The sequence below is a fragment of the uncultured Maricaulis sp. genome, assembly GCF_905480005.1.
In the GTDB taxonomy this organism is placed as follows: domain Bacteria; phylum Pseudomonadota; class Alphaproteobacteria; order Caulobacterales; family Maricaulaceae; genus Maricaulis.
Map to the genome: position 1 here is coordinate 1 of NZ_CAJQOO010000017.1, position 45,026 is coordinate 45,026.

General features: G+C 64.1%; 48 protein-coding genes and 1 tRNA gene. 26 read left to right on the forward strand and 23 right to left on the reverse strand.

Features of this window, described 5'->3' with window-relative positions; translation table 11 throughout:
• Positions 1–36: 36 nt before the first annotated feature.
• The 6 genes from QZ266_RS02570 to QZ266_RS02595 form a co-directional block, all read right to left on the reverse strand.
• On the reverse strand, positions 37–462 hold the full coding sequence (locus QZ266_RS02570) for a hypothetical protein (RefSeq protein ID WP_295691403.1): 426 nt from the start codon (positions 460–462) through the stop codon (positions 37–39).
• The gene (locus QZ266_RS02575) at positions 455–832 is read right to left on the reverse strand and encodes a hypothetical protein (protein ID WP_295691405.1); all 378 of its coding nucleotides are present in this window, start codon (positions 830–832) and stop codon (positions 455–457) included. Before QZ266_RS02575 ends, QZ266_RS02570 begins: the two co-directional genes overlap by 8 nt.
• Positions 832–1,200 carry a hypothetical protein gene (locus tag QZ266_RS02580; protein WP_295691407.1) on the reverse strand — a complete coding sequence of 123 codons (369 nt, stop codon included), beginning with the start codon at positions 1,198–1,200 and terminating at the stop codon, positions 832–834. The genes QZ266_RS02575 and QZ266_RS02580 overlap by 1 nt, the downstream gene beginning before the upstream one ends.
• Before the next feature lie 4 nt (positions 1,201–1,204).
• Positions 1,205–2,371, reverse strand: coding sequence for an acyl-CoA dehydrogenase family protein (locus QZ266_RS02585; protein WP_295691408.1), 1,167 nt, complete (start codon positions 2,369–2,371; stop codon positions 1,205–1,207).
• 136 nt (positions 2,372–2,507) lie between these two features.
• On the reverse strand, positions 2,508–4,298 hold the full coding sequence (locus QZ266_RS02590) for an acyl-CoA dehydrogenase C-terminal domain-containing protein (RefSeq protein WP_295691409.1): 1,791 nt from the start codon (positions 4,296–4,298) through the stop codon (positions 2,508–2,510).
• Positions 4,299–4,367: 69 nt separating this feature from the next.
• Entirely contained in the window at positions 4,368–4,850 is a 483-nt protein-coding gene (locus tag QZ266_RS02595) for a MerR family DNA-binding transcriptional regulator (protein ID WP_295691410.1), read from the reverse strand.
• 132 nt (positions 4,851–4,982) lie between these two features.
• Between QZ266_RS02595 and QZ266_RS02600 the strand changes: the two genes are divergently transcribed.
• The 5 genes from QZ266_RS02600 to QZ266_RS02620 all read left to right on the forward strand — a co-directional run bounded on the left by QZ266_RS02600 (position 4,983) and on the right by QZ266_RS02620 (position 12,470).
• Positions 4,983–6,674, forward strand: a complete 1,692-nt coding sequence (locus QZ266_RS02600) for a hypothetical protein (RefSeq protein WP_295691413.1) — start codon at positions 4,983–4,985, stop codon at positions 6,672–6,674.
• A gap of 331 nt (positions 6,675–7,005) precedes the next feature.
• Positions 7,006–10,155, forward strand: a complete 3,150-nt coding sequence (locus tag QZ266_RS02605; RefSeq protein ID WP_295691415.1) for a peptidoglycan-binding protein — start codon at positions 7,006–7,008, stop codon at positions 10,153–10,155.
• 6 nt (positions 10,156–10,161) lie between these two features.
• Positions 10,162–11,097: a sulfite exporter TauE/SafE family protein gene (locus tag QZ266_RS02610; RefSeq protein ID WP_295691416.1), complete on the forward strand. Its 936-nt coding sequence runs from the start codon at positions 10,162–10,164 to the stop codon at positions 11,095–11,097.
• 1 nt (position 11,098) lies between these two features.
• The gene (locus tag QZ266_RS02615) at positions 11,099–11,956 is read left to right on the forward strand and encodes a TIGR02186 family protein (protein ID WP_295691417.1); all 858 of its coding nucleotides are present in this window, start codon (positions 11,099–11,101) and stop codon (positions 11,954–11,956) included.
• Positions 11,957–11,993: 37 nt separating this feature from the next.
• Positions 11,994–12,470 (forward strand): DUF3429 domain-containing protein, encoded by a 477-nt coding sequence (locus tag QZ266_RS02620; protein WP_295691419.1) that lies wholly within the window; start codon positions 11,994–11,996, stop codon positions 12,468–12,470.
• A 135-nt stretch (positions 12,471–12,605) separates the two neighbouring features.
• Here the strand turns inward: QZ266_RS02620 and pdeM are convergent, their stop codons facing one another.
• Both pdeM and QZ266_RS02630 read right to left on the reverse strand, forming a co-directional pair.
• Positions 12,606–13,307, reverse strand: a complete 702-nt coding sequence (pdeM, locus tag QZ266_RS02625; protein ID WP_295691421.1) for a ligase-associated DNA damage response endonuclease PdeM — start codon at positions 13,305–13,307, stop codon at positions 12,606–12,608.
• A complete protein-coding gene (locus tag QZ266_RS02630) occupies positions 13,300–15,774 on the reverse strand; it encodes a ligase-associated DNA damage response DEXH box helicase (protein ID WP_295691423.1) in 2,475 nt (824 codons plus the stop codon). Before QZ266_RS02630 ends, pdeM begins: the two co-directional genes overlap by 8 nt.
• A gap of 137 nt (positions 15,775–15,911) precedes the next feature.
• On the opposite strand from QZ266_RS02630, the gene QZ266_RS02635 reads away from it, so the two are divergent.
• The 11 genes from QZ266_RS02635 to QZ266_RS02685 all read left to right on the forward strand — a co-directional run bounded on the left by QZ266_RS02635 (position 15,912) and on the right by QZ266_RS02685 (position 23,813).
• The gene (locus QZ266_RS02635) at positions 15,912–16,859 is read left to right on the forward strand and encodes a hypothetical protein (RefSeq protein WP_295691424.1); all 948 of its coding nucleotides are present in this window, start codon (positions 15,912–15,914) and stop codon (positions 16,857–16,859) included.
• A gap of 94 nt (positions 16,860–16,953) precedes the next feature.
• Positions 16,954–17,688, forward strand: coding sequence for a hypothetical protein (locus QZ266_RS02640; RefSeq protein ID WP_295691426.1), 735 nt, complete (start codon positions 16,954–16,956; stop codon positions 17,686–17,688).
• 74 nt (positions 17,689–17,762) lie between these two features.
• Positions 17,763–18,593, forward strand: coding sequence for a mechanosensitive ion channel domain-containing protein (locus QZ266_RS02645; protein ID WP_295691428.1), 831 nt, complete (start codon positions 17,763–17,765; stop codon positions 18,591–18,593).
• Between the two features lie 59 nt (positions 18,594–18,652).
• Complete coding sequence (locus QZ266_RS02650; RefSeq protein WP_295691429.1) at positions 18,653–18,973, forward strand: DUF6460 domain-containing protein; 321 nt, start codon at positions 18,653–18,655, stop codon at positions 18,971–18,973.
• A gap of 74 nt (positions 18,974–19,047) precedes the next feature.
• Positions 19,048–19,881 (forward strand): response regulator, encoded by an 834-nt coding sequence (locus tag QZ266_RS02655; RefSeq protein WP_295691430.1) that lies wholly within the window; start codon positions 19,048–19,050, stop codon positions 19,879–19,881.
• Between the two features lie 61 nt (positions 19,882–19,942).
• The gene (locus QZ266_RS02660) at positions 19,943–20,431 is read left to right on the forward strand and encodes a PaaI family thioesterase (protein WP_295691431.1); all 489 of its coding nucleotides are present in this window, start codon (positions 19,943–19,945) and stop codon (positions 20,429–20,431) included.
• Positions 20,428–20,859: a PaaI family thioesterase gene (locus QZ266_RS02665; RefSeq protein WP_295691432.1), complete on the forward strand. Its 432-nt coding sequence runs from the start codon at positions 20,428–20,430 to the stop codon at positions 20,857–20,859. Before QZ266_RS02660 ends, QZ266_RS02665 begins: the two co-directional genes overlap by 4 nt.
• 208 nt (positions 20,860–21,067) lie before the next feature.
• Positions 21,068–21,391, forward strand: a complete 324-nt coding sequence (locus tag QZ266_RS02670) for a UrcA family protein (protein ID WP_295691434.1) — start codon at positions 21,068–21,070, stop codon at positions 21,389–21,391.
• A gap of 103 nt (positions 21,392–21,494) precedes the next feature.
• Positions 21,495–21,875, forward strand: a complete 381-nt coding sequence (locus QZ266_RS02675; protein WP_295691436.1) for a thiol-disulfide oxidoreductase DCC family protein — start codon at positions 21,495–21,497, stop codon at positions 21,873–21,875.
• Between the two features lie 135 nt (positions 21,876–22,010).
• Positions 22,011–22,367 (forward strand): UrcA family protein, encoded by a 357-nt coding sequence (locus tag QZ266_RS02680; protein ID WP_295691438.1) that lies wholly within the window; start codon positions 22,011–22,013, stop codon positions 22,365–22,367.
• 78 nt (positions 22,368–22,445) lie between these two features.
• Positions 22,446–23,813, forward strand: a complete 1,368-nt coding sequence (locus QZ266_RS02685; RefSeq protein ID WP_295691439.1) for an MATE family efflux transporter — start codon at positions 22,446–22,448, stop codon at positions 23,811–23,813.
• On the opposite strand, the gene QZ266_RS02690 is transcribed toward QZ266_RS02685, so the two are convergent.
• Together QZ266_RS02690 and QZ266_RS02695 are read right to left on the reverse strand one after the other, a co-directional pair.
• Positions 23,765–24,796: a quinone-dependent dihydroorotate dehydrogenase gene (locus QZ266_RS02690; protein WP_295691440.1), complete on the reverse strand. Its 1,032-nt coding sequence runs from the start codon at positions 24,794–24,796 to the stop codon at positions 23,765–23,767. The two genes, QZ266_RS02685 and QZ266_RS02690, sit on opposite strands and share 49 nt — an antisense overlap.
• Positions 24,793–25,152: a DUF952 domain-containing protein gene (locus QZ266_RS02695; RefSeq protein ID WP_295691441.1), complete on the reverse strand. Its 360-nt coding sequence runs from the start codon at positions 25,150–25,152 to the stop codon at positions 24,793–24,795. Before QZ266_RS02695 ends, QZ266_RS02690 begins: the two co-directional genes overlap by 4 nt.
• Before the next feature lie 80 nt (positions 25,153–25,232).
• On the opposite strand from QZ266_RS02695, the gene QZ266_RS02700 reads away from it, so the two are divergent.
• Positions 25,233–25,859 (forward strand): helix-turn-helix transcriptional regulator, encoded by a 627-nt coding sequence (locus tag QZ266_RS02700; protein WP_295691442.1) that lies wholly within the window; start codon positions 25,233–25,235, stop codon positions 25,857–25,859.
• A 6-nt stretch (positions 25,860–25,865) separates the two neighbouring features.
• On the opposite strand, the gene QZ266_RS02705 is transcribed toward QZ266_RS02700, so the two are convergent.
• Positions 25,866–26,633 (reverse strand): hypothetical protein, encoded by a 768-nt coding sequence (locus QZ266_RS02705; RefSeq protein ID WP_295691443.1) that lies wholly within the window; start codon positions 26,631–26,633, stop codon positions 25,866–25,868.
• A 97-nt stretch (positions 26,634–26,730) separates the two neighbouring features.
• Here QZ266_RS02705 and QZ266_RS02710 point away from each other — a divergent pair, with 97 nt between their 5' ends.
• Positions 26,731–28,116 carry a cytochrome P450 gene (locus QZ266_RS02710; protein ID WP_295691444.1) on the forward strand — a complete coding sequence of 462 codons (1,386 nt, stop codon included), beginning with the start codon at positions 26,731–26,733 and terminating at the stop codon, positions 28,114–28,116.
• Here QZ266_RS02710 and QZ266_RS02715 read toward each other — a convergent pair.
• From QZ266_RS02715 to QZ266_RS02735, 5 genes are all read right to left on the reverse strand, one after another.
• Complete coding sequence (locus tag QZ266_RS02715; RefSeq protein WP_295691445.1) at positions 28,113–30,275, reverse strand: TonB-dependent siderophore receptor; 2,163 nt, start codon at positions 30,273–30,275, stop codon at positions 28,113–28,115. The genes QZ266_RS02710 and QZ266_RS02715 overlap by 4 nt on opposite strands.
• 133 nt (positions 30,276–30,408) lie before the next feature.
• Complete coding sequence (locus QZ266_RS02720; RefSeq protein WP_295691446.1) at positions 30,409–30,627, reverse strand: helix-turn-helix transcriptional regulator; 219 nt, start codon at positions 30,625–30,627, stop codon at positions 30,409–30,411.
• A 2-nt stretch (positions 30,628–30,629) separates the two neighbouring features.
• Entirely contained in the window at positions 30,630–31,064 is a 435-nt protein-coding gene (locus QZ266_RS02725; RefSeq protein WP_295691449.1) for a hypothetical protein, read from the reverse strand.
• The gene (locus QZ266_RS02730; RefSeq protein ID WP_295691450.1) at positions 31,064–31,498 is read right to left on the reverse strand and encodes a hypothetical protein; all 435 of its coding nucleotides are present in this window, start codon (positions 31,496–31,498) and stop codon (positions 31,064–31,066) included. Before QZ266_RS02730 ends, QZ266_RS02725 begins: the two co-directional genes overlap by 1 nt.
• Positions 31,499–31,628: 130 nt before the next feature.
• On the reverse strand, positions 31,629–33,218 hold the full coding sequence (locus tag QZ266_RS02735) for a lysine--tRNA ligase (RefSeq protein WP_295691451.1): 1,590 nt from the start codon (positions 33,216–33,218) through the stop codon (positions 31,629–31,631).
• A 686-nt stretch (positions 33,219–33,904) separates the two neighbouring features.
• Between QZ266_RS02735 and QZ266_RS02740 the strand changes: the two genes are divergently transcribed.
• The gene (locus QZ266_RS02740; RefSeq protein WP_295691452.1) at positions 33,905–35,116 is read left to right on the forward strand and encodes an RtcB family protein; all 1,212 of its coding nucleotides are present in this window, start codon (positions 33,905–33,907) and stop codon (positions 35,114–35,116) included.
• Between the two features lie 50 nt (positions 35,117–35,166).
• Complete coding sequence (locus QZ266_RS02745; RefSeq protein ID WP_295691453.1) at positions 35,167–35,649, forward strand: hypothetical protein; 483 nt, start codon at positions 35,167–35,169, stop codon at positions 35,647–35,649.
• On the opposite strand, the gene QZ266_RS02750 is transcribed toward QZ266_RS02745, so the two are convergent.
• On the reverse strand, positions 35,646–36,098 hold the full coding sequence (locus tag QZ266_RS02750; protein ID WP_295691454.1) for an ABA4-like family protein: 453 nt from the start codon (positions 36,096–36,098) through the stop codon (positions 35,646–35,648). The genes QZ266_RS02745 and QZ266_RS02750 overlap by 4 nt on opposite strands.
• A gap of 95 nt (positions 36,099–36,193) precedes the next feature.
• Between QZ266_RS02750 and QZ266_RS02755 the strand changes: the two genes are divergently transcribed.
• From QZ266_RS02755 to QZ266_RS02770, 4 genes are read left to right on the forward strand one after another with little or no spacing between them, the layout of a single operon-like run.
• On the forward strand, positions 36,194–36,832 hold the full coding sequence (locus tag QZ266_RS02755; protein WP_295691456.1) for a TetR/AcrR family transcriptional regulator: 639 nt from the start codon (positions 36,194–36,196) through the stop codon (positions 36,830–36,832).
• The gene (locus QZ266_RS02760; RefSeq protein WP_295691458.1) at positions 36,829–37,779 is read left to right on the forward strand and encodes an HlyD family efflux transporter periplasmic adaptor subunit; all 951 of its coding nucleotides are present in this window, start codon (positions 36,829–36,831) and stop codon (positions 37,777–37,779) included. The genes QZ266_RS02755 and QZ266_RS02760 overlap by 4 nt, the downstream gene beginning before the upstream one ends.
• Positions 37,776–38,702, forward strand: a complete 927-nt coding sequence (locus QZ266_RS02765; protein ID WP_295691459.1) for an ABC transporter ATP-binding protein — start codon at positions 37,776–37,778, stop codon at positions 38,700–38,702. Before QZ266_RS02760 ends, QZ266_RS02765 begins: the two co-directional genes overlap by 4 nt.
• A complete protein-coding gene (locus tag QZ266_RS02770; protein ID WP_295691460.1) occupies positions 38,699–39,805 on the forward strand; it encodes an ABC transporter permease in 1,107 nt (368 codons plus the stop codon). The genes QZ266_RS02765 and QZ266_RS02770 overlap by 4 nt, the downstream gene beginning before the upstream one ends.
• 10 nt (positions 39,806–39,815) lie before the next feature.
• Here QZ266_RS02770 and QZ266_RS02775 read toward each other — a convergent pair whose 3' ends face one another.
• From QZ266_RS02775 to QZ266_RS02790, 4 genes are all read right to left on the reverse strand, one after another.
• Positions 39,816–40,016, reverse strand: coding sequence for a helix-turn-helix transcriptional regulator (locus QZ266_RS02775; RefSeq protein WP_295691462.1), 201 nt, complete (start codon positions 40,014–40,016; stop codon positions 39,816–39,818).
• Complete coding sequence (locus QZ266_RS02780; protein ID WP_295691464.1) at positions 40,013–40,423, reverse strand: hypothetical protein; 411 nt, start codon at positions 40,421–40,423, stop codon at positions 40,013–40,015. Before QZ266_RS02780 ends, QZ266_RS02775 begins: the two co-directional genes overlap by 4 nt.
• Positions 40,420–40,686, reverse strand: coding sequence for a hypothetical protein (locus QZ266_RS02785; RefSeq protein ID WP_295691466.1), 267 nt, complete (start codon positions 40,684–40,686; stop codon positions 40,420–40,422). The genes QZ266_RS02780 and QZ266_RS02785 overlap by 4 nt, the downstream gene beginning before the upstream one ends.
• 140 nt (positions 40,687–40,826) lie before the next feature.
• Positions 40,827–41,480, reverse strand: a complete 654-nt coding sequence (locus tag QZ266_RS02790; protein WP_295691468.1) for a peroxiredoxin — start codon at positions 41,478–41,480, stop codon at positions 40,827–40,829.
• A 135-nt stretch (positions 41,481–41,615) separates the two neighbouring features.
• On the opposite strand from QZ266_RS02790, the gene QZ266_RS02795 reads away from it, so the two are divergent.
• Both QZ266_RS02795 and QZ266_RS02800 read left to right on the forward strand, forming a co-directional pair.
• Entirely contained in the window at positions 41,616–42,104 is a 489-nt protein-coding gene (locus tag QZ266_RS02795) for a histidine phosphatase family protein (protein ID WP_295691470.1), read from the forward strand.
• Between the two features lie 71 nt (positions 42,105–42,175).
• Positions 42,176–43,789, forward strand: coding sequence for a glycosyltransferase (locus tag QZ266_RS02800; protein WP_295691471.1), 1,614 nt, complete (start codon positions 42,176–42,178; stop codon positions 43,787–43,789).
• A 120-nt stretch (positions 43,790–43,909) separates the two neighbouring features.
• Here QZ266_RS02800 and QZ266_RS02805 read toward each other — a convergent pair whose 3' ends face one another.
• Together QZ266_RS02805 and QZ266_RS02810 are read right to left on the reverse strand one after the other, a co-directional pair.
• The gene (locus QZ266_RS02805; RefSeq protein WP_295691473.1) at positions 43,910–44,833 is read right to left on the reverse strand and encodes a hypothetical protein; all 924 of its coding nucleotides are present in this window, start codon (positions 44,831–44,833) and stop codon (positions 43,910–43,912) included.
• Between the two features lie 119 nt (positions 44,834–44,952).
• Positions 44,953–45,026: transfer RNA gene (locus QZ266_RS02810), tRNA-Gly, on the reverse strand.

Here is a 45,026-nt window from a genome sequence, read left to right on the forward strand (position 1 = left end):
TCTCGTCTTCCATCTTGAAATGGGTGGGCGTGTACATCAGGCGCGTTTCCCGGAGACGAAGACGAGGGCAAGAAGGAAGGCCGCACTGGGCACCAGCAGGGTCAGCCCCATGGGCACCAGCGAGACCAGGCGCAATTGCGCGAACTCGGCCGGATTCTCGCCGCCGAGCAGAAGATGGGCCGGGATGGAAATGAGGATTGGCGCGGTGGCGATCACCCAATAGCCGATCAACGCCGCCAATACGCGCAGCCGCGAGCCGAGCAGAAACGACACCGCCAGTGCAAACAGGGTCGCGATCACCGGCGGCAGGGCCAGACCCAGCCAGTGCGGATAGCTCTCCAGCGCGAAACTCGCCCCGAACCAGATGCCGGAGCCCAGACGGGCCGCCAGCACGGTCCCGGCACCGCCGGCGATGGCGGCGATAACGAGGGTGCGGAAGGAATTGTCGCGGCTGTCAGTCATGGGCGTCAGCCACTTCGCAGCGATAATCGACGGGCGGATAGCCGGAGACACTGTCACCGACCAGTCGTGTGTCGTCCTCAATGATCCAGACCTCGGTCTGGCGGTCGGTCTCATCGCCGGTCTCCGGGTCGCGGCATTCCCAGGTCAGGCGGAAACCACCCGTGTGCGGGTCGCGGATGAGATAGGTGAACTCGCATTGATCGCCATCGGCGCGGGTAAAGCCGGTTGAGGCATAGCTCTGACCCGAGGTGCAGGCCTCTTCGCCCCATTCGCCCGCCAGGCAGGCGTCGAACTGATCTTCCAGCGTGCCCTCGCCGCCATAGCCGATGCACTGGGCTAGGAGTAGCGCTGAAGCAAAAAGGGTCAGCATTACAGAGTTCTCCATCCCGGCAGCAATTTGGCTAGCAACACACCCACGCCAAGAGCTCCTATCATGATGACGCTTTGGACGATCCATTCAGACACGGCACCGTCGCCCGCAAGGTATCGCCAATTGACCAATGCAATCATAGCAGTGGTAATTAGCGTCCACATGCTCCAACCAAGAGCATAGCCCGCGGCAACAGACATCAGGCTGCCAATAAGCAACGGACCCAAAGCGGCCCATTCTTCTGGAAGAAACGCAGCGCCGACCAACTCACCCAAAATCTTGCTAAAGGCGATGGCTCCAAAAGCACAGAAGAAGATTATCCGTCCTGCCTCTCTCGATGAAAGTGAGTTGTCGTCGGCCTCAGTCATCACCCTACAGCGTCCTCGCAATCAGCAGCTTCATGATCTCGTTTGTCCCGCCATAGATCCGCTGGACGCGGCTGTCGGTCCACATTTTGGCGATCGGGTATTCGCGCATGTATCCGTAGCCGCCATGCAGCTGGACGCATTCGTCCATGACTTCATTCTGGGCTTCAGAGACCCAGTATTTGGCCATCGAGGCGGTGGCGGCGTCGAGTTCGCCCTTCATCAGGCGTTCCGAGCAGTGATGGGTGAAGACCTCGGCCAGGGTCGCCTTGGTCTTGCATTCGGCGAGCTTGAACTGGGTGTTCTGGAATTTCAGGATCGGACGACCAAACGCCTCGCGCTCCTTGGTGTAGTTGATCGTCTCGTGCAGGGCACGCTTCATGGCCCCGACACCCTGGACGGCGATCTGCAGGCGTTCCTGGGGCAATTGCTGCATCAGCTGGATGAAGCCCTGGCCCTCTTCGGTACCGAGCAGCGCATCGGCGGGCACCCAGACATCCTCGAAGAAGAGCTCGGCCGTGTCCTGGGCCTTCATGCCGACCTTGTCGAGAAGGCGGCCGCGACGGAAGCCCTCGACCTTGTCGGTCTCGACCATCAGGAGGGAGACGCCGTCATAACCCTTTTCCGGGTCGGTCTTGGCCACCACGATGATGAAATTGGCCGAGCCGCCATTGGTGATGAAAGTCTTCTGGCCATTGATGCGATAGCCATTGCCATCCTTGACCGCCGTTGTCTTGACGCTCTGAAGGTCCGAGCCCGTGCCCGGCTCGGACATGGCGATGGCGCCGATCAGATCGCCGGAAATCATCCGCGGCAGGACCGACTTCTTCTGATCCTCCGAACCGTAATGGGTGACATAGGGCGCGATGATGGAATTGTGCAGACCGACACCCCAGCCGCCGGCGCCGATCTCGGCACCCGCTGTGTGGAAGACGTATTCATGGCCCCAATCACCACCGGCGCCGCCATATTCCTCAGGCACGGACGGGCAGAGAATCCCGGCCTTGCCGGCCTTGGTCCAGATCTCGCGATCGACCATGCCCTGATCTTCCCAGCGTTCGGCATTGGGCACGCATTCCTTGGCCATGAAGCCGCGCACCGAATCCTCGAACATCCGGACATCCTCGCGCTCGAGAAAGTCCGGACGTGGCACATTGAGTGGATCCTGAAACATGAAACGTCCTCCCCAGACGGTTCGTATTGTGACGGGCCTGACCGCTTGTCGATCTTTGCCCCTTATCAACCGGAATAGTGTGGCGGGCCGTTCTCTCTTGCCGGAACGGTCCCGCCGATATGTTGTCAGTTTGCGCCTAGAAGGCGTCGGCTTCCAGCGCCATCATGGAGTCGGCGCCGGCCTCGACCTTGGCCAGGTGCATGGCCGCTTCCGGGACCCAACGGTCGAGGAAGTACTGGCCGGTCTTCAGCTTGGCGGCATAGATCGGGTCGGTCTCGCCGGCGGCAATCTTGGCTGAGGCGACCTTGGCCATTTTCGCCCACATATAGGTCAGGCAGGTCAGGCCGAAGAGACTGAGATAGTCGTGGCTGCCCGCACCGGCATGGTCGAAGTTATTGAGCGCATTATTCATCAGCCAGTCGGTGGCCTGTTTGAGCTTGCCCTTGGTCTCAGCCACCGCGTTCACGAAGGGCTGGGTCTCGTCATTGCCGCCTTCGGCCACGAAGGCGTCGAGCTCGGCAAAGAAGCTGGTGATCGGGCGCATGCCATTCATGGCCAGCTTGCGGCCGACCAGATCGAGGGCCTGGATCCCGTTCGTGCCTTCATAGATCAGGGTGATACGGGCATCGCGCAGGAGCTGGGACGCGCCCCACTCCTCGGTGAAGCCGGACCCGCCGTGGATCTGCAGGCCGGACGAGACCATGTCATAGCCCTTGCCGGTCAGATAACCCTTCACGATCGGGGTCAGCAGCGCCATGTAATCGCCCGCCTTCTCGCGCATGGTCGGGTCGGACGCCTTCTCCTCGAGATCACCCTGAAGGGCGGTCCAGAGGGCAAAGCAACGGGCCGCTTCGACGAAGGACTTCTGGTCCATCAGCATGCGGCGCACATCCGGGTGCACGATGATCGGATCGGCCGGGCCGTCCTGGTTCTTCGGTCCGGTCAGGGAACGGCCCTGCAGGCGGTCTTTCGCGAAGCCGAGCGATTGCTGATAGGCGGCCTCGGCCAGGGCATAGCCCTGCAGGCCAACACCCAGGCGGGCCTCATTCATCATGATAAACATGATTTTGAGACCCTTGTTCTCCTCGCCGACCAGCCAGCCGGTCGCTTCGTCATAGTCCATGACACACGTGGCATTGCCGTGAATGCCCATCTTGTGTTCCAGGCCACCGCACTTGGCCGAATTGCGTGTCCCCGGATTGCCGTCCGCATCGGGAATGTGCTTGGGCACCACGAAGAGCGAGATACCCTTCACGCCTTCCGGAGCACCCTCGATGCGCGCGAGGACGAGGTGGATGATATTCTCCGCCATGTCGTGCTCGCCGGAGGAGATCCAGATCTTCTGGCCGGTGATCTTGTAGGACCCGTCTGCCTGCGGCACGGCTTTCGTGCGCAGGAGACCGAGATCGGTGCCGCAATGCGGCTCGGTCAGATTCATCGTCCCGCCCCACTGGCAGGAAATCATCTTGGGCAGGTAGAGCGCCTTTTGCTCATCCGACCCGCCGGTCGCCAGGGCGGCGGCGGCCCCCAGGGTCAGGCCCGGATACATGCCAAACGCCATATTGGCCGAGGAGACCATCTCGTTGAAGGCGAGATTGAGAACGTGCGGCAGGCCCTGGCCACCATATTCCGGATCGGAGGACAGCGCGGTCCAGCCGCCTTCGGACATCTGCTTGAAGGCATCTTTCCAGCCGGTCGGCGTCTTCACATTGCCGTCCGCGTCACGCGTACAGCCTTCCTCATCGCCGATCTTGGAGATCGGGGCGAGCACGCCCTCACAGAATTTCGCGCCCTCTTCGAGGATCGCGTCAACCGTGTCGGCATCGGCATCAGCGAAGCCGGGCAGATCGCCATACTGGGTGATATTGAGCACGTCATGCAGGACAAAACGCTGGTCACGAACCGGGGCGCGATACGGGGTGGTCATGATGGGTCTCCGGGGAGCGGGGTGTGGATTGTGTGGTTGTGAATTTGAGGTCGGTGCGGCCGCCGGGAATCAACCCGGGGACAGGCCGCTCCAGTCTTCCAGACGGGCACTGGCCAGGGCTTCGAATGCCCGGGCCCTTCGTCGGACATCGTCCGGCGGGGTACGGTCTTCCAGACGCTCGCGCATCCAGTCGAGGCCGGCAGTAAGCTCAGCCAGGGCGCGCTCGACGTCCTCGCGCTGCTGCTGCAGCACGGTGATACGGTGTTCGAAGCGCTTGATCGCCGGCTCGAGGCGCTCGCGGCCACCTCGGTCGATCGCCTGCAGATCAAGGATTTCCTTGATCTCGTCGAGCGCAAAACCGACCCGCTTGCCGCGCAGGATCAACTCGATACGGGCGCGGTCCTCAGCGGAATAGACCCGGGCTGCGCCGCGGCGCAAAGGATGGATCATCCCCTTCTGCTCGTAGAAGCGAAGCGTGCGCGGGGTGATGTCGAACTCCATGGCGAGTTCGCGAATGGTGAATTCGGTATCGGGGGCGACAGGCTTGATCATGGTGTGAAGGGTGTTCACAAAGTTACGCGAACGTCAACGTCAGATATATGACAAGACGGAAATTGCCGTGACACGCCCCGGCACCGGTTTTGCCCCTTTCATTGTCACCGCGGGCGCGGCAAAGTCCGGCTCATGTTGCGATCCCTTGTTCTGCCCGCCCTTGTTCTGGTCCTGCCCGGCCTGCCCGCCCATGCGATGACGCAGGCGGGACAGCCTGATCCCGGCTTCTCCATCCTCGCGCAGCCGGAGCCGACACCGGACCCGACGCCTGACCAGATCGCACCAGACCTGTCGGACGAAACCTATACGGTGATCGGCCCGCATCTGGACCGTGATTCCTATCTCGCCCTGCGCGGCTATCGTGACGATCTTGTCCTGCGGACGCGCTGGCAGATCACGCGTACGGCGCTGGATGGCACGGCTCTGGGCGAGGAACAGCGCGAGATTGTCATCGGCGATGGCTATGTCACGGAGACCGGTGAGGCCGAACGTGTCATCCAGGACTTTGTCACCAGCCGCACCCTGACCCGCGTTCCGGCCCTCGACGGACCGGTGATGCGCAATGAACCCTTCGTCTCCCATGTGCACCGGCAGATGAATACATTCGCCTACTACACCGAGGGCGGCACGCTGGCAGAAGTCACCGGCCCCGGCGGAACCTCTTTCGATCGCTTCTGGATCGAGGCTGCGATGGGTGTCCGTCTGGGCGAAACCGAACTGGTCTCGACGATCACAGGGGACGCGATCACCGGGGACGAGATCACCGGGGCCGCGATCACCGGGGCCGCAATCACCGAGGTCCGCCGCAGCGCCGAGGGCTCGCCGGTCCTGAGCCATCGCGATGACGGGCTGGGCGCTGGCCGGGCCGCGGCCCTGTTCCGGGGCTGGCTGCAGCATGGCGTGCCGATCCATCCCGACGCCCTGGCGACGCTCAATGCCGAGACCGGCATTCCGGAGGAATTCAGCTTCCTGGTCTTCTCACCGTCCAGCCCGGCCGGACGTCGCGAAACCTGGACCCGACTGAGCGAACATGAAGGCGAAGCCGCCTTTCCCTGGCCCGAGGGGCTGATGCCCGCACGCGCTGACAGCTATCAGATCGCGGACCCGGCCGTGCGCCGCCTGTTGCAGGCCGGTCTTGATGCCGCCGCCCAACCGTCGGCCGCCCCGGACGAAGCCGGCTTCCTCGCTGCCGCCGAGGCCGCCCAGCGCCGCGCCGATCCGTCCGGCGCCTATCTCGCGCTTTATCAGATCTCCCACCACCAGGGCCCATGCCGCGCCGACTCCACCTCACGTGTTTGCAGCCGGATGAGCCAGGTGACGGCGTCGGGCATTGGCAATGCCGGTTTCGAATCCCTGATGAGCGGTATCAGTCGCATGCAAAGCGACCGCGCAGCGGCGCTCAATGTGTTGAAAGATCACCTGCATCGCGACGGACTTGAGGGCGCGGCCGCCAATCTGCTGGCAGCCCAGGCCCTGGCCGCCCTGCGCAGCACCGAGCCGGACGCCTTTCCGGAGCTCAATCTGCAGGCCCTGTTTGCCAGCGCCGCGATCGCGGATCCCTACGCACCGCTGGCCTTCTGGCATGCGGGCCGCTTCGCCGCCAGCCAGAGCGATGTCGAGACAGCCTGGCTGCTCTTCGATATCGCCCGGTCCCTGCCAGCCTCCCGCAGCCTGCCGCCATCGCGCGAAGCCGTCGCCATGAGTGAGCAGTTACAAGCGCTTGCACCGGGCTTTTTCGTGAATGTACCGGAGACGGTGCCGGAGGCTGTGCCGGACGACGGGGACGACGAATCCGACACGGATGGGGCCGACCTGCCGCAGTGACATCCCCCGGCTCCGGGCAAGTTCGGCCCGGCTCGGCTGAAAACTGAGTCGAAACGCCGACTTATCCACACATTTTACCCACCATTAACCGAGTCAGAGCCTTGTTCAGACTCAGGATTTCGCGGCTTTGCGCCTCAATCTGAGAATTGGTGTGGAAACACTACATATTGGGTCTCCACCCTCGGTTTACACTATATTAACTGCGGAATAGCCTTCCGCAGGTTTGGCTGGGAGTGCGAATCACATGTCGTCTTTGGGTGGTCCATGGAGCGTTAAGGGGATTGATCCCCGCGCCCGGGCGAGAGCCAAGACGGCTGCGCGCAAGGAGGGCATGACCCTCGGCGAATGGCTCAATCGCGTCATCCTCGAAGACAATGACACCGCCTCCGCTCACTGGGACGACGCCCTGGAAGCCTTTCCGGGTTTTGGTGGCCAGCAATCCCTGACCGAGGACGAAGACAAGCTGCTGCGGGCGATGGTCAACCGCCTGTCCGACCGGATCGACAATTCCGAGCAGATGTCCGCCCGCACGCTTGGCGGCATCGACAAGGCGCTGACCCAGCTCGCCGAGAAGATCACCAAGACCGGCGAGCGCACCAGCGGCGAGCTGAATGCAGCACGCGACAGTCTGACCCGTGTTCAAAAAAGCCAGGACGAACTTGGCGATCGCGTTCGCTCGCTGGAATCCGGTACGGGCAACGGCGCATCACCGGATACGGTGAAGGCGGTCGAGACCACCATCATGAAGCTGGCTCGCCGCCTCTATGAACACGAGAATGATACCGCCGCTCGCGTGCACGCAGTCGATGCCGACACCAAGCACCTCGCCGAGACCCTGGAAGACCGCCTCGCCCGCCTGGAAAACCGGGCCACAGACTTCGCCGACCTGACCAAGAAGCGCGAAGACCGGGCTGCCGAGACCCTGAACGGCCTGCACACTTCGACCGAAATGCTCAAGGCGCGGATCGAAGGCTCCGAGCGGGTCACCAATGATGCCGCCCGCCTTCTTGAGACGTCCTTCTCGCGCCTGGACGACCGCCTGCGCCAGCTGGAAACCCGCAATTCATCCGACACGGCCGATCTGGAACGGCGTTTCGAACGCCTCACCGATGATGTCGCGCGGAGTATCGCCGAGACCCGTGGCCAGGTCAGCCAGGCCCTCAGCAAGGCGACCTCGGAGCCGCGCGTGGACCGGCTCGAGGATACACTGACCAAGGCGCTGGACCGGATTGACCGGGCCGAACGTCGCCAGGGCGACAACATGTCCCGGCTTGGCGAGGAGATCACGAAACTCGCCGTCGCGATTGATCACCGCCTGACCGAAAGCGAACGCCGCTCTGCAAATGCAATGCGCGAAAGCCAGTCGGAACAGAAGCTGGATCGTCGCCTGGATGAGGTTCGCCAGGAACAAAAGGACTCCATGAAGCGCATGGGCGAGGAGGTCACTCGCCTCGGCCGCGCCCTCGGCGATCGTATTGTGAAGTCCGAGGAGCGCTCCGCCGCCCTGGTGGAGACGGCAACCGATCGCATGGGTCAGGTGATGGACCGGCTGGAGCAGTCCGGCCGTGAAGACAATCTGGAAGATCGCCTGCGCCAGTCCGAGGAGCGCACCGCCCAGCGTATCGAGGACGCCATGTCCGGCGTGAAGGATCGCATGAGCGCGGTCCGTGCCGAGACCGAGCAGGCCCTGTCGCCGGTCCAGCGTGCCATGTCAGCGCTCGCCGACCGGCTGGAAGCGATTGAAACGCGCGGCAAGCCTGCCGAGCCCGAGCCATCGGACACCGCCGACGAAAGCCAGGTCACGGCTGAGAGTGACGCGGTCGAGATCGATTTTGACACGCCGCTCGCGCCGCCGCCGCAGGCTGAAACACCTGCGGGCGGCTTCGATGTCGATGGCGATGACCCATTCCTGGCCGAGGCCGCTCAGGCAAACCCGGCACCTCAGGCGGCGCCGCTGGCAACCAAGCCCGCCGCACCAGCGGCCGCCCCGGTTCTGCGCGAAACGACCGCAAGTGCCGCCCCGACGCCAGCACCCGCGCAACCGACACCGGGCCCCGCCCCTCATGCGCGCGGGCCTGTCCAGCCGCCGGCCCGACCGGCCCAGCCCCAGCGCATGGGCGCCACCGCCGATGCCGATTTCCTCGCCGCGGCCCGGGAACGCACGCGCGCCGGCATGCCGGGCCAGTCACTTGAAGGCGGCGAGCGCCGCGCGCCGCAGACCAAATTTGGTCGCACCCTGCTCTACGCCCTGCCTGTTGTCGCACTGGTCATGTTGTCCGGCGCTGGCGCCCTGCTGATCTGGGAAGCCTGGCAGGGAGATGGGGAACGCGTGGCGGCAGAGGCCGAGGCCGAACGCAGCTTCATTGCCCAGGTCGAAGCCGACCTTTCCGGCTCCGAACAAACACCCCTCACCTCGGCTGGCCCGACCCAGCTTGCCGCGGTCGAAACCACGCCCGGGCCCGCACGCGAAACGCCGGTGCCACAAAACGCCGACCCGGTCCCTGCCGAAGCGCGCCCGCCGACGGCCGCCAGCGACCCGGCTCGCCCGCCTGCCAACCAGGTCGCAGACGCAACCGGGACCAGCCTGCCCGCGACTGCCGCAGTTGAGCCAGCTCCTGCCCCCGTCCGCACACCGGCTGACACCCAGGCCGAAACCCAGGCGAACGGTCCCGGCCGCGTAACACTGGAAAGCGCAGCCGCCGATGGAAATCCCGTCGCCCGCTACCAGCTCGGCATCCGTGCGCTGGACAATGGAGACGCGCAAACCGCGGCCATCCTTCTGCGCCGCGCCGCGGAACAGGGCGTTCCGGCCGCTCAATACCGCTATGGCAAACTTCTGGAGACCGGCGAGGGCGTCGAGATCAATCTCGAAGACGCCCGCCGCTGGACAGAACGCGCCGCGAATGCCGGTCACCGCCGGGCCATGCACAATCTCGGTGTGATGTACTACTATGGCACCGGTGCCGCGCAGAACATGGATACCGCGGCACGCTGGTTCCAGGAGGCTGCCTTGCTCGGTCTGCGTGATTCCCAGTTCAATCTGGCGCTGCTCTACGAGACCGGCGACGGCGTTCCCCTGAGTCTGCCGGATGCCTATGCCTGGTTCACGATTGCCGCCAGCGACAGCGATCCGACAGCGTCCGAACGCGCGTCCACTCTGGCCGAGATGATCGAGCCGGAGGCGCTTCAGGCCGCGCGCGCAACCGCCGCCGGTTTCACGCCGCGACCGCTCGATGGCGAGGCCAATGGCATATATGCCGACCTGCCCTGGGAGCGCGTGGCCACTACGGACATGGTGATGGTTCGCCGGGCCCAGGGCTTCCTTTCGGTGCTCGGCTACGGCCCCGGCCCGCTGGACGGCCAGATCGGCGACCGCACGCGCGATGCCATCATGTCATTCGAGGCCGATCAGGGCCTGCCCCGCACCGGACGTGTCGATCCCGTTCTCGTTGAACGGCTCGAGCGCGCGGCGGCGGGTTGATCCGCGGTGCAGATCTACCTCCCGATCGCAGAAATCTCAGTCAACATCTTCCTATTGCTCGGACTGGGTCTGGGCGTCGGCTTTCTCTCGGGCATGTTCGGGGTCGGTGGCGGCTTCCTGATGACCCCGCTCCTGATCTTCATCGGTGTCCCGCCAGCCGTCGCCGTGTCGACCGGCGCCAATCAGATCGTGGCCTCTTCAGCTTCGGGCGTCTTCCCGCACTGGAAACGAAAAACCCTTGATCTCAAAATGGGGGTCCTGTTGCTGATCGGCGGCTCCGCCGGCTCGATCGCCGGCGTGCAATTATTCGCCCTGCTTCGGGGCATGGGCCAGATCGATCTGATCATCTCTTTGAGTTATGTGGGCTTTCTCGGCGTGGTCGGGGGTTTGATGATGGTCGAGAGCGTGCGCTCCCTAATCCGCGCCGCCAATCCGGACAAGTCCGCCAGCAAGCGTCCGCTGCGCAAGCGCGGCTGGATCGACCGCATGCCGTACAAGATGCGCTTCCCGGCATCGGGGCTGTACATCTCGGTCATCCCGCCCGTCGCCATCGGATTCTTTGTCGGCACATTGGTCGCCATCATGGGGGTGGCGGGCGGCTTCATCATGGTCCCGGCCATGATCTACATGCTGCGCATGCCGACCAATGTCGTGATCGGAACCTCGCTCTTCCAGATCCTCTTCGTCACAGCCCTGACCACTTTACTGCAAGCCGCCCAGAACCAGACCGTGGACATCCTGCTGGCCCTCCTGCTGACGGTTGGCGGGGTGATCGGCGCCCAGTTCGGCGCCCGGGCCGGCCGGAATGTGAAGGCCGAGGAATTGCGCGCCCTGCTGGCGGCTCTTGTCCTGGCCGTCTGCCTGAAAATGGGCTGGGACCTGGTGGTCACGCCCTCTGAGCTTTTCACCATCCTGCCGCGCGGCGGCGGGGAGGGGTTCTGAGATGATTGCCACCCTTCTCCTCGCGCTCGGTCTGCAGGGCCAGCCCCAGATCGCAACCGAGGCACCTGGAATCGTCGCTGCCCTGACCCAGGAAACGGTCGAGATCCGGGAGGATTTCGATGGTGCCGAACTGGTGCTGTACGGGGCGACGCGCGGCCTCACAATCCAGGACGAGATCGTTGTCGTGCTGCGGGGTCCGGGGCGGGATTTGCGGGTGATGCAGAAGGCCCGCAGCTTCGGCATATGGGTCAATTCGGCGCCACTCGAATTCGATGATGTGCCGAGCTATTACGCGATCGCCACATCGCTGCCGCTGGAAACCATAGCAGGCCCGGAGGAACTCGAGCGCAGCGGCATTGGCCTGCAGGCCATGCTGGAGGCCAATGCCGCAGCCATGGAGCCAAGCTGGCTGCTGGGCGCTTCAACGGCCGTCGACGCCGCGGCGCCCGATGCCCAACCGCGCAACCTGCCCGATGGCGCGAGCCTGGCCGAGCCTCCCGCGATGATCCGCCAGGACCGGGTGAGCGAGTATCTTGATGCCATCGCCCGGGACGGACGCCGCGACAATGTTTTTGCCGAAGCTCAACGCGGCGTCGAAATCCTGGATGGAGGCTTGTTCCGGGCCACCATTGCCCTGCCACCGCTCACCCCTGTCGGCGATTACGTTGCCGAGGTCTATCTCTTCCGCGATGGTCGCCCGATCGCCAGCCGATCGGCCAGCCTTCGCGTCGAAAAGGCCGGTATCGAGCGCTTCTTCTTTGAATTCGCTCATGACCTGCCCATCCTCTACGGCCTGTTCTGCGTGCTGCTGGCTATGCTGGCCGGCTATATCGCCAATCTGGCCTTCAATCGCCGCTAGGCCTTTTCGCCGGCGACCGCGCGCCTAGATTGGGCGTATGGACAGACAATCTTCCCTCCCCGCAACGCCCCTCTGGCTCGGCCTGACCGGCTGGATCCCGTTCTGGCTTCCTGTGCTGTCGACGGCCCATGCCGTTGTCACCGACCGGTCAGCCGCCGCTGAAGGGGCCCTCTTCGTTATCTATGCCGCGATCATTCTCGGTTTTCTGGGCGGCGTTCGATGGGGGCGGGCACTGGCTCAAGGCGAAGAGCAGACGCTCGACAGCCCGACCTTCGTCCTGTCGATCGTGCCGAGCCTGGCCGGTCTGGCCGCAGCGCTTCTCCTCTGGGCTGGCCTGCCACTGATCGCTTTCGCGCTGATCCTGGTCGCCCTCATCATCCATTGGCGCTGGGACCTGACTGCCTGTCGGCGCGGCGATCTGCCCGCCTGGTATGGCCAGCTGCGCGCCATCCTGACGGCTGGCGCGGTTGGCGCGACCCTTGCGATGCTTGCCCTTTATCCGCTGACCGGCTGATCGCTCCTCCCGCCATTCAACCGGGACAGGTTACCGGTTGAATGCTGGCATGGCCTTCATCCGCGACAATTCAGCCAGCGTGCTCGACCGGGCCAGAAAACGGCAGTCCGGGCCCGTCAGCGGCCAGGCCACAGACTAGTAGCGATCCGGCACGCACGTCTTCGCGGCGACCGGATAGACCCGCGTCCGCCCCATGACGAGCGCACCCGGCGTTTTGCCGAAACAGCGTACAAAAGCCGGATCGCAAACATTCAGCCCGCCGGTATAGGCCCCGAAGGCCGGCATGACGAGCCGCTGGCCGTCGGTCGCGAAGCAGCGCGCCCGCACCGATCGCCCCTGCCCGCGCACCTTGGCACAGGGATGGAGATGGCCGGCGATTTCGCCCGGCGCTACACCCTCAGTCGGCTCATGCCGCAGAACCAGATTTCCAATCTCGAGCGTGTGCCGCACCTCCCCGCCGAATTGCGGCGGGGGTGCGGGGTCGTGATTGCCCTCGATCCAGACCCAGCGCGAAACGCTGGCGACCAGGTCGGCGAGACGTTCAACGTCTGCGCCATCCATGCGCCGGTCGGCCAGCTGGTCGTGGAAACTATCCCCCAGCGCGATCAGAGTTTGAGGGCGATGGCGGCTGATGGCGGCGGCCAGACGGCGCAGCGTCGTGCGTGTATCATAAGGTGGCAGCATCTGGCCGCCCATGCCGAAAGACGACCCCTTCTCGAAGTGCAAATCCGAGACAATCAGGGTCGCGCTGTCCGGCAGGAGCAAAACACCGTCCGGATCGGCGATCGCACGTGCGTCGGCGAGGCTGAATTCATGGTCGGTGAGCGTGTCAGTCAAGCCGGACGGCCTCCGCAATCAGGTCCTCGGCAGCGTCTTCCAGAATGCTGTCATGACCCTCGCCATAGACCGGTTCCTTGCCGATCTCCAGCATGACCGGCACGGCCAGGGGCGAGATCCGATCCAACGGCATATGGGTCACCCGGCCACGAATTCGCGCGAGGGCTTCGCCCAGGCGGCGAATGTCCAGCAAGCCGGCCGCCGCATCCTGCCAGGCTGCCCGCAGCAGGATGTGATCCGGCTCGTGCTCGCGCAGGACGTCATAGATGAGGTCAGTCGAAAAAGTGACCTGACGCCCGGTCTTCTCCTGCCCCGGAAAGCGGCGCTCGATCAGACCGGCAATGACCGCGCAATTGCGGAAGGTGCGTTTCATCAACTGGCTCTCCGCCAGCCAGGCATCAAGATCATCGCCCATCATGTCCTCATCGAAGAGGGCATCGAAATCGAGACCAGACAGGTCACGCAAGCCCCAGACCGAGACGGCATACTCATTGGCGACAAAGCCCATCGGCCTCATCCCCAGCCGCTCCAGGCGCCGGGTCAGCAACATGCCGAGGGTCTGATGCGCCAGTCGTCCCTCGAACGGGTAGCAGACCAGATAGTGGCGCGCAGAACGCGGGAAGGTTTCGACCAGAAGTCCATCGGCTGCCGGCAGACGGGAACGCACGGCCTGGAGTCGCAGCCAGTCACCAACCTGGTCCGGCAGGCCATCCCATTGTTCCCGGTCCTGGACCATGTCGCGCACGCGGGCTGCCAGATAGGTGGAGAGTGGAAACTTGCCGCCCTGATAGGAGGGGATTTTCGGATCGGCCTCCGCCGCCCGCACGACCCGGGCGGTCATTTCCTCGATACCGACAAAGCGCAGGACCTGGCCGGCGAAGATGAAGGTATCGCCGGGCGTGAGTTGTTCGACGAACCATTCCTCGATCTGGCCGAGCCGGTGGCCACCCCGCCCGCGCGCTGACACCACGACATCAAGCATGGGCGCCTCGACAATGGTGCCGACATTCATGCGGTAGCGCTGGGCGATCTGCGGCGTTCGCGCGAGCCAGCGCCCGTCCTTGCGCTGAACCAGCCGTCGGAAACGCTCATAGGTATTGAGCGCATAGCCCCCCGTCGCGGTAAAATCGAGCACGCGATCAAAGGTCTCGCGGTCGAGATGCGAATAGGGTGTGGCGCTGCGCACCTCGTCGAACAGCGCGTCAGCGAGGAAACCATCCCCGCATCCCCGCCCCATGATGTGCTGGGCGAGGACATCGAACGCCCCCGCGCCCAGGGGTTCCCCGTCCAGGGCATTCTCGGCCACGGCGTCGCGCGCAGCCTGGCATTCGAGATGCTCGAACCGATTGGTTGGCGCCAGCAAAGCCTTCGAAGGCGCGTCGAGCCGGTGATTGGAGCGGCCCAGACGCTGGATGAGGCGGGAGGAGCCCTTTGGCGCGCCCATCTGCACCACCAGGTCGACATCGCCCCAATCGATGCCGAGATCGAGCGTGGAGGTGCACACCACCGCCTTCAGCCGCCCTTCAGCCATCGCCTTTTCCACCTTGCGCCGCTGTTCCGGCGACAGCGAGCCATGATGCAGGGCGATCGGCAGATTGTCGGAGTTATGGGACCATAATTCCTGGAAGGTGAGCTCGGCCTGGGAGCGTGTATTGACGAAAACGAGCGCCATCTTCGCGCGCTTGATCCGCGCGTAGACATCCGCCAGCGCGTGTCGACCGGAATGGCCGGCCCAGGGGATACGGTCCGTGGGGTCGAGGATTTCGACCTCCGGTCGCGCCCCGGGCGATCCGCGAATGATGCGCGCGAACCGGTCTTCACAAGGCGCCTGGGCCACCAGCCAGCGCGCGAGGCCGCCCTCGTCGGCGACAGTCGCGGAGAGGCCCGCCCGCGTCGCCCGGGGTGCCCATTGGCGGATGGTCGCCAGGTCGAGCGAGAGCAGGTCGCCACGCTTTTGCGGCGCGATCGCATGGGCTTCGTCGATGATGATGCGTCTGAGGTCGCGAAAGAAGGCCTCCGCGTTCGCCGTGGCGCAAAAGAGGGCCAGTTGTTCCGGAGTGGTCAGGAGAATGTCCGGCGGATGCGCGCGTTGACGCTGGCGCTTGCTGGTCGACGTGTCGCCGGTTCGGGTCTCGATACGCAGATCCAGCCCCATCTCCTCGACCGGCATCATCAGATTGCGCGCGACATCCACGGAAAGCGCCTTGAGCGGCGAGATATAGAGTGTGTGAAGCGCATGAGGCCGGTCGCGTCCGGCCTGCGAGGCTGCCGGCGCCAGGTCAATCAGACTGGGCAGGAATCCACCCAGCGTCTTGCCGCCCCCGGTGGGCGCAATCAGCAGCGCGTCCTCTCCGGCCTCCGCCGCGGCGATCATCTCGAGCTGGTGGGACCGGGCTGCCCAGCCCCGTGTGGCGAACCAGTCGGCAAAGCGGGGCGGTAGACTGGCGGTGGCTGGCACTGACGGCATCGACTCTCTTTAGCGGCCTCGCAAGGAGGGACCCCATCTCCATGGGGGGAAGGCTGCCCTTAGCGTCCCCCTGCCGTTTATGCCCCGTTTTCGCCATGCTCGCAGGCAAGACTGGCATTAGCGAGGGAAACTGGGTCATGGTCAACGCCGTCATTGAACGGTTTCAACGGCTTGATGCCGCGTTCAGTGAGCGCGCCAGCAAGGGTGAGCGCCTGTATGGCCGCTTCTCGGCCCTTGCCAGCATTTCGTCGTCCGAGACCGCTGACATCCTCGCCGCCCGCAGCTTCCAGATCCGCGACAGGCTCAATGAAGGCTTGGGCACGTGGAAGTCCCCGGGCCGCGCCATGCGACTTGTCTTCGCCGCCGCACTCGCGGCCTCGAACAGGTCTGCCGATAATTTCTTCACCGTCCGCACCGCCCTGAATGACCGTCGCCGTGACCGCGGCACGCGGGCTCTCAGTCATGGTGGTTCCTGCGCCGCGCTCGCGCTTGTTGTCGCCGGTGGCGAGTCCGGCCAGGTCGACAATTTCTTCGATATTCTGGACGAGATTTCGCTGCCCTGGTGGCGCCGCGTCCCGGCCCGTGAGGATGTACTCGCCGCAGCCTTTGCCGCGCTCGGTGATACGCCGGAACATGCACGCACCAAACTCGACACGGCCCGTCTGGCGCTGCGTTCGGCAGGGGTGCCCGGGCATCATGTCGAGGGCGCTGCTCAGGAAATTTGCCTCGGGCCAGTCGACCCGGGCGAACTCGCTGCGGCCTGGACCAGTTTGAACACCGCCGTCCGCGGCCGCCCCATATTGCGCAATGGCGTCGGCAAGACGGGGCTGGCCGTGCTCGCTTCACGCGGTCGCGGGCCGGACATTGCCGACAGGCTGGTGACCAGTTTCGAGGCCGTCCGCGCGTTGCGACCACGGCCATCGGGCCAGGTCGCCGCACGCCTCGCCATGCGTTTGGCCCAGGCCCAGACCGGTACCAGCGAACCGCATGCCGCCGCCCGAGACCTCGCGGCCATCCTGGCCGCCCAGGCCGCTGTGATCGCCGCCGTGGCCGGCTCGACCGCGGCTGTCGCCGCCGCGACATGACCCCGGCCGGAGCTTCCGGCGTGACAGGCTTCGGGATAAAGCGCTAAGACAGAGCACGCCTGTTTCGAGGCTCAACCGTGTCCGGGGGGTAGCGGTGCCATTCAGACAACTGAGTTCAGACCACATTGTCCAAACGCTGGAACGCCTCGGTGCACGCACGCGCGACCGTTTCCCGGCAGCCAGTTTCAACAATGTTGTTGTCGAGCTGATCGACCTCGCCAAGCGCGACCGACGCCGCAGCCAGCGCCTGGCTCGGCCTTACCTTTTCCTGCGCGCCGGGATTATTCTCGCGATCCTGCTTGCCCTTGCCGGCCTGGCTTATGTCGGCGAACGCGTCTTCAACTGGGCCCAGGATACCGGGGCAACGGCCGATGTCTTCACCATCTTTGAAGGCGTCGAGGCCGGCCTCAATATTGTCATCCTGGCTGCAGTCGCGATTTTCACACTGACACGTGTGGAAGAGCGCCTGAAACGCTCGCTGGCGCTTGATGACCTGCACGAGCTGCGGTCAATCGCGCACGTCATCGACATGCATCAGCTGACCAAGGATCCCACCGCCCTCCTGCGACTCGGCCCGCGCACGACCGCATCGCCGGAGCGGGCAATGAGCGAGTTCGAACTCGGCCGTTATCTCGATTATTGCGCCGAGGCGCTCAGCCTCGCCGGGAAAATTGCGGCCCTTTATGCCCAGAGCTCTCGAGATCCGGTGGTGATTGCCTCGGTCAATGATATCGAGACCCTGACCTCGAACATGTCTGCGAAAATCTGGCAGAAGATCAATATCGTCCGGGATGCCGCGCCGGGTGAGGTCGAGACACCGGCAGAATAGGCGGTTCGGCCCTCCCCTTGCACAATGAAGGGTGGTAGGAGCTTTTTCAGGATCGAATACCCAAGGGGGAAGCCATGAATCCCGAAGACCTCATGAATCCGGAAACACTCGCCACACTCGTGGAGACCGGAATCGCCGCTGGTACCAATGTCGTCCTGGCCGCCATCATCCTGATCATCGGCCTGATGATTGCCGGATCCGTGCGCAAGGCTATCCACAGTGCCGTGTACAAGAGCGAGCGGATGGACGACACGCTCGGCGCCTTCTTCGGCTCGCTGGCCTATTACGGCATCATGGCGATGGTCGTCATTGCCATGCTCGGCACGTTCGGCATTCCCACGACAAGCTTTGTCGCGACGCTCGGCGCTGCCTCCCTGGCCATTGGCCTTGCCCTGCAGGGCACACTCTCCAATCTGGCCGCCGGGGTCATGTTGATCCTGTTCCGCCCCTACCGCCTCGGCGACTGGGTCGAGCTGGCCGGCACGTCGGGGGCGGTCAAGGAGATCACCCTCTTCACCACGGTTCTGGCCACCGGCGACAACAAGAAGATCATTGTCCCCAACGGCAAGTCCTGGGGCGACACGATCACCAACTACTCGGCCAACCCGACCCGCCGCGTCGATCTGGTTTTCTCGATCGATTACGGGGATGACATCACCAAGGCGCAGGACGTGATCGCCCAGGTTCTCTCCGGCGATGCGCGCGTGCACGCGGATCCGGCCGTCTTTACGGCGGTCACGGCGCATGGCGAATCCTCGGTCGATATCGTTGCGCGGGCCTGGTGCGATACCGGTGATTACTGGGGTGTGCATTTCGACGCGATGAAGAACGTCAAGGAAGCGTTCGACAAGAACAGCATTTCCATCCCCTACCCGCACCGCGTCAATATCGCCCGCAAGGGCTGACCGGAAGGACATCGGGGCTGCGGCCCCGATTGCGCCTCATTTGAAGGTAAGCTGGCCCGATGACAGATCGAGACACATCCGCGGAGCGTGCGCCTGAGCGCACGACCTTCGTCCAGCGCCTGATCCGTATCGGCTCGACCGATATCATTCGGGTCGTCGTCCTGTGCGTGCTGGCCGGCTTCGTGCTGGCGGCCTTTCACGTCAATCCGCGCCGCCTTTGGGTCGACTTCTTTGGCACCATTGCCGAATCCTGGGGTCGCTTCATTGAATTCCTGACCCATTCGGTTGGCTGGGCGATCGAGTATTTTCTGCTCGGCGCCATCCTGGTCATCCCGATCTGGATCGTGGTTCGTGTCCTCGGAGCCTTGCGTAACCGCTGAAGATTTCCGGCAATTCGGTTTTGTTAACCATCTTCCTTTGCCGGTTGGCAAGAAAGCCTTGCTAGACGTTCGGCATGAACGCGCGCGCCTCAACCCTTCCCGTCGCCCGGACGGTTTCGACGCCCGAGGCGGCATCCACATGCAATGCGGCGCCTCTGCTGCTGGAATCCAACGGCTATCTTCGCAACATGCTGATCAGGCTGCTGCGCGACGCAGGCGCGGACCATGTCATGGTTGCCCGGCGCAGCGGGGCGGTGATCGAGCAGATCAGCGAACACCCGCCCAGCGTCATCATCGCGGACTGGCACGACCATGAGAATCCCGATGACGACCGGCTGAAGCTCGTGCGGGAAATCCGCGAGACCGAGAATGCCGCCTTTCGCGATACGCCGATCGTCTTCATCTCACAGCCGCGTTCGCGGCGCGAGATTGAGCGCGCCCGCGACGCCGGCGTGTCCGAATTCCTGATCACGCCCATCGCGCCGGTCACCCTGCAAGACCGTTTGCGCTCGCTTGATACGAGCCCACGCACCTTCGTCAATGCCGCCCGCTTCACCGGACCGGACCGGCGGCGCCGGCCACGCCGGGCTCACGGCCCCGCCTACAAGCGAACCGCCGATGTCGACGCCGAGCTGACAACGCCGATGGCTGCCGCCCGCGCGGCGGCCAGCGCGCTCGTCAGTGAGACCCAGTTGACCGGCGATCGTCTGGCCATCCGGGTTGGCCGCTCGCTCCAGCGCTTCCTGACAACCGTCAGCGACTACACACCGGTCGAGGCCGAGGTTGTGGCAATGCATCGAGCGGCTCTGGCCCAGCTGGTTCGGATGGTCGAGGACGGCAATCCGCTGCGCGAGCCGGTGGTTACCGGCCTTGAACAGGTCGTCGCCAAGCGCATGGGTCGCGGCTAAGCCCCCTTCCGGCAAGGGACGGGCTGCCCTATCAAAGGCGGGAGACCTGTTCAGGACCGCCATGACCGACGACATTCAATCCCGCCTCGATTCCATCGCCCCGCTCATCGTGACCGGCTCACCGCACGCTGTCGCCCTGGGCCTGTCCCTCGTCTCCTTGACGCCGGGAAAGGCTGTGATGCGCGCTCGCTATGATGAAAGCCTTATCGGGGACCCGGATGCCGGGACCCTGCATGGCGGTGTCATCACGGCGCTGCTGGACCATGCCTGCGGCATGGCGGCCTTCGCCGGTTTCGGCGCACGGGACACACCGTCGACGCTCGACCTGCGGATTGATTATCTGAGGTCGGCAAAGCCGGGGCTGGATGTCACCGCCGAGGCTCGCTCGCTGAAATCGCACGGCCTGGTCGCCTTTGTCCGGGCGACGGCGCATGACGGTGATCCCGAAGACCCGGTCGCCATCGCGCAGGCAGCCTTCATGATCACCAAGGCCTCCAAGGCAGCCCAGGAACGCGCGCGCCGCGACTATACCGAAGGGCGCATGTCATGAGCCGCGCGCTGATCGAGACTCTGATGTCAGCCCCCTATGTCGCCCGCTTCGGCGTGCGCCTGGACCAGCGCGGCAATGAACTGACCGGTGTCCTGCCTTTCGAGGACCATCTGGTCGGCAATCCCCTCATTCCGGCCCTGCACGGCGGAGCGGTCGGTGCATTCCTTGAGATTGTCGCCTCGGCCTCGCTTCTGGCCAGCCAGCCGCTGGACCGTTTGCCCAAGCCGATCGATGTCGCCATTGACTATCTGCGCCCGGCCCGGGCCCAGGACGTTTATGCCCGCGCCGTGGTTGCCCGCTCGGGACGGCGTGTTGCCAATGTCCGTGTCGAGGCCTGGCAGAACCGGATCGATGCGCCGGTTGCGACCCTGCACGGACATTTTCTCATTACACCGGCGCGAAGCGACAGCGAGGCGGACTCCGCCTGAGCGGGGTCGTTCGTCGCCGTTTTGCTCCCATTGGTCGCACTTTCCTGAACCGGGCTTACACCGGACTTACAAAGCGGACAGTTTCTAAACGCCAGCTCTCAAAGGTTTAGGCTGGCGGTCAGGGCGCAGAGAGGTTGCACCGGGCAATCTTCCAATCGTGGTGACGGGTCACAGAGGGGTGACCGGCCACATTGAGGAGACAAGCCCCATGCTTATTACATCACTTGCCGCGCTCACCACGAGCCTGACCCTGACGCCGCTGGCAGTTGCCGCCGATGAATCGGTGCCGACCCAGATCGTCCACTTTCACACCGATGAGCTCAGCAGCGAGGCCGGCTGGGATGAGATCGAGAGCCGCATCCGCGTCGCGACCTCGCGTGTGTGCCGCCCGCACGGACTGCGTGGCCTTGTGGCACAGCGTATCCGCCAGGAATGCTTCAACTCGACCTATGCGGATGCCATCCGGCAGCTCAACCGTGAATATGCCGAAGCCAACAGCCGAAGCGTGGCTGTGGTCGTTTCCGCGCAATAGACGCAAACCCGGTGATCCGGGCGACCGCCCTAGGGGCTGGTGCGGTCGCCTGTGACGCCTTGCCCCATCGCCGAACCCGGTGATGGGTGCCAGACTCTCCCCCATGACACACGCCAATGCCATCACCGCCTACTATGATGATCTCTGCCCGATCTGCCGGCACGAGATGGGTGCCTATGTGAACAAGGCGCCGGACCTGATCCGGTTGCACGACTGCAATGGCGAGCTGCCTGCCGATATTGATCGCGACGCGGCCCTCGCCAGCTTGCATGTCCGCATGCCCGACGGTCGGGTCGAGACCGGTTGGTCCGCTTTCCTGGCAATCTGGGAACGGATGCCGGAAGAGAGCCGCGGTCTGCGCTGGCTGGCAAGGCTGACCCGACCGGCTCCGATCCGGATCGTGCTGAACCAGCTCTATCTCTGGCTCGCCCCGCTCCGGCCGCGCGACCGTTGTCGCGACGGGGTTTGCGAGCGCCCGAACTAGCCCATACAAATATGAATGATTGCCAGACTCAGGATCGAGCAATCATTCCATAGGATACTCAGAAAAGCTTCTTAAATAGGCCTCTCGACTCCATGCAATATCGCATGAAGCCTTGATCAAGCCTTGGAGCTTTCCATGACCACCCTTGTCAAAACCCTCTTCACCAGCCTCGCCCTGGCCGGGATCACTGCGATCTGCCTCGGCCCTTCCGCCGATGCCCAGGCCACACACAGTCCGGCATCCGCGGCCCGTACCGACATTCCCTTCGAGCGCGAAGACCTGGTCGACCCTGCGCGACTTGCCCATTTGCAGGACCAGATCGAGGCGGCCGCCATCCGCGTTTGTCGCGAAGACCTGCAGGGTGACCCGCTGCGATTGCTGATGCTGCGCGCCTGCATACGCGACGCGACACGCCGCGCGATGGAGACGCTGGAACACCATCAGGGCAATACCCGAACCCTCGCCCGCAGCGAGCCGCGAAATCAGCGCTGACCCGGATCGCCGGCGGCGCCCCCTCATGGCGGGGGCGTCGCTATTGCACGGCATGCCCGACCGGGCTAGGTGCGGACCATGTCTATTCCGTCCCTGACCCGGCTCGACGTCATCAAGCGGGCCTGGCCGCTGGTCTTTGCCAATGCGGCCGTGCCGCTCGCCGGCGTCGCCGACACATTCGTGCTCGGCCTGTCCGGCGACAAGGCGGATCTGGGCGGCGTCGCGCTGGGCGGTGCGCTCTTCTCGGTCTTCTATTGGAGCTTCTACTTCCTGCGCATGGGCACGACCGGACTGACCGCCCAGGCAGACGGCGCAGGCGATCTTGCCGAGACCCAGCGCATATTGCTGCGCGCGCTCGCCATTGCCGGGACTCTCGGCCTGCTCGTCTTCCTGTTGCGCGACCTCATCGCCCTGGCCGGTTTTGCCATCCTGCAGGGTGAGGCCCGGGTTGAGGACAAGGGCGCCGACTATCTGCTCGCCCGCGCCTGGGGCACTCCGGCCGCGCTGGCCTGCTTTGCCCTCTCGGGCTGGCTTATCGGCCTGGGACGCAATGCCTCGACCCTGGCCATCTATGTCGCCTTCAGCATCATCAATATCGCGCTCGACCTCTGGTTCGTGCTGGGTCTCGGTTATGGCCCGGGCGGCGTCGGCGCCGCGACTGCAATCGCCGAATGGGTCGCCCTCGTGATCGGCCTGGGCTTCATGGCCTTCGTCCTGAGAGGCCAGTCCGGCTGGGCTCATGGCGTGCTGGACCGGGTCAAACTGCTCGACCCCGCGGCCATTCGCGAGCTCTTCCAGGTCAATGTGAACCTGATGATCCGGACCTGGTCGCTGGTCATCGGTTTCACCTGGTTCGCCAATGCCGGCGCACGACAGGGCACGGCGGCGCTCGCCGGCAATCATGTCCTTTTGCAGGTGATCTCGGTCTGGGCCTTCGTGCTCGATGCCTTCGCTTTTGTCGCCGAGACCGAGGCCGGCCGCGCCTATGGGCGTCGATCCGTGCGCGATCTGCGGCGCTCGGTCCAGCTGACCGGTGAGCCAATGCTGATCGCGGGCGGGATGTTCGCCATTGCGACATGGCTGTTCGGCGAAGCCGCGCTGACAGCCCTGATCGAGGACCCGGAGGCGCGCGCTGCGGCGATCACCTATCTGCCCTGGTGCGCCGTCGTGCCCTTCCTGGGGGCACCGGCCTGGCTGATGGACGGTATCTTCATCGGCACGACCAGCGGCAAGATATTGCGCAATGCCGGTATCGCGGCCGTTGTGGTCTATCTGATCGCGGATGCCATGCTGGCGCCCGCTTTCGGCAATCACGGTGTCTGGGCCGCTTTCCTGGTCTTCTACCTGGCCCGCGCCGGCGCTCTCATGAGCGCCTATCCGGCCCTGGAGCGCCGACTTCACTCGGCGCCGACAGCCTCGGAAATCGACGCGAACCCGTCGGCCTGAAGCCGCTCAACCAGCCCGGTCTTGATGCGCTGGATCAGGCCGGGCCCTTCATAGATCAGCCCCGTATAGAGCTGAATTGCATTGGCCCCGGCGCGGATCTTGGCGTAGGCAGTCTCGGCGCAGGACACGCCGCCAACCCCGATAATGGCCATGTCCGGACCGGCAGCCTTGCGGAATACCCGCACCAGCTCGGTCGAACGCGAAAAGACCGGGGGACCGGACAGGCCACCCCCCTCGCCCATCTTGTCGCTGACCAGGCTTTCCGGCCGCGTGATCGTGGTGTTGGCGATAATGATGCCATCCAGTCCATGACGCCGGATGGCCTCAACCATGACCTCCGCCTCGCTGTCCGCGATATCCGGCGCGATCTTGAGGAAGACAGGCGCCTTCGCCCCGACAGCCGCCACGGCGGCCAGCAGGTCATCCAGAGCACCCGATGATTGCAAAGTGCGCAGGCCGGGCGTGTTGGGCGAGGAGATATTGACGGTGAAGAATTGCGCGAGGTCCTGCAGCTCGCGCAGACAGGCGACATAATCCGCGACCCGGTCCTCACTATCCAGATTGGCACCCAGATTGACCCCGACCACGCCCTTGCGGCCGGACCGGCGGGCGAGACGCGCCTTGAACAGGTCGAGGCCCTGATTGGGAAAGCCCATGCGATTGATCACCGCGCGGTCTTCCTCGAGCCGGAAAATGCGCGGCTTGGGCTTGCCGTCCTGCGCGCGGGGCGTCACCGCACCGCATTCGACAAAGCCGAAACCGGCAGCCAGAAGCGCGTCCGGGGTTTCGGCATTCTTGTCGAAGCCGGCCGCGAGCCCGACCGGATTGGGCAGGTCGAGACCGGCCAGTCGGGTGTGCAGGATGTCCGGATCGCGGCTGAACTGGCGCGGCCCGAGGCCAAGCTTGAGCCCCTGGATGCCCAGTCGATGCGCGGTTTCCGGATCCAAACCATGCAGAAGGCGTGTGGCCAGATCATGGATCATGAGCGGCTCTCCAGTTCGGAAGGCAGGATCCAGTCCCCCTCCTCATTGCGGCGGACATGGCGCAGACCGCGCACAGCGCTGGCCGGGATCTCGCCATAGACATGCGGAAACAGCGCTCCGCCACGTGATTTTTCCCACTTCACCGTTTCGCCGAGGGCGGTGAGGTCGATCTCAACCAGCAGCAGACGCTCATGGTCATTATAATGCTTGATCAGCGTGCCTTCGACCTGGTCGGCCGCGGACAGATGGATAAAGCCATCGGCGACATCATGCGGGTCACCGGTGAAGCGGCCTTCGGCCATCACCTGTGACCAGCGGTCCGGCGTGGCGAGGCGGAATGCGGTTTTCGTGGTCATGGTGAGGGCCTAGCGCCCGGCGCGGATTCGGGCAAGCGCGACTCGCGCATGGGACAATTTTCCTATAGCGTTCCGCCCTCATGCTGACCCATGACGATATCTGGCGCGGGATTGATCGCCTGGCCCGGCATGCCCAGACAAGCCCGTCCGGACTCGCCCGACGGGCCGGTCTGGACTCGACCACATTCAACCCGTCCAAACGCGTCTCCGCCGACGGCAAGAAACCCCGCTGGCCGTCGACTGAGAGCATTGCCAAGGCACTCGCCGCAGCCCATCTGGATTTCGATGATTTCGCCGGTCTGATTTCCGGAAAACCCGCCGCTGGCGCGCTGCCCTCTCGTGGCCTCGCCGATGGCGAAGCCGAGTCGCCCTTTGATGCGGCCGGCCTGCCGGCAGGACCCGACTGGGACGCCATTCCATTTCCGGGACTGACACCGGACGAGGCCTTCGCCCTGACCGTCGAGGACGACCGCATGCTGCCGGTTTACCGGCGCGGCGATCGCCTGGTCATTTCGCACAACGCCCCGACGCGTGTCGGTGACCGGGTTGTGGTGCAGCGCCGCGACGGGACCCGCTCGGCCTGGACCTTGTCGGAAAAGCTGGTCCAGTCCGTGCGCCTGACTCCCCTTGATCCAATGGCGGCCAGTATCACCCTGCCACTGTCGCAAATCGCCTGGTTGTCACGGATTGTCTGGGTCAGTCAGTAGACAGTTTCAGCGCTCAAGCCGGGCATCCGCCCAGGCCGCTGCCCCACGGCGGTCGTCGAGCCGCGGTGCAAATTCCTCCAGCTCACCCAGTATGGCAGCGTCGAAAGCATCCCGGGCCGGCAATTGCCGCGCGCTGTCCACCAACTCCCGAATGCGACCCGCATAGGCAGGCTCGTCGAGTGCAGCGAGCCCGAGGGCGAGGAAATAGCGCGGCGCCGGGCTGTCCGGGTCAAGCGCAATGGCCTGGGAGTACAAGCCCATGCCGGCCTCGACCGAGGCATCGAGCGCGCGCAAACCACGCGTCCCGCCACGCCGGGCGACTTCCAGATGCCAAGCCCCCAACATGCCCAGCGCCCAGGCATTGTCCGGCTGGCTCGACACCACCTCTTCCAGGAGGTCGCGCCCGCGCTGGGGCAGGCGTGTCAGATAGGCCCGCCACCCGCTCATATATCGGCCGCGAAAACCAAGCGCGCTGGCCAGGCGCAGCCGGGCCTCGAGATGGTCTTCATCCAGGTGCAAGGCATATTCCGCCAGATCGATCGCTCGCTCCGCCAGCGCTTCGCGGCCCGCACCGACATCCTCGACCATCAGTCTTGCCACCAGCGCCCCGGCCGCAAAGGCATAACCGTCCGCGGTCTCCAGCTGCTGAGCCTCATAGGCGGCCAACTCCCAGGCGCCCTGCTCATAGGCCGCTTCCGCATCCGCTTGGTCGGCATGCGCAGCGGTCGTGGCAATCGAGACGAGCAATAGAGGGGCGAGAAGAAAGCGGATCATGGCATCAGGTTAGTGCAGGTCTGGCGCGAGGAAAACTGGTAAGCGCGACCATTCGCGCTCTGGCCCCGAAACCGGATCGGGCTAGGCTAGGAAGGATATGGAAGACCTTGCCCGCACTGCCTTCACCCCGCCCAAGCCGCCCTACGCCACCTATAGCGGCGTCGGCAAGCTCGAACTGTCTGATTACTGGACCTATTTCCGGGCGATGCAGCGAAACCCGCTGGAGATCTGGGGCGAGCATCATTTTTCTATCCGGCTCGCCCCGTTCCGCTTTCTGGGCCGTTCCAGCCTGATCGTCAGCGACCCTGCGGCGATCCATCACTGTTTCGTCTCCAATGCCGGCAATTACGGCATGAACCCTCTGCGCCAGGCGGTGTTGCGCCCCTTTTTGCGTGACGGCCTGCTGACGGCGGAGGGAGATGTCTGGAAAACGGCCCGCAAGGCAGTTTCCCCGGTCTTCACACCGCGCAAGGTCAATGGCTTCGCGCCCCAGATCCGGACGGTGTGTGACATCACCATGGACGGCCTCGCCGCGCGAGACGGCGAAACGATCAGCGTCTCCGACCTGATGGTCGAGCTGACGCTGGACGTGCTGATGGAGACGCTCTTCTCCGGCGATGAGGCGCTGGACAAGGCCCGCTTCACGCGCGGCATCTGCGAATTGCTGGAGATTTCCGGCCTGCCGCACCCGTTCGACCTGATGCACCTGCCCGGCTGGCTGCCGCGGATCGGTCAGGGGCGGTCGCGCACGGTGATCAAGGATTTGCGCGATCAGGTCGGAGCCGTTGCGGCGGCCCGGCGCGCGGCGCCCTCACCAGACCAAAGCGGACGCAGCGCCGACTTCCTCGACCTGCTCCTGGGCGCCGGTCTCGACGACACCGCCGTGATCGACAATCTTCTGACTTTCCTCGCCGCGGGCCATGAAACCACGGCGCGCTCCCTGGCCTGGACACTCTATCTTCTGTCGCGCGATCCGGCGTCTCTGGCGCGGCTGGAGGCGGAAGTGGACGCGGCCCCGCTCGACACCACCGAACCGGCGGACTGGTCACGCTGCCTGCCCTTCACCGAAGCCGTTTTGAAAGAGAGCCTGCGCCTCTATCCGTCGGCCCCCATGCTGGCAAGGACCTCGAAGGAATGGGATCTGGTTACCGGCCTGCCGGTTCCGGCCGGGACCGATGTCCTGGTCTCGACCTGGCTCCTGCATCGCCAGCGCGACATCTGGGACCAGCCTGACGCCTTTGTTCCGGACCGCTTCCTGGGTGACGCTGCAAGCGCCATCCCGCGGGACGCCTACCTTCCATTCGGGCTCGGGCCGCGCGTATGTATCGGTGCACGCTTTGCGATGATGGAGATGGTGATCGTCATGGCCAGCCTGGCCCGGCGCCTGCGCCTGGACTTTGCCGGCGAACGCGACCCCGTTCCGGTCATGCGCATCACGCTGCAACCGGATACCGACATGCCGATGACGATCCGCCGACGCTAGCGCTGGAAACGCAGCCGGACATTGAAGGACGGCACATTGTCAGAGCTGCGTGAAAGCTGGTCGCGGAAAACACCCTGGGGCGTGTCGACCCGGCTGGTGCCCGACCGGTCCCGTCCCGACCGCAAGGACAGGCGGATGAAGGTCGACGGCCGCGCCTCCCACTCCGACCACAAATTGACATAGACGCCCTCGGAGCGCTCCAGCGTGTTCACCAGAACCGGACCGACACCGGGCCGTCGCACGCCATCAAAGACATAGATCACATCCGTGCGGGCTTCCTGCCAGCGCGTGGCAAGACCGGTGCGCCATAGTGGCGAATGCCGCCACTCGCCATCCAGATTTACATTCAGACCGTTATCTTCCTTGCGGATTTCCGTGAGCCAGAAATGCATTGCCGGCGCACGCTCTTCGAGCCGGGCCGAGAGGACGTAGCGGCCACCAGCCCATTCCTTGCGCAGGCCGATCCGGTAGAAATAGTCGCGGTGCCCCGACGTCGTCCGGGAAAAGCCCTGCAGCTGGTCCACGCGATCCGACCAACGATGTGTGGCCCGCCCATCAAGGCTCAGCCCCACAAATCCGAAGCGGTCCAGCTCGAGTTCGAAGTCCGCCGTGACACGGGTCACGGTTTCCGCGCTGATATTGGCGGGCCTCACTTCACCATCGGTGTCCAGTATGCTCGAGACCGGATTGTCCGACCGCACTGTCTCGCCCTCGATCCGGACAAGGTCGCGCTCACCAAAGCGACGCTCCAGTGTGATCTGGTGGACCCAGTCGCGCGGCGGTTCCAGCGTGGAGGCGCCCGCAGTGCTGAGCGCATTGTCGAGATCCGTCGACGCCAGGAAGAGACCAAGGTCAAGCTGACCGACACGTCGCTCGGTGCTCAGCCGCAAGGTCCAGTCGTCGGGCAATGCCCAATTGAGATCGGCACGCGGGGCCAAATCGGTCAGGCTGAGAGAGGCACCGCCCTCATTCGAACTGTCGAGCGAGAATTGCTCGACGCGGCCACCGACCGTCGCCGACACGCGTGAATTGGGGGTCCAGGTCGCCGAAGCGAGGATGGCAGAACGGGTTTCCTCGACCTCGGCATCATCACCATCGACACTCTGCACCACCCCGTCGATGGAGGCGGAAGACGAGCCTTCAAGCGTGTTGCTGGCCCAGGTCAGACCGGTTTCAACGGCGAGCGTGTCCATCGGGCGCCAACGCATGTCGGCCCGCGCCGCGGTCTCGCCGGTCTCACGACTGGATGCGGATTCGCTGACAATCCCGCCAGAGATCAGGCTGTCCCTGGACGTCGCTTCGCCCTGACGCTGGGTAACCAGGCCGATCAGGTCGATGCGATCGGTGAAGGCATGCCGCCAACGCACGGATCCGAAGCGTTCGATGGCCTCGTCACGTCCGTCCTCAATGGCCCCGACTTCCGCGGCGGAGGCCGGGGTCGGGCGGCTGAAGTCATCATTGCGCTCGCTGGACACTGTCAGCTCGAGGTCATTGTTTGCATTCACCGCCAGCCGCGCGAGCGCCTGCCAGTCGCGGCGGGTCCGGCCTTCCAATTCATCGACCGAGGCCCGCGCAAAGGGCGAATCCGCTGTCGAGCTACGGATCGCGGCATAATCCGTCAGGGTCTCGTCATAAAGATCGATCCGGGCTTCCAGTTCCAGCGGCCCGCTCGACCAGCCCGTGGTCAGCTCACCCTGATACTCTTCGCCGCCATCTTCGCGCGGTTCGATCTCGATACGACCATCGATCCGGGCCGCACTGGTCGAGCGGGTGACAATGTTGAGCAGCAGCGGGTAGCCCTGCATGTCGACATCCCGGGCGCCGGGCTCGATCAGTTCGAGGCGGATGACGTCTTCAACCCGGATCGCCCGAATGCGCCCCTCAAGCGAGCCGCTGCCACGCGGCGGACGGCGACCATTGATCAACGCATTGCCCTGGGCGCCGGACAGGCCGCGAACATCATCACCGCCATTCAGTCCAAAGCCCGGCAATTGGCGGACAAGATCCAGGGCTGTCCGCGGCAGGAATTCTGCAAAAGTGGCCGGCGTATAGACCTCAACGCCTGGCTCGGCGTCACTCGCTTGAGCCTCGACCGAGACCAGGCTTGCGAGCCAAAGCCCTGTAGCCACAGCCAGAATTTGCGCAACCTTGGTGGTCAATTCATGCCCCTGCCAAACCGTTCGGCGCCAAGATCAGCGCATTTGGTTAGGGAATTGCGATGAATGGACCAAAAATCCAGTGTGAATTGCAATCTTTTACAGCTTCTCATTGCCTTCCAAAACCAGGTGCACCCTAGGCTTCAGGATATTGGAAGACCGCGTCGAGGCCGACCTTGAACACCCGGGCAATCTTGAAGGCGACCTCCAGCGAGGGCGAGTACTTGCCCTGCTCGATGGCGATGATGGTCTGCCGCGTCACGCCGATCTGCCGGGCCAGCTCGGCCTGGGTCATCTCGCCAGCATGAAAGCGCAGGGTGCGGATCTCATTGGTGATGGGGGTGGATTTCGCCATGGTCAGACACTCCCGCGATAGGTCAGCAATTTGACAAGGGAGCTGACCAGGCCGGCCAGCATGGCTCCGACGAACAGGGTGTTCGCCGCCCAGAACGGATCGAATTCGAAGACCAGCAGCATCAAGGCGATAAAAGCCGCGGCATGCATGGCATGCCCGCCCCAGGCGTCACCACGTCGCTCGGCCACATGGTCACGTTCATCATCCACAACCCCCGCCTGGTCGAGCTCGCCTCGATTGGCGATGGCGGCGCGGATAATGTCGGCGATCAGGGTGGCAATGAAGACCACCAGCGAGATGACCATCTCGATCTTCCAGGAGATCTCATCCAGAGGCTGGTTGAAGATCTGGGGGACGACACGGAGCAGATACCAGCCCAGAGCCAGAACAGTGCCGAGCGCGACCGCGCGTGTCGTGCTTTCGAGGAAGCCTGGCATCACACACCCCGCCGATAATCGACCAACTTGGACACACCCTTGACCAGCTCGCTGACGACCAGGCCGGCCAGGACGAGATTGGCGATCAGGTGATAGGGCTGCGCCGTCATCGCCGCGGCCATTGCCGCAAGGGCGAATACAGCCAGAACGAAACCACCGCGCTGGTCGCCTCGCATTTCGACCAGCTTGTCGCGCTCATCAGCCTTGTCACTGGCCTCGGACGGGGCCGCGATCGCAATGGCAATATTGGCGACAATCGACGCGACGATGATGGCACCGACTGTGACCAGCATCTTCGCATTGGTCATGTCGAGCGCCTCTTCCGGGCTGACCGCATTCCCGAACAAAACGCCGGCCGAGCTGGCGAAGTACCAGGCATAGACGCCGCCCGTCAGGACCAGCATCGCGATATTGCTCTTCTCGTGAAAGCTCATGTCAAACACTCCATTCCTGATGTCTGATATTCTTGACATGGCGCTATGTAAGCACAAGCAGACTTGATGTCAAATATTTCTGACATGGAGCTACAAAAAGAAGGCCCGCCGAAGCGAGCCTCCCGTTAAATCAATCGCTTGCGAGCTCGCCGGCGAGGCCGGACTCGATCAGCTTGATGGTCTCTCCAACGCCGTAAATGGCGACGAAGGAACCGAAGCGCGGCCCCTGGGACTGGCCGAGCAGGACTTCATACAGGCCCTGGAACCAGTCGCGCAGATTGTCGAACGCCTGTGTTTTGCCGGCGGCAAAGACCTCGTCCTGGATTTTCACGGCGTCGCGCTCGTCTGCATCCATGCCACGCAGGCGAACCAGCAGGTCCTCCATCGCCGCCCGTTCGATATCGGTGGCGAGCCGGAAGGATTTCGTCGGCTTCACGAAGTCCTGGAAATACTGCACCGCGAAACCGGCGAGCTGGTCGAGCAGGGGATGACTGTCCGGGGTGGCACCGTCGACATATCGCCCGATAAAGCCCCACATCACCTCGGTATTGTGCGCCGACGCGGCCGACGCGAGATTGAGCATGAGCGCAAAGGAAATCGGCGAGGTGTCGCTGGGCGGATTGCCGTCATGAATGTGCCAAGCCGGGTTTTCCAATTGCTTGGCCGTATCCTGACCGGCATAGGCGGCGAGATGCTGCATATACTCGTCGACCGCCTTGGGAATGACGTCGAAATGCAGGCGCTTGGCCGTCTTGGGTTTGACGAAATTATAGTAGGAGAGGCTCTCCGCCGGGGCGTATTTCAGCCAATCCTCGACCGACAGGCCATTGCCCTTGGACTTGGAAATCTTCTCGCCCTTCTGATCAAGGAAGAGCTCGTAGACGAACTGCGTCGGCGGCTCGGCACCCAGGATCTTGCAGATGCGCGAATAGATCGGCGCATTGGTCTGGTGGTCCTTGCCGAACATCTCGAAATCGACCCCCAGGGCCGCCCAGCGCATGCCGAAATCCGGCTTCCACTGCAGTTTCACATGACCGCCGGTCACCGGCAGCGTGGTCTCGCTGCCATCCTCGTCATCAAAGGTGATCGTGCCGGCTTCAGCATCGACTGCCTTCATCGGCACATAAAGGACCCGGCCCGTCTTCGGCGAGATCGGCAGGAAGGGCGAATAGGTCGCCTGGCGTTCCGCCCCCAGCGTCGGCAGCATTACGGCCATGATGTCGTCATAGCGCTCGGCCGCCCGCTTGAGCATGGCGTCGTAAGTGCCTGCCTTGTAGAGCTCGGTCGCCGACTGGAAGGTATAGGTGAAACCGAAGCCGTCGAGAAAGCCGCGCAGGCGGGCATTCATGTGCGCACCGAAACTCTCATGCGTGCCGAACGGATCGGGCACCACGGTCAGCGGCTCCTGCAAGTGCTGGTTCAGCATGTCCTGCTGGGGCAGGTTGTCCGGAACCTTGCGCATGCCGTCCATGTCATCGGAGACACAGATCAGTTGCGGCTCATAAGCCCCGTCGGTCAACGCATCGAAGGCACGCAGCACCATGGTCGTGCGCACAACCTCGCCGAACGTGCCCATGTGCGGAAGCCCCGACGGGCCATAACCGGTCTCGAACACGACCGGCCCGGATTTTCGCCCCAGCTTGTCCAGACGCTTCTTGAGCAGGCGCGCTTGTTCAAACGGCCAGGCTTTCGCGTTTTGGGCAAGATCGGAAACAGACATCCCGGGCAACTTTCTCAGACAGGAGGACAGATGCTCGCGAGGTAGAGGGGAAGCGCCAGATGGTCAAGCAAGCCGGGCTTGGCGGCACCCTGTCTCTCTCCCCCTGGAGCACGCCTCGGCGATGCGAAAATCGCGGTGGCGGCGCGCTGATCCTCCTCATCCCCCCTGCAGGCACCGTCTTGCGCGAGGGAGACGAATTGAGGCGATACTTGATAACCACACGGCGTGGCACAAAAGCCACACACATACCCTATCCAACCCCACCGGGTCGTTTTCGCCTTGCACGCGAAGTCCAGGGGCGTCATAAGCCGCCTCCCGTTAACCCCGCCCCGGACCGGTTCCCCCGGCCCAGCGCACACGAAGAGACGATCATGAACTCAGTTCAGACCCGATATCGCCTCTCCCGCCCGGCCGTCTGGCCGGCAGCGGTTGTGCGCGCGGAGGACAACGCTTTCACCCGGTAGACTGGCCCCACAGTCCCGGTTGTTGGCCCTCCCGAGCGCCCGCTCGAGGAGGGTTTTTTGTATTCTGCGCCGCCCCTCTCCCCCCGAAAGGTGGCCGGAATGCAAATCCCAGGGAGGGAGTGCGACCCCCGACGCACTCCCTCCCGCAAGGGCTCATGAATTCCTTTGCATGATCGAATGAAACGAAAGAAAGGCTCTGCGCCCGGCGCGGAGAGGACACCCATGTCGACCCAGTTTGAAGCCATCGAGACATCATCCGGCCTGATCAAGGCCTGGGTGAAAGGCGTTCCGGTCGAGGATGCCGCGATCGAGCAGCTGCGCAATGTCGCCGGCCTGCCTTTCGTGCACAGCCATGTCGCGGCCATGCCCGATATTCATTTCGGACGCGGCGCGACGGTCGGGTCGGTCATCCCGACCAAGGGCGCAATCATCCCGGCAGCGGTCGGGGTCGATATCGGCTGCGGCATGATGGCGATGCGGACCAGCCTCAAGGCCCACCAGCTACCTGACAGCCTGAAGGCCACACGGGACGCGATCGAGCGGGCCGTGCCGGTCGGCAATGGCAAGGGCGGAGACCACCGGATCAATCCGGCCTCGGTCAATTCACGGCTCAGATCCTCCGGCCTCGTGGAGCGGCTCGCCGTGATCAAGGGCAAGCACAGGAAGATCGGTACGCACAAGGTGGACGGCCAGATCGGAACTCTGGGTGGTGGCAATCACTTCATCGAACTCTGTCTCGACGAGGCCGGCTCGGTGTGGGTGATGCTGCACTCCGGCTCACGCGGTACCGGCAACATGATCGGTACCTATTTCATCGAGCGGGCCCGCGAAGAGCTCGCCCGGCGGGTGCTGGACTTCCATGTGCCGGACAAGGATCTCGCCTTCTTCATCGAAGGCGAGCCCCTGTTCGACGACTATGTGGAAGCCGTTGGCTGGGCCCAGGACTATGCCCGGGAGAACCGTGAGGCGATGATGGAGCGTGTGCTCCACGCCCTGCGGTCGACGCTGGGCCGGTTCAAGACCGACAAGGCCGCGGTGAATTGTCACCACAATTATGTGGAGCAGGAACACCATTTCGGCGCTGATATCTGGCTGACCCGGAAGGGCGCAGTCTCGGCTCGGCTGGGCGAACTCGGCATCATTCCCGGCTCGATGGGGGCGAAATCCTTCATCGTGCGCGGCAAGGGCGCGGCGGACAGCTTCTGCTCCTGCTCGCACGGGGCCGGGCGGACCATGTCGCGGTCCAGGGCCAAGCAGAGCTTCACCCTCGCCGATCACCGCAAGGCGACCGACGGGGTGGAGTGCCGGAAGGATGCCGGCGTCATCGACGAAACGCCGATGGCCTACAAGGACATCGACCATGTCATGGCGGCGCAGTCCGACCTGGTGGACGTGGTCCACACCCTCAAACAGGTCGTGTGTGTGAAAGGCTGAGTGATGCGGGCGGGGCTTCGGCGCCGCCCGCTGCACCAAGGGAGGTGAAGATGCGAGACGACATGTTCAAGGTGATCGTCGAACGCCCCCGATGGGGCTGGCGCAGCCAGAAGCTTCGCCGTGGCAAGCTCAACCGGGCTGGCGACACGCTTCCAAAGAAGCAGGGCCTGAAGCGTCAGCGACAGGAAAACCGGACCCAATCCAAATGGCTGAATGAGAATCTCGCGCCGTTGAAACGCTTTCTCGGCCAACAGGTCGGCCGGCCCTGGGACAAGGTGTATGCCGAGATCTGCGAAAACCTGTCGCCCGACCACACGGTGAAACAGCATGTGCGCGAGCATGTGTTCGATTTCGTCAAACGGCCGCGCATCGGTCGCGATGGCGAATGGATCTGGAACACCCCGCGCTATCTGGGCCTGCATCCGCGCGTCGGCGAGCTCTACATCCACCCGCATGACGGCCTGTTAAAGCGCTGGAAGCTCAAGCGCGGCGAAAGCCCGCGACGCGATGGCAAGCCCGTGCGGCGACGCTAGCTTTCGGGTTCGTCCAGCGACCAGCCGGCCTTGCCGCTGACCTTGCGGGCGAGGAGATGAATGAGCAGGCCGACCGGTCCGAACAGGAAGGTCAGGATGAGGGCCGGCGTCACGATCCATCGACTCAGCCCGATGCGCCGGGCATCCCGCGCAATCCAGGCTCCAACGAAAAGGTCAAAGGCCAGGAAGTGCACCCAACCGGTCATCAGCCCGACCGGGTGCGAGAACAGGGCCTGCACCGCCGCCAGGCTGGACATGCCGGCCTCCGGGTCTGACTGACCAAAACCAATCCCCAGCGTCAGAAAGCTCAGATAAATGGCCGACAGGGCAAGCGGGATCAGCGCCGTGTGCACCAGCCGTTGCGTCCAGGTCCAACCGGGCGCGAGGATGAGCAGGAGCCAGGCCGGTACGACCGAAATATTCAGGACTGTAAACATCGTGTCGTACATGTCTCGACCTCGCTTTCCTCTGCCGAGATCAACCCGATTCGTCGCACTCGCGGAGACATCTTGTTACTGACTGACCAGTCAGTTATATAACAGCCATGACACCACGCCCCGCCCACCGCCGCCGACCGGAAGCCCGCCCGGACGAAATCCTTGATGCCGCCCTCACCGTCTTCTCGACCCAGGGCTTTGCGGCCGCGCGTGTTGAGGACATTGCGCGTCAGGCCGGCCTCTCCAAAGGCGCGGTCTATCTCTACTTCCCGTCCAAGGAAGCGATGCTGAACGGGTTGGTGGAACAGTCAGCCGGCCAGCTCGCCAAGGCGGCAGAGCAATTGGTGGCGATGGGCGCGCCCCAGGATGCCGAAACAGCCCTTCGCAGCCTCCTGCGCATGCTCTTCACCGCCATGGGCGACCCGGACATCAATGCCGCGCCGCGCCTGGTCTTTGCCGAGGCCGGACGCTTTCCCGAGATCGCCGCGCACTACCGCAGCCAGGTCCTGGACGTGGCCCGGCGCGCGCTTCGCGCACTTCTGGCCGCTGGCGTGGAGAGCGGGACATTCCGCGATGTCGATGCCGACGCCTTCATGCGCGCCACCGCCGGTCCCGGCATCGCGCACATGGCGCTGACCTCGATCTTCGGCTTCCCGGCGGACCGGCTGACCGATCCGGCCGAAATGGCCGACGCCCTCGCCGACATTCTCCTCAATGGCCTCAAGCCGCGAGCGAACGCACCATGACCCGCCTCCCCCTGACCGCCCTCCTCCTGGCCCTGCCCCTGTGGGTCAGCGCCTGCAATGGCGAACCGGCGCCCGGCCTGCACGGCTATGTCGAAGGCGACTTCATCCGTATCGCGCCGGAGCAGCCCGGCCTGATCATCAGCACGTCCGCGCAGGAAGGCGAGCCCGTTGAAACGGGTGCAGAACTTCTGCGTCAGGACGCGACCGCGGAAGTCGCGGCACTGGCTGCCGCTTCGGCCCGGATTGATGCCGCAACAGCCCGCTATGACGATGCGCTCGCGGGCGCCCGTGACCCGGAGATCGAAGCTGCACGCGACCAGTTGCGTCAGGCGCTCGCCGCCCAGAATGATGCGGCCCAGGCGCTCGACCGCAACCAGTCCCTCTTCACCGATGGCCATATCTCGCAGGCCCGCCTCGACACGGCCCGAGCGGCGGCCGACACGGCCGATGCCCGCGTCGATGAAATGCGCGAGCGCCTCAACATTGTGCGCCTGCCTGCCCGTGCCGACCAATTACGCGCCCTGCAGGCGGACATTGCCGGGGCGGAGGCAGAGCGGGACGCAGCGCTCTACCGGCTTGATTTGCGGACCGTCAGCGCCCCATCCGGAGGGCGTATCCATCGCCAGCTCCGCTTCGTCGGCGAACAGGCCGGACCAACCGCGCCCGTTTTTGAGATTTTGCCGACCGGCGCCGTGCATGCACTCCTCTTCATCCCCGAGCCGCAACTGGCCCGCCTGCCGGTCGGTACCCGCCTGGCAGTCCGCTGCGATAATTGCCCGGCAGGGATGCGGGTCACCATCGCCACGATCGCGGACGAGGCAGAATTCACGCCACCCATCCTCTATTCCGACAGCGAACGCGCCCGCCTCGTCTTTCGCGCGGAGGCCCGGTTTGACGGCGCGGCGCCGCCGCCCGGGACACCGCTCTTCTTCGAGCCCCTGCCATGAGCGAGCCGCTCGCCATTGATGTGAGCGGGTTGAGCAAATCCTTTGGCGGCACGAAGGTCGTCGATAGGTTCGACATGCAGGTCCCGCCGGGCAGGATATACGGCTTTCTCGGCCCGAACGGATCCGGCAAGACAACCACGATCCGCATGATGTGCGGATTGCTGCGACCGGATGAGGGCGGCGGGACTGCGCTGGGCCTCGACATCATTCGCCAGAGCCGGGAGATCAAGGCGCGCGTGGGCTACATGACCCAGCGCTTCTCGCTCTATGGCGATCTGACGGTGCGCGAAAATCTCACCTTCATGGCGCGACTGCACGCCTTGCCAGGCGTTCGTACCGTCGTGGACACGGCGCTTGAGACCTATGACCTCGCCCCGCGCGCCAGACAGCTGGCCGCCAATCTGTCCGGCGGCTGGAAGCAGCGGCTCGCCCTCGCGGCTGCCTCGCTGCACGAGCCGGGCCTCCTCCTGCTGGATGAGCCCACGGCCGGCGTCGACCCCAAGGCCCGGCGCGATTTCTGGGACCGTATCCGCCGCCTCGCGCGGCAAGGCGTAACCGTGCTCGTCTCGACCCACTACATGGATGAGGCGGTGCAGTGCGACAACATCACCTTCATCGCCTATGGCCGCAAGCTGATCGATGCCCCCGCGAGTGAAATTCCAGGCCGGATAGGCCTGAAGACAATCCGCATTGAGGGTCAGGGCCTGCAACCGGTCTATGACACGCTGGAAAAGGCCGACGGGGTCGAGCAGATCGCCAGGTTTGGTGCGGCGCTGCATGTCTCGGGGCGGGATGAGGCGGGCCTGGACGCTGCCATCGCCCGCTATCGCAATCAGGACGGCCTCACGGTCACCGCAGCAAAGACCGGGCTGGAAGAGGCCTTTATCTGGCTGATGACCGGCGCGGAGGACAATTTCCGATGAATGGCCTCTCGCGCATTCTCGCCATTCTGGGCAAGGAATTCATCCAGATGCTGCGCGACCGCCTGACCTTCGGCATGATGGTCGGCATCCCCGTCATGCAGCTCCTCCTGTTCGGTTATGCCATCAATACAGACCCACGCGATCTGCCGACCCTGGTGGAGATGGGAGATACCGGACCGGCCAGTCGCGCCATCCTGCAGGCGATGGAGACCTCGGAATATTTCGACCTGATCGGGACCGTGGCGCCGGGTGACGCCGTCGAGACCGTGATGCGAGACGGCGAGGCCGCGTTCATTGTGACCATACCGCCCGGCTTCGAACGCGCCCTGGCACGCGGCGAGCGACCGCAGATCCTGCTGGATGTCGATGCCACGGACCCGGTCGCCGCGGGCGCCGGCAGCGGTGCCTTCCCCTCCATTGTCCAGGAAGCGCTGGCACCCATGCTCGGCGAGATGACACCGCCCGTCGAGACGGTGATCCATAGACGGTATAATCCGGCCGGACGCACGGCGCTCAATATCGTGCCCGGCCTGCTCGGCATCATCCTGACCATGACCATGGCGATGATGACCTCGATGGCCCTCACCCGGGAGGCGGAGCGCGGGACGCTGGAAGCGCTCCTTTCCACCCCGACCCGGCCGCATGAAGTGATGATCGGGAAGATCACGCCCTATGTCGTTGTCGGCTTCATCCAGGTGGCCATCATGCTGGCGGGGGCGCGGCTTTTGTTCGGCGTGCCCTTTCTGGGGTCACCGATCGCCTTCCTTGTTGCGGTCTCGCTCTTCATCCTGGTCAATCTGGCACTCGGCTTTTTGTTCTCGACCGTGGCACGCAGCCAGATGCAGGCCATGCAGCTGACCTTCTTTGCCTTCCTGCCATCGATCCTCCTGTCCGGCTTCATGTTCCCCTTCGCCGCCATGCCGCACTGGGCGCAGGCGATCGGCCAGGCGATCCCGGCCACTCATTTCATCCGGGCCGTGCGGGCGATCATGCTGAAAGGGGCCGGGCTGGATCATGTCTGGCCGCAAATCTGGCCGCTAATGGTGATCTTCGCGGTGATCGCGACGGTGGCCATGCTGCGCTATCGGCAGACGCTGGATTGAGGGGGCGGTCTCATCCCGCCCCCTCATCATCGAAAATGCTTTCGATCGGTTCGCCGAACAGACGCCCGAGCTTGAAGGCCAGCGGCAGGGACGGGTCATACTTGCCGGTCTCCAGGGCGTTGACGGTCTGGCGCGAGACGTCGAGGCGGTCTGCCAGCGCCTGCTGGCTCCACCCCTTCTCGCCCCGCAATTCCTTGAGCCGGTTCTTCATCGCACCTGCACCTGCTGGACGGCGGCAGCAAGCGAGTGCACGACCGCGGCCAACGGAAACAGCATGGTCATGTTGAGCGGTTCCAAGATGCCGTAGATCTCGGCCACCCCGAAGATCGCACTGAACAGAAGCATCGCCAGCATCGCTATCGCCGCGGCGCGGACCTGCATGCGCGCCAGCATCTCGTCGATCGAGCGGACATAGCGGACCACCTCATAGCCATAGCCAAGCAAGGGCAGGCAGGTCAGGGCGACCAGCGGCCAGGCGGAGATCGCGTCCCAGCCGTTCAAGGACGGATCCACGATCTTGTCGATCGCAACGAGGATCGCCGTGAAGGCGATCATCGCCACGAAAGTACGCCAGAAATAGCGGCGGGTTACCGACGCCTGTTTTTCCGCCGTGCTCATGACACGTCCTTTTCGCGGCCACCGATCAGCAGTGTGAAGATCCGGGCAATCGCCATCAGACCGAGGATGAAGACGGTCAGGCCGGCGATTTTCATTTCCGTGGACAGGCCACCAATGACATCCCGCACCATCTCGAGCGACGGGCCGACCATGCCGGCCAGAAAGAGCGTTGGCAGGAAAACCACCGCAAACAGCGCCAGAGACGCCAGGCTGGGCGGCTCACCGGCGTCGCCAAAATCCTTGATCCACTCACGCATTGTCATGAAAACCTCCTTCAGGACTGTAAAGTGACCTTGACTATATGGAGTAAAGGAAACTTGTCGTCAAGCACGCTTTACAATCGAACCCAAAAGAAAGGCGCCCGGTTGCCCCGAGCGCCTCTCCATAACCGTGTCGGATGCGCCTACTCGGCGGGCTCATCCACCTTGTTCGGCTGTTTGGTCACCCGCAGATAGGGCTTGATCTTGTTGTAGCCGGCGGGGAAGAGCGCGTCGGCCTCGGCGTCCGAGATGGACGGCACCACGATCACGTCCTGGCCGTCTTCCCAATTGACCGGTGTCGCCACCTTGTAGCCGTCGGTCAGCTGCAGGCTGTCGATCAGGCGCAGAACCTCATTGAAATTCCGGCCCGCGCTGGGCGGGTAGGTGAAGGTGGCGCGGATCTTCTTGTTCGCATCGATGATGTAGACCGAGCGGACCGTCAGCTTGGGGTCGGCATTCGGATGGATCATCGAGTAGAGCTCGGACACGGCACGATCCGTATCGGCGATGATCGGGAAGTTCATGCGGACATTCTGGGTTTCCTCAATGTCCTTGATCCAGCCCTTGTGATCCTCGACGCTGTCGACCGAGAGCGCGATTGCCTTGGCGCCGCGCTTGGCAAATTCGTCCTTAAGCTTGGCGGTGAAGCCCAGCTCGGTCGTGCAGACCGGGGTGTAGTCAGCAGGATGGGAGAAGAAAATCACCCAATCATCACCGATCCAGTCGTGAAAACTGATCGGACCGTCACTTGTCTCGGCTTGAAAATTCGGGGCGATATCGCCCAACAGCAGACCCATGTCTTTCTCCTCGGTTCAAAACGCGATGAAACTGGCCTAGGAGTAGGTGCGCCTTGTCAGCCGGGAGTTCAAGCCCTCCCCGACCGGTGCACCCGAATGTGAACCAGCCGGCCAAGGATCCGGAGAACGGACGCCATGACTGCCACCCTCATTCTGATGCGACATGCCAAGGCCGTGGACCGGCTCGAGGCCGAAGACGATTTCCAGCGTGGCCTGACGGCGCGGGGCCGCAGTGATGCTGCCGACGCTGCCGATGCCCTCTGCGCAGCGGGTCTGAAGGCGGATATCGCCCTGGTTTCCCCGGCATGGCGGACCCGGCAAACCTATGACCAGTTACTGCCGCAACTCGGGGCGCCACAATTGGAGGACCCGATGGTCCTCTATCACGCCTCCACCGACATGCTGGAACGCGCCACGCGCGATGTGCTGTCGCCAAAGCGCACCCTTCTTCTGGTCGGGCATAATCCGGGCATTGGCGGCTTTGCCCACAAGCTCGCCCAATTGTGCGGTGCGACGCGGCAGTTGCCCGCGGGCTATCCGACCGCAACCGCCTGCGTCTTCGAACTGGCCGATTGTGATCTCGGCCAGCCCAGCTTCGTCACCTGCGTCAATCCCAGAGCTTAGACCGATCGGATTCGCCTTATAAGTGCATTTATGCTCTCCTGCCCGGATAACGGGTGAGGGGGAGGTGTGCCATGGCCCTGCTGGACAGCGATATGGGGCCAGTGAGAGAGGCAGACGGCGCGGCAGCCCCACGCTGGCGACCGCGCGGCGGGCAAGTTTTCCGCCCCACACGGGTTGCAAACCCGCCACCGCGTCTTGCAAACCTCTGGAGCGAGACGGCTGCCCTCGGTCTGCCCCGCCGCGCGCCGGAGATGAGCGCCTTCGGGCCGGTCTCCCGCCGGGCTGGACGGATCGGGCTGGTGGCGCTGGCTCTGGCAGTGACGATCGGCGTCCTGCTGCCAGGCCCTGCGCTCGCTCTGGCCAGTCTTGCCAGCTGCAGCCTGTTTGCGGCCCTCATTGCGCTTCGCATCGGTGCAGTCAGCTTTCGCCCGCAATGGATGCGAGGTCCCGACTGTGCGGATCAGGCGCTCCCGACTGCCACCATAATGGTCGCGCTCTATCGGGAAGCTGCTGTCCTGCCGCAACTCGCGGCCTCCCTCGCCGCCATCGACTATCCGCCAGGCCGCATCGCCTTCAAACTGGTCCTGGAGGCGGATGACAGGGCGACCATCGACACGGCGCGCGGTCTGGCGCTGGATGACCGCTTCGAGATTGTCATTGTCCCGCCCGGCGAACCGCGTACCAAGCCGCGCGCCCTCAATTACGCCCTGCGCCTGTGTCGCAGCGAGCTTGTCACCGTGCACGACGCCGAGGATCACCCCCATCCCGACCAATTGCGCCGCGCTGCGGAAGTTTTCCGGATTGCCGATCCCCGCCTCGCCTGCATTCAGGCTCCGCTGAACTGGTATAACCGTCACGAGACCTGGCTGACCCGCCAGTTCGCGCTGGAATATGCCGCCCATTTCCACGCCCTCCTGCCGCTCTATCAGCGCCTGGGCTGGCCGCTGCCGCTGGGCGGTACAAGCAATCATTTCCGCCGGGAGGCCCTGCTGGCCCTGGGCGGCTGGGATGCGTGGAATGTGACCGAAGATGCCGATCTCGGCCTGCGCCTGCATGCAGCGGGCTATCATTGTGGTCTGATCGAGCCGCTGACCGAAGAGGAAGCGCCCTTGCGCCTGTCGCCCTGGGTCAAACAGCGCACACGCTGGATCAAGGGCTATGCCCAGACGATAGCGGTCCTGCTCGCCAATCCGCGCACGCCCTGGCGGCGGGTCTGGCCCGGTGTGCTGGTACTCGGCGGCGCTGCGGTCTCGGCCCTGCTGCATGCGCCGCTCAGCCTGATCTGTCTGACAGCCTTCCTGCTCAACCCGTCCGGCGCCCTGACCGGCCTGCCGGCCCTCGCCTTCATGGCGGCAGGATATGCCAGCGCGATCGCCTGTGCTGCGGTCGCGATGCGCCGCGCCGGCCTGCCTTTGAGGCGGCGCGATCTCATCGCCATGCCCGGCTATTGGCTGCTACAGACACTTGCGGCCCTGCGTGCGCTGCGCCAACTCATCTTCGATCCGCATTACTGGGAGAAGACGGAGCACGGCGTCAGCGCCCTGACCGGACCATCATGTATCTCGGCCTCACCTCGACCCTTGTCGGACTCGCCCTGTGCGTCGGTCTCTTCCTGCTCGCCCGCTGGCGGGCCGGCCAGCCTGTCCGTCCGGAGCGCGGCCCGCGCCTCATCCCCTGGACGCTGATCGCGATCGTCTCGGCCGCTATGTGCGTCGCATTGGTAGTGCATTTGGTGGAGCTCGCCGGTGTCGACCCGGCGGCGTTGCGGCCGCGGCGTATGTAGCGCTGCCGAGATGGGCCGCCCCTCAGAGCCCAGGCCACGTCCAGTCGACAATATACGCTAGCACAACAGCCAGCACGACTCCCAGCGCGGAACGCGACAGCGCAACTGCAAAGCGCATCCGATGGGCGACATGCGCACGGATCGCTGCCTCCGCTTCTTCCGCTGACGCATTGGCCAGGCGCCCGACAAGATGATTGTCACGCGCGCTCAACGCCTCGATCCGTTGATGAATTCGGGCCTGTTCGGCCTCCAGCCGCTCGACATCCTTGCCGAGCGACCGAATTTTGTCCTGCACCTCATCCCAGCTGGACAGGCTGTCTAGAGCAGATCTGAACGCCGGCTCGACAAAGCGGACCGAGCCGCCACCGGACAGCAAACTCAATCCGGCGAGCGCGATACTGCCCAGGGCCTTGCCAGCCTTCTTGGCGCGAGACCAGTTTCGGTCGTCATAGGAGGCCTGCAATTCACTTCTGAAGCTCTTGAGTTCGCTGATCGCTCTGGCCTGCAGGGCCTGCGCCTGCCGCAAGTCCGCGACCCAACTCAGCCGCTGCTTGATAGATGACCTGATCGACTGCTCGGTCCAGACGGCTCGCAGTGCAGGACCTATGGCAAACAACACAAGCGTGCCTATTTCGACCAGCAGAAGAGAGGGGGACCATTCTAGCCACGCCCCCAACAGGGCCGCCAAGGGTGCGACGGCGATCTCGTGCCACGCCTCTACAATCCGGCGGGCAACCTCAACAATCTGGTCAAGCTGGCTGAGCCAGTCCGCGACCACTGACAAGACGGCATTGGAAAAATCGCGCCGAACGACAAGGGTCAGAGCGGTCAGCAATGTCGCCGTGAATGTGAGATAGGCGATGAGGGTACGAAACACGCTGAGCATGATCGACACCAATTGTGAGAGCCGACGGCCTAATCCTGTATTAGTGCGCGCGCCCGACATTGAACTTCCCCCACAACCAGAACACCCTCTTGGCATGTTAAACGCATATTGTGACGGCTCGGCGTCGACGCGCCGCTCGACAAGAACGATGCACTAAAGGGCGTTGAGTGACGAGAACTTGGAGCGGGTGAAGGGAATCGAACCCTCGTCGTAAGCTTGGGAAGCTTCTGCTCTACCATTGAGCTACACCCGC

Bases quoted from the DNA above. Each gene is read 5' to 3' on its own strand.
- QZ266_RS02570 (WP_295691403.1), bottom strand. From the start codon at position 462: ATGACTGACAGCCGCGACAATTCCTTCCGCACCCTCGTTATCGCCGCC.
- QZ266_RS02575 (WP_295691405.1), bottom strand. From the start codon at position 832: ATGCTGACCCTTTTTGCTTCAGCGCTACTCCTAGCCCAGTGCATCGGC.
- QZ266_RS02580 (WP_295691407.1), bottom strand. From the start codon at position 1,200: ATGACTGAGGCCGACGACAACTCACTTTCATCGAGAGAGGCAGGACGG.
- QZ266_RS02585 (WP_295691408.1), bottom strand. From the start codon at position 2,371: ATGTTTCAGGATCCACTCAATGTGCCACGTCCGGACTTTCTCGAGCGC.
- QZ266_RS02590 (WP_295691409.1), bottom strand. From the start codon at position 4,298: ATGACCACCCCGTATCGCGCCCCGGTTCGTGACCAGCGTTTTGTCCTG.
- QZ266_RS02595 (WP_295691410.1), bottom strand. From the start codon at position 4,850: ATGATCAAGCCTGTCGCCCCCGATACCGAATTCACCATTCGCGAACTC.
- QZ266_RS02600 (WP_295691413.1), top strand. From the start codon at position 4,983: ATGTTGCGATCCCTTGTTCTGCCCGCCCTTGTTCTGGTCCTGCCCGGC.
- QZ266_RS02605 (WP_295691415.1), top strand. From the start codon at position 7,006: ATGACCCTCGGCGAATGGCTCAATCGCGTCATCCTCGAAGACAATGAC.
- QZ266_RS02615 (WP_295691417.1), top strand. From the start codon at position 11,099: ATGATTGCCACCCTTCTCCTCGCGCTCGGTCTGCAGGGCCAGCCCCAG.
- QZ266_RS02620 (WP_295691419.1), top strand. From the start codon at position 11,994: ATGGACAGACAATCTTCCCTCCCCGCAACGCCCCTCTGGCTCGGCCTG.
- QZ266_RS02630 (WP_295691423.1), bottom strand. From the start codon at position 15,774: ATGCCGTCAGTGCCAGCCACCGCCAGTCTACCGCCCCGCTTTGCCGAC.
- QZ266_RS02635 (WP_295691424.1), top strand. From the start codon at position 15,912: ATGGTCAACGCCGTCATTGAACGGTTTCAACGGCTTGATGCCGCGTTC.
- QZ266_RS02645 (WP_295691428.1), top strand. From the start codon at position 17,763: ATGAATCCCGAAGACCTCATGAATCCGGAAACACTCGCCACACTCGTG.
- QZ266_RS02650 (WP_295691429.1), top strand. From the start codon at position 18,653: ATGACAGATCGAGACACATCCGCGGAGCGTGCGCCTGAGCGCACGACC.
- QZ266_RS02655 (WP_295691430.1), top strand. From the start codon at position 19,048: ATGAACGCGCGCGCCTCAACCCTTCCCGTCGCCCGGACGGTTTCGACG.
- QZ266_RS02660 (WP_295691431.1), top strand. From the start codon at position 19,943: ATGACCGACGACATTCAATCCCGCCTCGATTCCATCGCCCCGCTCATC.
- QZ266_RS02665 (WP_295691432.1), top strand. From the start codon at position 20,428: ATGAGCCGCGCGCTGATCGAGACTCTGATGTCAGCCCCCTATGTCGCC.
- QZ266_RS02670 (WP_295691434.1), top strand. From the start codon at position 21,068: ATGCTTATTACATCACTTGCCGCGCTCACCACGAGCCTGACCCTGACG.
- QZ266_RS02675 (WP_295691436.1), top strand. From the start codon at position 21,495: ATGACACACGCCAATGCCATCACCGCCTACTATGATGATCTCTGCCCG.
- QZ266_RS02680 (WP_295691438.1), top strand. From the start codon at position 22,011: ATGACCACCCTTGTCAAAACCCTCTTCACCAGCCTCGCCCTGGCCGGG.
- QZ266_RS02685 (WP_295691439.1), top strand. From the start codon at position 22,446: ATGTCTATTCCGTCCCTGACCCGGCTCGACGTCATCAAGCGGGCCTGG.
- QZ266_RS02690 (WP_295691440.1), bottom strand. From the start codon at position 24,796: ATGATCCATGATCTGGCCACACGCCTTCTGCATGGTTTGGATCCGGAA.
- QZ266_RS02695 (WP_295691441.1), bottom strand. From the start codon at position 25,152: ATGACCACGAAAACCGCATTCCGCCTCGCCACGCCGGACCGCTGGTCA.
- QZ266_RS02700 (WP_295691442.1), top strand. From the start codon at position 25,233: ATGCTGACCCATGACGATATCTGGCGCGGGATTGATCGCCTGGCCCGG.
- QZ266_RS02705 (WP_295691443.1), bottom strand. From the start codon at position 26,633: ATGATCCGCTTTCTTCTCGCCCCTCTATTGCTCGTCTCGATTGCCACG.
- QZ266_RS02710 (WP_295691444.1), top strand. From the start codon at position 26,731: ATGGAAGACCTTGCCCGCACTGCCTTCACCCCGCCCAAGCCGCCCTAC.
- QZ266_RS02720 (WP_295691446.1), bottom strand. From the start codon at position 30,627: ATGGCGAAATCCACCCCCATCACCAATGAGATCCGCACCCTGCGCTTT.
- QZ266_RS02725 (WP_295691449.1), bottom strand. From the start codon at position 31,064: ATGCCAGGCTTCCTCGAAAGCACGACACGCGCGGTCGCGCTCGGCACT.
- QZ266_RS02730 (WP_295691450.1), bottom strand. From the start codon at position 31,498: ATGAGCTTTCACGAGAAGAGCAATATCGCGATGCTGGTCCTGACGGGC.
- QZ266_RS02735 (WP_295691451.1), bottom strand. From the start codon at position 33,218: ATGTCTGTTTCCGATCTTGCCCAAAACGCGAAAGCCTGGCCGTTTGAA.
- QZ266_RS02740 (WP_295691452.1), top strand. From the start codon at position 33,905: ATGTCGACCCAGTTTGAAGCCATCGAGACATCATCCGGCCTGATCAAG.
- QZ266_RS02745 (WP_295691453.1), top strand. From the start codon at position 35,167: ATGCGAGACGACATGTTCAAGGTGATCGTCGAACGCCCCCGATGGGGC.
- QZ266_RS02750 (WP_295691454.1), bottom strand. From the start codon at position 36,098: ATGTACGACACGATGTTTACAGTCCTGAATATTTCGGTCGTACCGGCC.
- QZ266_RS02755 (WP_295691456.1), top strand. From the start codon at position 36,194: ATGACACCACGCCCCGCCCACCGCCGCCGACCGGAAGCCCGCCCGGAC.
- QZ266_RS02760 (WP_295691458.1), top strand. From the start codon at position 36,829: ATGACCCGCCTCCCCCTGACCGCCCTCCTCCTGGCCCTGCCCCTGTGG.
- QZ266_RS02765 (WP_295691459.1), top strand. From the start codon at position 37,776: ATGAGCGAGCCGCTCGCCATTGATGTGAGCGGGTTGAGCAAATCCTTT.
- QZ266_RS02770 (WP_295691460.1), top strand. From the start codon at position 38,699: ATGAATGGCCTCTCGCGCATTCTCGCCATTCTGGGCAAGGAATTCATC.
- QZ266_RS02775 (WP_295691462.1), bottom strand. From the start codon at position 40,016: ATGAAGAACCGGCTCAAGGAATTGCGGGGCGAGAAGGGGTGGAGCCAG.
- QZ266_RS02780 (WP_295691464.1), bottom strand. From the start codon at position 40,423: ATGAGCACGGCGGAAAAACAGGCGTCGGTAACCCGCCGCTATTTCTGG.
- QZ266_RS02785 (WP_295691466.1), bottom strand. From the start codon at position 40,686: ATGACAATGCGTGAGTGGATCAAGGATTTTGGCGACGCCGGTGAGCCG.
- QZ266_RS02790 (WP_295691468.1), bottom strand. From the start codon at position 41,480: ATGGGTCTGCTGTTGGGCGATATCGCCCCGAATTTTCAAGCCGAGACA.
- QZ266_RS02795 (WP_295691470.1), top strand. From the start codon at position 41,616: ATGACTGCCACCCTCATTCTGATGCGACATGCCAAGGCCGTGGACCGG.
- QZ266_RS02800 (WP_295691471.1), top strand. From the start codon at position 42,176: ATGGCCCTGCTGGACAGCGATATGGGGCCAGTGAGAGAGGCAGACGGC.
- QZ266_RS02805 (WP_295691473.1), bottom strand. From the start codon at position 44,833: ATGTCGGGCGCGCGCACTAATACAGGATTAGGCCGTCGGCTCTCACAA.